Source organism: Pseudomonas sp. LBUM1648 (assembly GCF_059716145.1).
In genome coordinates this window covers 2,762,084-2,819,754 of sequence record NZ_CP166808.1, presented here as the reverse complement: position 1 = coordinate 2,819,754, position 57,671 = coordinate 2,762,084, and the positions used below count along the sequence as shown (strand labels likewise).

Below are 57,671 nucleotides of genomic sequence, written 5' to 3'. Positions count from 1 at the left end.
TTTCCCGATATCAAGATCGACCTTGGCGTGAGCGACCGGCATGTCGACTTGATCAGTGAGAACGTCGACTGTGTGATTCGCGGTGGCGCCCTCCGGGAGCAGTCATTGGCGGCAAGGTTCCTGGGCGAGGCTTCTTGGACCACCTGTGCCTCACCGACCTACTTGCAGCGATTGGGTAAGCCTGCTCACCCGTCGGAGCTGGAGAAGGAGCATCGCCTTGTCAGTTATCAATCGGCGCGCACCCGTCGAGCGGTCCCGGCAGTGTTTCAGCGCGGCGAAGAGAACATTGAGGTAATCGGCAACAGTGCGTTGAGTGTCAATGAAAGCAACGCGCACATTGCTGCTGGACTGGCGGGGCTGGGTGTAATCCATACGTTCAGTTATTCCGTGCAGTCTTATATCGAGACCGGCGCATTGGTGGCCATCCTGCAAGACTGGCGTCCAGCCCCCTACCCCTTTCATGTCGCCTATCCGCCGAACCGCAACCTCAGCCACCGGGTCCGTGTGTTCATCGACTGGCTGGTGGAGCACTTTTCCACGTTGCAGTGATCGCTCCACGCAGGCTATGCGCAATCAGATTTGTGCAGCACCACCGTCGACGAACAATTCGATACCGTTGATAAAGCTGCTGTCATCGGAAGCCAGGAACAACACGGCCTTGGCGACTTCTTTCGGATCACCCAGACGCCCCATCGGCACAAGGCTGGCCAGATGCGCGTGCAGACCGTCAACCTGTTCTGCCGGTACCAGGCCTGCCAGACCGGGCGTGGCGACCGGGCCAGGGCTGATGGCATTCACACGAATGTTGCGCGGTTTCAGATCCAGCAGCCAAGAGCGGGCGAAGTTGCGCACAGCGGCTTTACTCGCGCTGTAGACGCTGAAGTTTTCGGTGCCTTGGCTGGCAGTGGTCGACGCCGTCAGGATCACCGAGCCACCGTCTTTGAGCAGCGGCAACGCCTTCTGTACGGTAAAGAGCAGGCCTTTGACGTTAACGCTGAAGATGCGGTCGAAATGCTCTTCGGTGATCGACCCCAGGGGCAACATGTCGCCACCACCGGCATTGGCAAAGACGATATCGAGGTGGCCGGCCTGCGCCGCAATGACCGAGAAAACGTTATCCAGATCAGCCAGATTGGCCACATCGCCCTTGATACCGAATGCCTTGTCGCCAATCAGGGCGACCGCTGCATCCAGCTCGGCCTGACGGCGACCGGTGATGAAAACCGTTGCACCCTGTGCTGCAAACTCCTGCGCGGAGGCCAGGCCGATACCTGTGGTGCCGCCGGTAACCAGTGCAACTTTACCTGCCAGTTTATTGCTCATCTGTAATGCTCCGAGTGACTGCGTAGTGGGGTTTCAGTTCGGTATTTCGAACCAGTGAATCCACTCTATGCCTGCCGATTGCACAGAAAAACCGGGTAAATCCGATTTGTCTATCCATCCACCTGGATAATTAAATCGGTGTATCCATTAGATAACGGCTCGAATCTTCATTCGGAAAAACAAAAAACGCACCCGAAGGTGCGCCTTGATGCGATCCAACAGGATCAAGCGGTGAAACCACCGTCGGCGACGATGTCGGCGCCCGTGACAAAAGACGCTTCAGGGCCGGCAAGGAACGCCACCACACTGGCAATTTCCGCAGACTGACCATAACGACCAAGCGCAATGCCAGGCTTGACGATGTCGCTCACCGGGCCGCCATCGGGGTTCATATCGGTATCGGTCGGGCCGGGATGAACGGTGTTGACCGTGATGCCTTTCGGCCCGAGGTCACGTACGAGGCTGCGATTGAATCCAGTGATCGCGCCTTTGGTCAGGGTGTAGAGGGAGGCTGTCGGGAACGCCGCATAACGGGTCATGGACGAGCCGATATGGATAATCCGGCCGCCTTCCTTCATGAAACGAACCGCTTCCTGGGTGGCGACGAATACGCCGGTGACGTTAACGGCGATCATGCGCTCGTAGGTGTCGAACTCGATGCCCTCGATCGGGCCGCCCAAGGCGAGGCCAGCGTTGTTGACCAGAATGTCGATACGGCCAAACGCCTCAACGGTTTGTGCCACCGCAGCCCGCACGGCGGCGGGTTCACCAGCATCTGCCAGGATCGCCATGGCACGCCCACCGTCATTGGTAATTGCCTCCACGACTTCCTGTGCCTTGGCCGGCGACGCACTGTAGGTCAGCGCAACGCACGCACCGTCAGCGGCCAGACGCTTGGCCACAGCGGCACCAATCGAACGGGAACCGCCGGTAACCAAGGCGACTTTTCCAGCGAGAGGGAGAGTTTGAATGGACATGAACATTTCACTCTTGAGTTAAGGTGAAATCATCATGGCCCCGTGATGATCAATTGATTAGAGTGCAATGACTCACATCATTTTCAAGCATTGCTATCAGGTGATCCATGGAAACACTGGCCAATCTGGAGTGCTTCGTCCGTAGCGCCGAGACCGGCAGCTTCTCGGCCACCGCACGGCAGCTCGCGCTGACCCCGGCAGCGGTCAGTCGGAATGTGGCCATGCTTGAGCGCAACATGGGCGTGCGCTTGTTCCATCGTTCCACTCGCAAGCTGACGCTGACTGAAGCCGGAGAGCACTTTCTCGCGTCTATCGGCAGCAACCTCGATGCTTTGCAAAACGCCATCAGCGCTGTCGCAACGGATCAGGGTGAGCCGGCTGGATTGCTGAAAGTGAGCATGGCGCCCACCTTCGGCATCAGTCAGGTGCTGCCGCTGCTGCCGGAGTTTTTGGCCAGGTACCCAAGGATTCATCCTGAATGGCATTTCGAGAACAGGCAAGTCGATCTGATCGCCGAGGGATTCGACGTGGCTATCGGCGGTGGGTTCGAATTGGCTCAAGGCGTGATCTCACGCCCGCTGTCCCCGGCGCATGTCATCGCTGTCGCGTCACCCGAGTTTATGCGCGGAAAAACGCCCCCTTCCGACCCTCAAGCACTTGAGTCTTTCGAAGGGATTGTCATGCGGTCTGGCCGGACAGGCAGAGTCAGGCACTGGAGCATGCGTAATAAGGAAGGTCTGGAAATGGCGGCTCGCGTCAGGGACTCCCTCATCGTCAACGATCCTGCGGCCGCGCGCGAAGCGGCGTTGCTGGGGTTGGGGGTCGGCTTTCTCGCAATCCCGGATGTGCTCAGTTGGATAGAACGCGGAGACCTGGTGCGATTAGTCCCTGACTGGTACGCCGATGCGGGAACCATTTCCATGTACTTTGCCACCCGTACCCTTATGCCAGCCAAGACCCGGGCGTTTATCGACTTCGTCAGCGAGGTTTTTGAACAGCGACAACTTGCCCGGCAGTTTTCAGGCCGTAACGGCTGACGTTTCTGCGCACCTTCTTCCATCGATCAACAATCGTCCAAAAGCAGACGTCAAACCTGTCACGCGGTTATGATCCCGAACACCCGGCCTCCATGGACTCACGCTGATGCCAAGTTCACAAACCCGCCCTACCCCCGCGCCACTGCTCAAGCCAGGCGAAACAGTGGTGCTGTTCGACGGCGTGTGCAAGCTGTGCAATGGCTGGGCACGGTTTCTGATTCGGCATGATCATCAGCGGCGTGTGCGCTTGGCGGCAGTTCAGTCACCCGAAGGCCAGGCACTGCTGGCATGGGCGGGTTTGCCGGTGGATCAGTTCGACACCATGGCAGTGATTCGCGATCGGCAATATTGGGAACGTTCCGATGCCTTTTTCGAAGTCATCGGCCAGTTATCCGCCCGTTGGCAACCCTTGCGATTGCTGCGTGTCGTCCCGCGCAGGTTGCGCGATTGGGCCTATGACCGCATCGCGCTGAATCGTTATCGGCTCTTCGGCAAGTACGATACGTGCCTGCTGCCGAATCCTGACCACGAACAACGCTTTTTGAAAACAACGATGCCGTTCGTGGCTAAATCAGAAAACTGACCAATTGAACCGGCGTCATCTTCGTCACCATCATCAGCACTATCACAAACATCCCGGCAAAACCGGCGACGCCCATCCAGAACCACTTTCTGTACACGGCTCGATAATCTTCATTGAGCCCCGTCCCGGCCTCCCCCGCACTCGTTGCCATCACACACAGGCGTTTCTGCAAGACCAACACCGGCAGCCAAAGCGACCCGACACAAAGGAAAATGACCAGCGAGGTCAGCACCCACTCAGTAGTCATGGGCAGGCCCGAGAGCCTCATCAGCAGATAACCCGTGATGATCTGTACAAAGCCTGCCGGTGTGGTGATCCAGGCATCGAAACGCACGACCATGCGCGCGACGTGGGCGATCACCTGCGGATTGGCCGTGCGGCTCGCGGCGACCAGATAGAGGTAGGAACCCATGCCGAAGCCGAACAGGAAAATCGCCGCGATGATGTGCAGGTACTTGAGGCCCAGATAGAGCATGTTCAGTGCTGCCCGTCAGAGAAATGCACGGACAAGCTCAGGTTGTGCGGATCATTGATCGCGGCCAGGTATTCGTCGACGCTGACTTCACCCACGCAAGGTCGGGCCCCGGGTTGCGGCACGTAGCCTTGGGCCATTTTTGCCGCCAGCGCCACAGCCGCGCAGCTTGGGATTTCCGGGCCTTTGTCATTGAGTGCGGTCAGTTGCGCAGTCATGGATAGCGGTTGTCCTTCAGCGCCAATGCCCTGAACGTCGATGTACATTGCACTTTTGCCATCGCCGAAACGTTCGAACCGGGTGCCCAGCCGATGCAGTCTTGCGGCCCAAACGGTATGGTCGCGAACCAGTCCGGTCTTCAGCGCCTGCGCCAACAGAGCGTTGGCGATACCGCCCAGCTTCAACCCGGCGCCAGCCTTGAACCTCAGAGTTTGCGCGCCATAGCGGCCGGCAAAAATATCCATGTCCGGCACATCGACGTTGGCCAACAAACGGGTGCCCAGTTGCGGCATCTTGCGCAGGGTCAGATCCTGCCAACCCGATACCTCATGCACCTTACCGTCCTTCAGTTGTTTGATCGGTTTGCCTGCGTAGGCCAGAACACCTTCAATCGTCGACAGCCCCGGCATCTTTGCCGAAGAAGAAATGCCGTGTTCGATCGAGTCGATCCGTGCGAAGCGATGGCGTTGCTGATCGATGATCGCCGATGAAAGTGTCGGCACCGAACTGCAACCACTGAGGATCGCCACGCCCGCCGCTTTCGCACTGGCATCGAGAACGCCCACGGCATTGACGAAGGTTCGGCAGTCCGCCAGATCGCAATAGTTCACCCCGGCAGCGATGCAGCTTTCGGCGACCGCATAGGATTGGCCCTGAAACGGCCCGCCGGTATGAACCACCAACTGGATGTTCAATGAACGCAAAACCGAGCTGAACTCCGCTCCCATGGCATCACCGCACCAGCCTTCGGCGACCGTGCCGGGCTGGCGGTTCAACTCATCGAGCTTGCGCTGCAACTTTTGCGCATCACGCCCCGAGAGCAAAAGTTCCACACCCGGCATGACCGCCAAATGCCTGCAAACGATGCTACCGAAATTGCCGTAGCCACCGACCACCATCACCCTGAACGGCATTTAACGCTTCCCTAAATGACAGGCTGTTCTCAGCCAATTCCGACACGGACCTACCGGCGTGAAGAATATAGAGCCGAGCACCAGCAAGCCACTCAACAATTCCACGGCGCCTGCGTGGTCACGTCAGATCGAGACTTGCTCAAGAAAGATCAACTGCAACGGCTCAGCGAGCAGATCATTCGCCGCTGCAGCAAAGCGCTGGAAGTATGGCGTGGCGAAATGCGCGTCCAGCGCCGCTTGATCCTTGAATGCCTCACGCATGTAGAAGGTGCCGCGCTCGTCACGCAGTTCAAACAACACATAGTCGAGATTGCCCGGCTCTGCCCGGGTGGGCTCAACCAATGCCAACAACCCTTCTTTCAAGGCCTGCTCCTGACCCGTTCTGGCCTTGAGCACGGCAATCGAAACCAATACTTCAGCGGATGTAGTCATCATCAATTCTCCAAAATCCAAAACAGGTATTAACGGGTAGGTGCTGGCGCCGCATCGATTTTCAGGCGTAGCAGGCTGTAGGGTTTTTGCCGCTGATCCTGACCACCGCGAAACGCCGCTTGGCGGTGTAACTGGTTGGCGATGAAATAAAGATAACCGTCGGGACCGATCGATAAGGTGTCGGGCCAGAGCAGACGCGGATCGTGCACCAACGTCTGCCATTGGCCATCCGGCAGGCGCTTGCGGATCGCGTTGTGCTCGTAGTCCCCGGCATAGACAGCGCCTTCGGCATCCGCCTCCATGCCATCGGACGCGCCCTTCTCACCCAGATCCTGCACTGCGGCGGCCAGTTGCTGTTCGCTTACGCGGGTATCACGCAGCAGCGCTGTGGATACGGCATACAAATGCCGGCTCGACAGTGGCGTGAAATACAGCGTCTTGCCGTCCGCCGACAGCGCGATCCCGTCGGATGCCACGCCTAGCGGTTTGCGTTTGCCGTCAGGTCCTTCGACCGCCACTGCCAAGCCTTCAACCACCGGTACAAAAGCCGGATCAACCGAGGTTGCCGGGACGCCGCTCAAGCGGCGCATGGCACGGCCAGTGGCTATATCCATGACGATAATCGCCCCGGGGCCGCGCAAGGATGAGTCAGTGAGGTAGACCGTGCCTTCGGCGCCGGTGCGAAAGTCGAAACGCATGTCGTTGACGTAGGTACTGGGCAACATGACGTTCTCTGGAAACACCAGGCGCTTGACGACTTTGTTGCTGGCAAGGTCTACCGCCACCAGCTTCGCGCCACGCGGCTTCGGTTCAGCGAAGCCCGGCGCGGCCGTGTCGAGCAGCCAGACGCGGCCCTGCCCGTCAGCAACCACACTTTGTACGCTGATCAGACCATCGCTCGGATCGTTGGGGTTTTCCCGGTTGATCGCGGCGTTCGGATAAGCCACTACCTGGCCGTTGCGGATCTCGCCCACGGTGAACGGTACGTTGTCACCCCAACGCGGAAAGTTGACGAAGATCCGCCCGGTCTCACTGACCGTTACGCCGGTTGGCATCGCGTCGTAAAACCCATGGACCTGTTCCAGTTTGCCGAAGGATCGATCAGCGGGTGCATCCGCCGTTAAAGGAATGGCGCTGATCGCATGAGCGAGCGGCGTCGCCAACACAGCGGCCGAGACCATGGCCAACAGGACGGGAAGTTTTTTCATACGCATAACGTGCTCCTGGCGGCCGCTTTGAAGGCCCCCTCTGAATGTCTTGACGGTGCTGATCAGAACCCTTCAAGAACGATTTTTCCCCGGGCTTTGCCGCTCTCGACCAGCGCATGGGCGCGCCGCATGTTTGCTGCGTTGATCGCGCCGAAATGCTCGCCCACGGTGGTCTGCAAAACGCCCCGATCAATCAGGTCCGAGATCCGGTCAAGCAAGTGATGCTGCTCGATCATGTCCGCGGTTTCGTACAGCGAGCGGGTGAACATCAACTCCCAATGCAGCGACAACGATTTGCGCTTGAGCGGCATCACATCAAGACGCTCGGGATCGTCGATCACGCCCAGACGCCCCTGCGGCTTGAGCACTTCAATCAGCTGTAAAAAGTGTTGCTCGGTATGGGTCAGACTGGCGACATAGTCGACTTCGCAAAGGCCCAGCGCCTGCAACTGACTGAGCATCGGCTGGCTATGGTCGATGACGTGGTGCGCCCCCAATTGCTTCACCCAATCCGCCGTTTCCGGACGTGACGCCGTGCCAATCACCGTAAGGCGGGTCAACTGCCGGGCCAGTTGCACCAGCATCGAACCCACGCCGCCAGCCGCTCCCGTGATCAACAGGCACTCGCCCTCCCCTGAACCCTCAACGACACCGAGCCGCTCAAACAACAACTCCCAGGCAGTGATCGAGGTCAGTGGCAACGCGGCAGCCGCGCCTGCGCTCAAGGATTGTGGTTTGTGCCCGACAATCCGCTCATCCACCACATGCAATTCGCTGTAGCTGCCGGCGCGGGCAATCGAGCCGGCGTAGAACACTTCATCACCGGGTTGAAACAGCGTCACGTCAGAACCGACCTCGCGGACGATACCTGCCGCATCCCAGCCGAGGATTTTCGGTTCTTTGGTGAAAGTGCCAGCCCGCACCTTGGTATCGACCGGATTGACTGAAACCGCCCGCACTTCGACCAGCAGATCCCGTGGGCCGGGCACTGGCGCAGGCATCTCGATGTCCTGCAATGACTGTGGATCTTCAATGGGTAGGGCGTGCTGGGTGAAGGTGATGGCTTTCATGGAAACTCGCTGTCTGAAGGGCTGATACGTTGATATGCCGCCATCTTCGACTTCCCACGGACAAAGAAAAACCTGCAGAATGCGCCAACACTTTCACTGCAGGAGTGAAAATGATCCGCATCGATGATCTTGGTTTGTTCATCCGCAGCGCAGCGCTGGGCAGCTTTACCGCCGCGGCGCTGGAGACTGATCTGTTGCCCGGTCAGGTCGCTGCTGCCATCAAACGCCTGGAGCGCGAGCTGGACGTTCGTCTGTTCGCGCGCACTACGCGCAGCCTGAGGTTGACCGCCGAGGGCGAGCAATACCTGCCCACTGCGCACGCCGTGCTGGAGGCGTTGAAGCAAGGCAAGGAAAACCTGCGGGGTGAAAACGCCACGCTACGCGGCGTGCTGCAAGTCACCGCGCCTTCTGACTTGGGGCGCAATATTTTGCTGCCGTGGTTAACCGCATTCCGTCGTCAGCATCCGGAACTTACCCTGCGCTTTGTCCTGTCGGACCAAATGGCCGATCTGTTCCGCGATCCGGTGGATGTCGCCATTCGGTATGGCTCGAACGAAGACGCCAACTACGTGGCACTGCCTCTCGCGCCCTGGAACCACAGAGTGCTGGTGGCCTCCCCGGACTACGTGCAACGTCACGGGCAGCCAGCAACCCCCGATGAATTGTTGCAGCATGCGTGCCTGCTCTATCTGCAGGCGGGCCGGGTCTACGACAAATGGTGCCTGGGCAGGCAAACGATTCAAGTCTGCGGCCCGCTGTTCAGCGACGACGCCGATGTGGTTCGGCGCTGGGCACTGGACGGTGAAGGTATCGCTTACAAATCCTGGCTGGATGTCAGCGCGGATGTGGCGGCGGGACGGTTGATCGTGCTCCTGCCGGACTATCCCGGTGAGACCTCGCCGCTAAGCCTGGTATCTCCACATCGCAAGCAGATTTCCCCCGCGGTGTCGCAACTCTATACGTGGTTGAGCAGTCAATTTGCCGCCCTGCAACCGGTTTGCCCCTGATGCTGAACAAAAAATAAATGAACCCGTCACACCTCGCGCCGCCTAAGAAAAACCATCATGAGGTAGCCAATGCAAATCGAAACCGTGTGGATCGTACTGGCGGCAGTTCTTCTGCTGATCGAACTTTGGGCCATCAATCGGGTGCGTAAAAGTGAGGGAAAATCGAATAACAAGGGAGTTTGGATCGTGTTGATTGTGTTTGTGCCGCTGTTCGGGCTGATTGCCTGGGCGATCGCTGGTCCCAAACACATCAGCCAGAATACGGCATCGCATCCCGGTCGCTGAAAAAGCACCGCGCCGGCTTCACGCATAAGAATCTCGATGGTCTTCGGACCAATCCCGTCAAACTCCGCCAGGCGCGTCTCGAACGCTTGGCGGTCTGCGCTCGCCGCAACAATATTGCAGACCTTTCCCACGTACTCATTGATTGAGCTTGTGGGCCAAGAAAAACATGCCGGGCTTTTTTTGCGTTAATTTCACTAGCACAATCGATTCAATGTCGGAGCGAGCTTGCTCGCGAAGAGGCCGGCACTTCCAGCCTCAACATCGACTGACCCACCACATTCGCGAGCAAGCCCGCGCGCACCTGTAGTACCGTCACCTCCTCGACAACAAGGAGGTTGCTATGGGACACGCAGCAAGCAAACGCATCGTGGTGATTGGCGCGGGAATCGTTGGCGCGTCACTGGCATATCACCTGGCAGGTAAAGGGGCGGATGTGACTTTGATCGAGGCCGGAGAGATTGCGTGCGGTGCAACGGGGCACTCATTCGGCTGGATCAACGCGACCTGCGCCGGACCAGATCCCATTGCGCTACTGCGGAGTGCGGCGATCAGCGAGTACCGTCGGCTCGAAAGCGAGTTACCTTCCTTGCAAGTCCGCTGGACCGGAGCGCTGTCTTACGGCGCAGTTATTGACGACCTTTCGCGCTCTTCTGCAAACCTGTTGCCGCGCGCAAAGATTCTCGAGCGCGAACCGAACCTGAAGCATCCCCCGCTACAAGCGCTGTTTGCCGCTGAAGAAGGTGCGCTCGACCCTTCACAAGCGACCCACGCGCTGATCGCCGGCGCTCAGGCCTTTGGCGCAAAAATCATCACACAGACTCGCGTGCATGGCTTCGCAATCCGCGACGCCCAGTTAACAGGCGTGGAAACCGCAACCGGGAGCATTGATGCCGATACCGTCGTCATCGCCGCAGGCACCGGCACTCCCTTGTTGACCAACCTGCTGAACGCATCACTGCCTATAGAAGCCGCGCCGGTGATTCTCATCCGCTACACGACCCAACCCGATCTCGTGAACGGCATCATCTCCAACCCGCAATTGGAGGTGCGCCACAGCGCGGATGGTGCGTTGCTGGCAGCGGAAGATTATCTGGACGACACGCCACAAAACCGGCCGGAAGTAATTGCGCTGCGAACAGCCGAAGCCATTCAAAGCGAACTTCACGGCGTTTTTTCCATCGCGCCACAGTCAGCCTGTGTCGGCCTCAAACCCGTCACTGTCGATGGCCTGCCGATTGTCGGCTACCTGCCGAATATCGAGGGTGCCTACGTCTGCTCAATCCATCCGGGCGTCACGCTGGCGGCGATTGTGGGTCGTCTTGTGAGTGAGGAGATCATCGATGGCAAATCTGCAGCAGCGCTCAATGCCTGTCGGCCGGAGCGATTTCTGAAAATTTAAGCGGCGATTGGTTTAAATGTCTCGATTGCGGATCTGACGTCCGCTGTGAGATTCAACTGAAAGACTCAGATAACGGACTCCCCCTCGTAACGGAAGACACCTCATGTTAGAACGCAACACACTGGTACCTGAATTAATGGTCACCCAATTGGAGGCCAGCCTGGCCTTTTGGGTGTCTTGTCTAGGGTTCAATATTGCGTACCAACGCCTCGAAGAGGGCTTCGCTTACCTGGACCTCAATGGCGCTCAAGTCATGCTGGAACAGATTGATCCGCACGCCAATCAATGGCTGACCGCTGCGCTGGACAAACCTTTTGGCAGAGGCATCAACCTACAGATTGACGTAGAAGCTGTCGCGCCAGTCATTCGCAGACTTGAAGAGGCGGGTTTTGCACTTTACAGAGCCTGCCAGGACACCTGGTATCGGGCGGACAAGGTAGAAGTGGGTCAACGCGAATTCATCGTTCAGGACCCTGACGGTTATCTTGTAAGGTTGGTAGAGCGTTTGGGTGAGCGGCCAGTCAGTTCAATCTGATGGCTCGCCATTGCCTCCCACAATTCCACTAACCTCATCACACTCAAGGACACTAACCTTCATGGATGAAACCATCACTTACCGAGTCGCAACCGCCGCCGATGCACTGACCCTGTGCGAGCTGGGCCAATTGCTCAACGCGGTGCATAACGCTGCCCGCCCCGACATTTACGCCGCCGCCACCGAAGACTTTGCCCGCGACCTGCCGCACTGGTCAGGGGTGTTCGAGAACCCGGATCAGGTCGCCTTCATTGCGCACATCAGCGATCAGGCCGCAGCGTTCATTACGGCTACCCTGTCGTCTAGCAAACCGCCGCTGATGCAGCCGCAAAAAGTCGTTCGTATCGGATCGGTGTGTGTGGCCGAGCAGTTTTCTGGCAAAGGCATCGGTCGCGCATTGATTCAGCGCGTCAGAGACTGGGCGGTTGAACATGACGCACAGGATTTGCGGTTGACGGTCTGGCCGTTCAACGAACGCGCGGCGCGGATGTACGCGGAATTTGGTTTCGAGGAGCGCGCCGTCGAGATGGGCATGCGTCTGGCATGAAGCGCCAAACCCGACTGCGCACGTGACCTGGCGGGGCGATTGCCTGAGAATTCTAGCCATTGTCCCGATTCCCGCCTACCATGCGCACAATTCGTATTACGGCGGCTGAGACGCCGTGCAACCAGCTAACAATACCTAAGCTGTTTGCCTGAACCACTGCCCTCCCGCACGAAAAAATTGAGTGAAAAAAATGAACCGTCAGAAAAAACTGCAGCAGTTGTTCAAGGAAAAAGCCAAAAAGGCCAGCGCGAAACTCGCGCCGAAAAAGCCCAAATACATCAGCAAGGCTGATCGGGCCAAGCTGGAGGCTGAGGCGGCAACTTCGACCGGGAGCCCCGCGACCACTGATTAATCCGGACACTGCATCAGCGGGAGGCATTCAATGGATCTGAAGTTCAGTCACGTCGATGTGCTGGTCAACCATCTCGAGGACGCGTGTGCCTACTACGCGCAGATCCTCAAAGCCAATATCTCCAAAACCCAGACATGGCAACGCGGTGGCCTGCATGTGCGCTACGCCGTCGCGATGATCGGACAAGAGCGTTTCATGCTGGTGCAACCGCTGGAAGGGAACTTGAAGACGCTGCTCGATACCGTCGGCGAAGGAATGATTTACCGTCACTGCTACACCACACCGGACATCGAGAAAGCTTATGACGACCTGCTGATCGCCGGTGTGCAGCCTGAAGATGAAAATGGCAATCCATTGACACGCCAACACCTGCAATCCCCTTCCGGGACACGGATTATCTGGCTGCCGAAACGCTTCGGTCACTTCTCTATTGAAATTCTGGAAGAACAATCACTGGAAGCGTTCATTGAAACTGCGTTTGCTTGAGTGATGAACAACTCCCGGGATTGGGCGAGCGCCTCCGTCCTTTCTCAAAGCGTCTTACCTGCCAGCCACGCCCCCCAAAACAGACTGCTGAAAAACCGTATCGCCTCACCAAATCCAGCCTCGCACAACAGCGCCTGAACCGCCGCCTCCGAATGTGGCGGATCGGCACCCTGAAGAATCTTGCCAAGCTTGGCCTGCACCTCATCCGCACTGGCACCCTGCTGCCGCCACCGCTGCCCCCATGCCGCCAGCAATAACGGTTGGCTGGCATAAGCGTATTGGTTGCCCGCGACGATCAGCGGCGCACCTGGTTTCAGGCGAGCCTGAATCGATTGCAGGATTGCTCGTTTGGGTTCCTCGCCATTCAGATGATGGAGCACGCCGATCAACGTCGCCGCGTCGAATGACTCATCAGCCGGCAAGTCATCGACATGCCCGAGATGCACATCCGTTCTGTGCAGCAAATCATTGGCCTGCAAATGCTGCGTCGCGGCCTCCAGCATTGGCTCGGAAGGATCAACCGCCGTGAAGCGCCAGCTCGGCTCCAGCGCGGCCATCGCAATGATTTCCTGCGCTGTACCGCCAGCGCCGACGACCAGTATTTTGGCCGAGGGCGAGGCGCCGAGGCTGGCCGCCAGCATGCACGCCGCCAGATCGTGGCATGCGTCATAACCCGCCAGTGCAATGCGGCTTTGCCTGGCGTATTCGTTGGCGCGGGAGGTGTCGAATTTATCGACGGGGTTGGGGGCGGATGAGTTCAATGGGCGATTCTCCTTGTCTTTGCAGCAAGGTACGCCGTGGTGTGGGATAAGAAAAATTCAATGATTTCATGTGGTGCATTCCTGTCGGGAATGCGGAACTGGAGTCCTGGCTTACTTCTTCGAGTATCGATGGCGTCTTGATACCTGCCACTCAATCCCAGTGATCGGGTTCAGTAGCCCATGGGAAATGAAAGTGCATAAGCGTCTCTAAATCAGATTTTTATAGACCTTTTCAACCGTCCGCTTTCGGCCATTAGCGGACGCTGCCAAACCGCGACAGAGACAACACGAAAACTATTATAGGTTCCATCGCACAGCCCCTTGCGACCACCCCAACTTTCCGTAAGCATCACCCCGAGTCTGCTGATACCCTTGCTCATAGTGGCGGCCAATTTTGCGTCCGTGAAATTCGACGGAATACCAAAGGAGTAAATAGTGGACCTTTTTGAAGAAGACAAGCGTTTGACTCTCAAACCGGTGAGGGCATTCAGAGACTTGCTGCTGAAAGCCTTCGCCACTGGGCCATGCACTTGTATCCGATGTCGCGAAACCAACGGCAGTCAGATGGACTACAAGTACCTGCACACGTTTGAGATCGATGGAGTTGTGTTCAACCGCCGCTTTGCTATTTCTGCATATTCTGACGTGCGGGGCGCTCTGTCCAAGTCATGGGAGGCATACTTCAAAACTGAATTACCTGAGGGCGGACCAGCCGATATGGAAGCCATTTCAGTCTTGGTGCAAGGAGAGGCTGCCAGCTTTTTACGGCCCATGCTCTACGCAGCTGATGTGGTAAGGGATATCGAAGGCGTTCCACACTTTTCCGCAGGAGCGTTTTAATGGGTGCCAACTAACACCCGGAAGAAACCAGCCATGCAGATCGCGCGCTCGACATGCACCATCATGGCCTACTAATTGAACAGCACCGGAAGTGCGTTAGCAACGTTCCTTTACCCTGCAAAATGGATATGGATCGTTCGTCGCGTGGTCTAGCTGAAACATGGGCCTAGCAAGTCTGTACGACAGTCATAGCGTCATCACTCAGACCGGGCAATTACTGTTTGCTCTATGCTATTGGCTGCCCTCGTCGAAGGGCAGCTATGGGTCGAAAGCCGTCCTTCGGGATTGACTGCTTATGGCCGATTGGTGCCTGCCGCGATGGGCAGTTATCGACCCATGACAGACATGAATTCACAGGCCACTGGTATAGATAAGCACGGTTATGAACGCTGCGAATGGAGATAGCAGAATCAGCCCGCCGACTACGACTGCCCAGCCCCAGGCAAAACCACTCTCACCCTTGAAACGGCCGCCACTCAGCAAGCCCAGAACAAACACGCCAATGCGATGCGCTATCAAATCGATAACTAAGTCCATTAACCCTTTCTCGTTGTCGGTTTTCCCAGAAACGTCAGAGCGTCCCCCAAGTAATCGTTTGCAACACCGTCCTGTACTGCGGCGTACTGTCGTTTGGAGCGTGGAGATGATGAAAATAGCGTCCGTTTTTTGCCGAAAGTGTCCCCATCCCAACCCTGCTAATCTGCCCCCATGAAAACCGCCATCATCTCCGACACCCACGGCCTCCTGCGCCCCGAAGCCCTCGCCGCCCTTCAAGGCTGCGACCTCATCATCCACGCTGGCGACATCGGCAGTCCGGACATCCTTGCACAACTCGCCGACATCGCCCCTGTCCATGCCGTGCGCGGTAACAACGATTTGAGCCTGCCCTTCGCCGCCGACCTCCCTGACAAACTCAACTTCGAGTTGAGCGGCTGGAAAGCTCTGCTGATTCACGATATCGCCGATGTCCCGGCCCATCTTGATAGCGACATCAGACTGGTGATCACCGGTCATTCGCACAAACCTGATATCCAGTGGCGCGGCGAGCGGCTTTATCTGAATCCGGGCAGTGCCGGCCGGCGGCGGTTCAAGTTACCGGTCACGTTGGCGTTGCTGGATGTCTGCGCTGATTCCCTCGCACCAGGACTGGTGCATCTGCTCGACCCTGGTGCCTGAGCGCTGTTTCGGGATACCTCTGCTATGTTTAAAGATCACCCAATCAATTCTTCCCCTGGTGCGAGTCTGCAGTCCACGCCATGATCAAGACACATCGCTCATGAACACCCAGCCTGTCTCGAAAACCCGCCCCAGCAACCCGGCCATTCAGCTGCTGTATGTGCTTTACAGCTTGACGTGTTACTCCATTTTTCTCTTCACAATCCTGTACTTGATCGGTTTTCTTGGAAGATGGTTGGTTCCAAAGCACATCGACTCCGGGGAACCTCAAGATGTCGTTTTCGCGATACTCGTCGATATTGCCCTCATCACTCTGTTCGGCCTACAGCACAGTGTGATGGCGAGAAAAGGCTTTAAAGAAAGACTTGCCCACGTGATGCCCGCTGCCATTGAACGAGCCACTTACGTTCTCTTCAGTAGCCTCACCCTCTTGTTGCTTTTCTATTTGTGGCGACCGATTGCCGTGCCGGTGTGGAGTGCTGAATCGCCTCTGCTCAGGGTCGTGCTTTCAGGTCTGTTCTGGACAGGCTGGGGGCTCGCTCTGCTGGCAACTTTTCTGATCAGCCATTTCGAGTTGTTCGGTTTAAAACAGGCAATCAAAGCCTTTCGACAGACTCCGCCGGAAACGCCCCATTTCGTGACGCCATCGCTTTACAGAATTGTCAGACACCCGATGTATCTGGGGTTTCTGCTGGCATTCTGGGCGACGCCGGACATGACGGTTGGTCATCTTGTCTTTGCCTTGACGAGTACGGCGTACATTGTTGTTGGGGCACATCTTGAAGAAAAGGACCTGGTCAGAGCTTTCGGCGAGAGATATCTGGATTACCAACAGCGCGTTGGCATGTTGCTGCCTTTTCGTAAGAAATAACGTTCTGTAGAAGTCGAAAACGTTAACGTTCGCCAAGTGATTCGGAGTGCGGCAAGTACTCCTGCGCGCGCCGCGCCTGAAACTTTTCCTCAACCCTCGCCCCGATCACCTAACCTCATAGACTGTGTGATCAATTCGGGTCTGCCCCTCCATGCGCAACACATTGAAGTCATTGTTTTTTGTCGCGCTCACGCTGCTCGCTCCGGGCGGTTCGTCGTTGTGGGCGGCGGATCTGCCGGCGCCTTCCATAAACGCCGCCGCACCCGTCACAGTGATTTCCCAAAGTGATCTGCAAGCCCTGCAACTGCGCCTCGACGGGCTCAAGCAACAAATCTCGTCTGCCAACAATTACAACCAGCTCGAAGGGCCGCAGGATCGGGTGCAGGCGTTCATTCTGGATGTTGATCGGTTGTCGGCGTCGTTGTTGCCGCAGCAGGCGCAACTGGCGGTGCAATTGGGTGTGTTGGGGGCGGCGCCGGATACCGGGGTGGCGTCTGAGCAGGCGGATATCATTGCGCAGCGGGCATCGCTGGCAGAACAAAAGAACAAGGTTGATGCGACGCTGAAGAATCTGGCGGCGTTGAAGCAGAGCGCGGCGGATCTGATCACGCAGATTGCCGGGATCAGGCGCACGTTGCTGGAGAGTGAGCTGACGCTGCGCACCAACAGTGTGTTGAGTCCGGATTTCTGGGCGCCACTGGTCAAACCCCGGCCCGATGATCGGCAGCGTTTGAGTTTTTTTGTAGATCGGGTGGGCGATACGTGGGCCAGGGTCTGGGCGCCGGGGCAGCGTTTTTATACCAGTGTGCTGGCGTTGTTGGCGCTGGTGATCTGGACGTTCGGACGCAGGCTGGCCGAGCGTGGGCTGACGTGGGTGTGCATCCATCGCATGCCGGAGGGGCGTGTGCGCCGCAGTGCATTGGCGTTCGCTTCGGCGTTGGCGACCATTGTCACCACGGGCATTGCCCTGCAACTGCTGTTCTACGCCCTCACCCGCCACGCACCTTTGCCGCCGGTGCTGGATACGTTTTCCGAGGAGTTCGAAAAGGTTGTGTACGCCTGCGTGTTGATCACCGGGCTGAGCCGCGCGCTGCTCTCGACCAGACATCCGTCGTGGCGGCTGCCAGCGATTGCCGATCCGGTAGCGCTGGCACTGAAGCCTTACCCACGCATTCTTTCCGGCACGTTGCTGGTGCTGGTGACACTGGTGCAGGTCAGCAACGCCACCGGCATGAGCAGCCAGATCGTACTCGCCGGGCGGGGCGTGATCGCGATTGCTGTAATGGTGATCATCGTGGCAATGCTGTTGCGGGTCAGCAAAGTGCGCAAGGCAATGATTGCTGCCAACGACACATCGGCGGCGGGCAACGTGTTCGCCGGGGTGATTTACACCGTCGCCAGTGTTTCGATGTTTGTCTCGATAGCTGCGCTGCTCATCGGTTATGTGTCGCTGGCCCGATTCATTACTTATGAAGTGGTCTGGGCGTACATCGTACTGTCGGGGTTTTACTTGCTGATCCAATTCATCAAGGACGGCTGCGAATATGTGTTTTCGCCCAAACATTCGAGCGGAAAGGCGCTTAAGCAGTTGCTCGGGATTGGTGATCGGCGGCTGGATCAGATCTCGATTCTATTGTCCGGGTTCAGCCGCGCCGGGCTGTTGCTGCTGGCGGTGATTGCGCTGTTTGTCGGCGGCATCGGCACCACGCTTGGGCAACTGCTGAGCAACATCATGGCCATTCTCGGCGGCGCCGGGTTGCGCAAACTGAACATCGTCCCCGGGCATCTGCTCAATGCGGTACTGGCGTTGTTGATCGGCATCTACCTGATTCGCGCCCTGCGCCGCTGGCTGGACAACGAGTTCCTGCCCAAGACTGATATGGATCCGGGCATGTGCGCGTCGTTGAGCACGCTGTTTTCCAATATCGGTTATGCGCTGGTGATCCTGTTGACGCTGTCGTCGCTGGGGGTGCAGTGGACCAACCTGGCGTGGATCGTCAGTGCGCTGTCGGTGGGGATCGGTTTTGGTTTGCAGGAGATCGTGAAGAACTTCGTTTCGGGTCTGATTCTGCTGACCGAGCGTCCGGTGAAGGTCGGCGATTTGATCAGTATCAGTGGCGTCGAGGGTGATATCCGCCGGATCAACGTGCGAGCTACGGAGATACAGCTCAGCGACCGCTCGATTGTGATCGTGCCCAACTCGCAATTGATCTCGCAGAACTTGCGCAACGTTACGCTAGGGGGGAGCGCCCAGGGCGTGGCATCGCTTGAGTTGGTATTCCCGCTGGATATCGATCCTGAGGAGGTGAAGGAGCTGTTGCTCAACACTTATCGAGAGAACGAAAGCATCCTCGATAAACCGGCGTCGTTTGTGCGTTTCAGCAAGCTGTCGCAGGACGGGATTACGTTGACGATTACCGGCTATGTGGGTAGCCCGAGGATTGTCGGGGTGACCAAGAGTGATTTGTTATTCGAGATTCTCAAGCGGCTGGGGGCGGCGGGAATTGAGTTGGCGAAGCCGCCGGCGAGTGCCTGAAGCGGCTTTTATGTCTCGATACATCTGCGGCGTCAACGAACGACCCGGCTCGGCGCATCGATGAGATCTGCCTTGCCTCCGGCAAGCCATCCTTCGTGTATCGAACACTATTGATCCTCTAGACCAATGCCGCCGTCACGCTGTCGAGGATAAGTTTGAGATCGGCAGGCTCATAGCCCTGTGCCTCGTGCTGCGCTTTAGGTTTTCCCGCAGCCGCCATCCGTGTGGTCTGGGAGACCTGAATGCGTTGATACAATTTGTTTGTGTTGCTGCCTCCGGTCCATTTCGTAGTTCGTTCGATCTGTTCGTTGCCGGTGTTTTCGATGAACCTGACACGCATACCCAACAATGCTGCGGCATCCATCGCACCACTGCGCATCCCCAAATGCACCAGTTTACAGCCCCAGCCACGGGCCATTCTCAGGAAAATCGCATACTCGGCAGCACGGTTAGGGCCAATGATTTTGCCGTTGAAGGTTTCCTCGTTTTCGTTTTTCCAATACTCGCCCCAGATCTGCATGCCATTGCGCGATACGGCTGGCGGACCCGCGATGTCCAGTTGATCCATACTGGCGTTCAATTTTTCTGGCAGGCTGTCGTGCCCTTTGGGCTTGCCCACCACAATGATATTTTTTCCGGCTTTGAGCAGACCGCGACAGACTTGGGCAAGACCCATCCAGGTATCGTCCAGTTCTGGGTGAGCGCCACCGTCCTGCCCACTGAATCGCGTCCAGACGATGACGTACTTCGCGCTTCGCACGATCCCTTTACGCCCCAGGAATTTATCGACACGGTAGGCCCAGTAGGAATTGCTGGCCGGGTCAACGTCTGTCCAACCGGACACATTGCCTTTGCCGTCACCTGCCATGACTGAGGCGGCGACATGGGTCGTCGCGCCGCCTACCGGGTTCAGCGTCGCTCCGCTGATCCTGGGTATGAGGCCCAAAAAATCAAGTCCGGCCATGGCAGGGTTGGCTGTCTTGTTCAAACGCGCATCCACGACATCTGTAGCGACTTTACAGGCCGCCTTGGAATCGGCCACTTTCACGGGCAGCAAGCGGTCGCGGGTCAAGCCGCAAGATACCCCGTAGAACGAGATCAGACTTTTGGCACTGCCTGTCTCCTGAGGATTGTCGCTGTAGAACAGGATCAACCGCGACGTCGGTTTGCTCTTCAGAGCAGCCCCCACCGCGAACTGGTCGCCCCCCATGTAGGCCGCCTGATAGTAAAAAGTAACGTAGTGACCGGCAAATGCCACGGGGTCGTTGTCCGCTGCAGCGGTCATCAGCTCGCCGCCCAAAGCCTTTGCCGTATCGCGTAGCGCGTTGTACTTGACCTTGTCCGGCTCTCGCGCCTGCTTGGCTGCCGCCCTTTCCCTCTCACGCTGTTGTGCCACGTGCGTATCCACATCTGACAGGCACTGGCTGATGGTGCGCTGGACGGTTGGCGTACTCTGCAAGGGGTTGGCATTGGCCGCATCCCACACCATCGCCACCGCAGTATCGGGCGCATCCAGCGCGGCCTTCGCCGCGTCGACCGTGGCAAAGCGAATGCAGCCCGTAAACGTGATGAACTTCTGTACCGTGTCTTTGTGATTCCCCAACTGAACACGGTATTGGGCCATCAGGTGATAGGGCGTGATGACTGTATTGCCAATCTGGAATGCCATGACGCGTCCTTGCCTTGAGAGCGCACACAAACATCAACGCTATTGCGCACGTTTCAGATAGCCTTCCCTGCCTCCATCGGCATAGAAAGCCAAACAAATCGAATGAATTCTAGTACCGGTATGCATAGCGTCAAGAAAGGGTCAGGGTGATCGCATCGAGCGTGGTACCACCAGCAGATTTCAGGTGAGCGTTGGCAGAAAGCTCGTCCGCACGCGCAAACGCATGCTGCTTGCCCATCAAAACGACAAACTGCCAGGGTGGACAGTCATTTGCACTTGGCCAACACCACCTGACAAGTATTCGGCGTGCCCCCCGACCGCCCGGCGTAGCGCATGCAATTGGTCATGGATTTTTGCCGAGCCATGTTCAGGCTGGAACCCCAGGCGAGACCGCCCTCCCCAACCGTCGGCAGCGCCTTGGCATAGCAGCTGTCGCCGACGCCTGATGGCGGATAGTGTTTTCGGTTTGAGCAGCCGCCGCTCAGCGCCAGGCTGAGGGCGATCAGGATGGACAAGGGCCACAGCGAGCATCGGCGTCTGAGTATTCCCCTCATCGCGTTTCTCCTGCCGCAATCGGGTCGTGACGTATTGAGTCTAGTCGGTATGCGCAGCGGCCTCTCACTGCTCCGTCGCCTGACGATACTCCCGGGGCGTAAACCCGGTCGAAGCCTTGAACTGCCGGGTAAACGCACTGTGATCGGTGTAACCGCATTGCAGCGCAACGTCGGTGATCGGTAAATCGGTATGCAGCAGACGATGCGCGTGTTCCAGCCGCACCTTCTGGATCATCTGCCGTGGCGTCAGGTGGAACACCCGTTTGCAGTAGCGTTCCAGTTGCGCCACGGAAATACCGGCAATGTGCGTCAGTTCGCCCAATGTGACCCGGCGGTTGAAGTGCGTGCGGATGTGTTCGTCGACAGCGGCCAGCCGCTCAAACGCCGGGTGAGTTTCGCTGGCTGATTGCAGATCTACGGAGATGCCCGCCAACCCGATGATCTGCCCCTCGCGGTTGTACAGCGGTTGTTTATGAGTCAGGCACCAACCCGGTTCGCGACTGCCGTACAGATGCAGCTCCAGCTGATCCTCCAGCACAAAGCCCTCTTCCAGCACTTTGCGATCCTGTTCGGTGTAGCCCGGCCCCAATTGCGCGGGGAACACCTGCACGCTGGTTTTGCCGAGCAACGGACGCAAGTCCTTCAAACCACAGCGCTGCACCAGTGTGCGGTTAGCGAGGACGTAACGGGCCTGAACATCCTTGATGAATATCGCTGCGTTGGGGATCACATCGAGCATCGGCAACAGCAGCGCGGCGCCGGCCAATAGCTCGTCCAGGGTTTGCGGGCGGCTCTGAGACAGCATCGAAAACGCGCTCTTCATTGAAGATCCCTCCCTGTTCGTGGATATGCCAAGTGCCCGTGCTGCGGCAGTCGCGAGCAGATTGCAGCATCGTTCAAGTCGTGTCGAGGGCCGCGTTTCATCGGCGCAACTGTGCCGATTTCGTCATCGATCCCGCTGAAAAACATCAATCACCGCCCTGTCGATGAGTTCAAAGTTTGCCCGTCCCAGTGACACAACTGCCAGCACCGTGAACACACGCCCTGCCGGCGCCTACTGAAATCACTCAACGGCGCACGTCCATGAAACGAGTACACGTCATCGATTCCCACACCGGCGGTGAACCCACGCGCCTGGTGATGAACGGCTTCCCCGAACTGCCCGGCGGCACCATGGCCGAAAAACGCGACGCCCTGCGCGCTCAGCATGATCCATGGCGCCGCGCCTGCCTGCTGGAACCGCGCGGCAACGATGTGTTGGTCGGTGCGCTGTACTGCGAGCCGGTATCGGCGGACGCCACGTGTGGGGTGATTTTCTTTAACAATGCCGGGTATCTCGGCATGTGCGGCCACGGCACCATCGGCCTGATCAATTCGTTGCACTACCTGGGACTGATCGCGCCGGGCGAGCACAAGATCGACACGCCCGTCGGCGCGGTCACCGCGACATTGCATGAAGACAGCAGCGTGACCCTAGGTAACGTGCCGTCCTGGCGTTATCGCAAACAGGTGCCGGTGGAAGTGCCGGGTTACGGCCGTGTGTCCGGCGATATCGCTTATGGCGGCAACTGGTTTTTCCTCGTCTCCGAGCATGGGCAAACGCTGAGCATGGACAACGTTGAACACCTCACCGCGTACACCTGGGCGATGCTCAAGGCTCTCGAAGATCAAGGCATCTATGGCGAGGACGGTGCCGTGATCGACCACATCGAGCTGTTCGCTGACGACGCCAATGCCGACAGCCGCAACTTCGTCATGTGCCCCGGCAAAGCCTATGACCGCTCACCCTGCGGTACCGGCACCAGCGCCAAACTCGCCTGCCTGGCCGCCGACGACAAGCTGCGACCCGGCGAGCGCTGGGTGCAGGCGAGCATCACGGGCAGCCAGTTCGAGGGCCGCTTCGAATGGGCAGGCGAACGCGTTCGCCCGTACATCACTGGCCGCGCCTACATGACCGCCGACAGCACGTTGCTGATCGACGAAGAAGACCCGTTCGCGTGGGGTATCTGAGCTGCTGCGCTGACTTTTCAAGCCAATCCGAATGATGTGCCAAGGAGTTAAAACAATGAGCGACAACGTCTTCACTGGTTGCATGCCGGCCCTGATGACCCCGTGCACCGCCCAGCGCAAACCGGACTTCGACGCATTGGTGGCCAAGGGTCGCGAGCTGATCGATATCGGCATGAGCGCGGTGGTGTATTGCGGTTCCATGGGCGACTGGCCGCTGCTCACCGAGGCCGAGCGTCAGGAAGGCGTGGCGCGGCTAGTCGCGGCGGGCATTCCAACCATCGTCGGCACCGGGGCTGTGAATAGCCGCGAAGCGGTGTCCCATGCCGCCCACGCCGCAAAAGTCGGCGCGCAGGGTTTGATGGTAATTCCACGAGTACTGTCCCGGGGTGCTTCGGCCGCCGCGCAGAAGGCTCACTTCGCTGCAATTCTCAAAGCAGCTCCCGGGCTGCCGGCGGTTATCTACAACAGCCCTTACTACGGCTTCGCCACCCGCGCCGATCTGTTCTTCGACCTGCGTCGCGAGCACCCGAACCTGATCGGCTTCAAGGAGTTCGGCGGCGGTGCCGACTTGCGCTACGCGGCGGAAAACATCACCTCCAAGGATGACGACGTGACCCTCATGGTCGGCGTTGACACCCAAGTGGTGCACGGCTTCGTCAACTGCAACGCCACCGGAGCCATTACCGGTATCGGCAACGCCCTGCCTCGCGAAGTGCTGCAACTGGTGGCGCTGAGCAAGCAAGCGGCCAAGGGTGACGCCAAAGCCCGACGTCAGGCGCAGGAGCTGGAATCGGCGCTGGCGGTGTTGTCGTCCTTCGACGAGGGTTGCGATCTGGTGCTGTATTACAAACACCTGATGGTGCTCAACGGTGACAAGGAATACACCCTGCACTTCAACGAGACCGATGCGTTGAGTGACTCGCAGCGTCGTTACGCGGAGAACCAATACGCGCTGTTCCGTCACTGGTACGAGAACTGGTCGGCAGAGCAGAACTTCGCCTGATCTGGAAAGACTTTGAGCTAGCCGGCGCATTGCTGCCAACGCTGGAGCGCAAGGCCGGTCGCCTGTTCGATGGGCAAAGGGAAAACTGAAAAATGTCGAATAATCCCGTGCACGACATCGCTGTGGTCGGCGCCGGCATCATCGGCGTCGCTTGCGCCCTGCGTCTGGCTCGCCAAGGCCTGCGAGTAATCGTCATCGATCAACAGGAACCCGGCCACGGCGCCTCGTTCGGCAATGCCGGGCATCTGGCGACCGAGCAGGTATTTCCGATTGCCGACGTGTCGATTCTCAAGCGCTTGCCGGCCATGCTGATGGACCCGATGGGCCCGCTGCGACTGGACTGGAAATACCTGCCTCGTGCGCTGCCCTGGTTCACGCGGCTGCTGCTGAATCTGCGCTCGGAACCTTTCCGCCAAACCGTCGCGGGATTGCGCGCGCTGAATGAAAGCAGCCTCGATGCCTGGCATCGTTTACTCGCGGATATCCAGCGCCCCGAACTGCTGAAAGTCGACGGTTCATTGCTGGTATTCGAACGCGCCGAATCGCGTCAGACCATCGAAACGCTGCAGGCTCGCTTGCGTCAGCAGCGAGTGCCTGTCGATTTCTGGCAGGCCGGCGCTGTACAGGAAACCGCGCCGCAACTTAGCGAACAGATTCAGGGCGGCCTGTTCTTTCCGAGCACCGGGCATTTCATCGATCCGTATCGCGTGGTGTGCGAGCTGGTCGAGGCAGCAAAGGCCAGCGGCGTGAGCTTTGTGAAGGAACAGGTTCAGGGCGGGTATGTGCAGGCCAGCGGTGTTTCCCTTATCACCAAAACCGGCGATCTGACCGCGAGCCGCGTATTGATCGCCTGCGGTGCGCACTCGGCAAAACTCACCGCCGCGCTCACGGGCAAGAAAGTGCCGCTGGACACAGAACGCGGTTATCACCTGATGCTGCCCGCCGAACACAACCGCCTGCCCTTCCCTGTCACCTCGCTGGAACGCAAGTTCATCATGACGCCAATGTCCGATGGCTTGAGATTGGCGGGCACCGTCGAGTTCGCCGGGCTGGAGCGGCCACCGAGCATGGAGCGCGCGTGGCAATTGCATCGGTTGAGCAAGGGTTTGTTTCGCAAGGATCTGAGTGCTGAGGCGGCGTCCCCGTGGATGGGGTTTCGGCCGTCGTTGCCGGATTCGCTGCCAGTGATTGATCAGGTGTGCGGGGGCAAAGTGCTGCTTGCTTTTGGGCATCAGCATCTGGGGCTGACGCAGGCGGCGGTGACGGCGGAGATGGTTGTGGGGATGGCCTCTGCGACAGCGCTGAACCCATCAATCGGTTTGCCGAGTATCGAGCCTTACGCGCTTTCTCGCTTCTGATAAAAAAGCCTGCTCTCAGCGCAGGCTTTCGATGGGGTACGTCGGGATCAGGCGTCGTAAAACGCCTCAACCGCCATCCGACTCCCCACAAAGAAACTATCCGCCACCAACCGCAACGGCTGCAGGTCCAGATCACTGGCCTTGTCGTCAATCAACTGCTGGAAATGTCGATACACCGCCGCGTACTCGCCCTCCTCCGACACGGCTTGGCGCACGCCGTCGATACTCAACACCGCGCCCCCGTTATCCAGGCGCAGCACACCCTCGGCGCAGCGAATCTCGATGCTCCAGAGTTCGTCATGACCATGGTCGAAATCGAACTCGGCGCGCACATCGAGGTGGCGCGCGTCAGACATTTTGATCGACGCGGCAATCGGCGACTGGCAGTTGCTCGGTACGCGCAGTTCGGCCGATTCGACGAACAACGGCAGCGCCAGCAAGTGGGTCGCGATCGACAAGGCATTGATGCCCGGATCGAAAACGCCCAGGCCGCCCGGTTGCCAGATCCAGGTTTGGCCGGGATGCCACTTGCGCACGTCTTCCTTCCAGTCGATCTGCACGCTTTGCAGGGTGCGAGTGGCGAGCCAGTCGCGGGCGGCTGCAATGCCCGGCGCATAGCGTGAATGCCAGGCAAACAAGGCGCTGACGCCTTGCTGTTCAGCCAGAGTCACCAACGCCATCGCTTCACCCAACGTGGCGCAAGGCGGTTTTTCCACCAACACATGCTTACCAGCTGCCAGTGCCTGTTGCACCAGAGCGAAGCGACCTTGCGGTGGCGTGCAGAACGCAATCGCATCAACCGGCGGACCGTTTTCAAGCAACTCGCTCAACGACTGAAAATTCTCTACACCGTCGCAGGGCTTGCCTTGCGTGGCGACAGACACCAACTGGAATCCGGGATTGGCGAGGATCGCCGGGACGTGTTGATCCTGCGCAATTTTGCCGTAGCCCACCAGGCCGAGACGGATTGGTTGCATCAATGACTCCTGCTTTTGTTTGTTTTAGTCAGCGAAGCGGCAGATTACCTGCAAACTTCGGCGGAAGTCGCGTAGCTATTAGTCGTGTGCTCTTGTCGCCGGAATTTGACACGCAACGCGTTGCTCGACAAAGTCGCACCCCTTTTGCGGCCGCAGACGCCGCAGGTTTGTGCTGAACAGGGGTTGCCGTTGAACGAACAGACATTGTCCACGCGCCTGGAGCGTGTGGCGGCGCATGTGCCTGCCGGCGCACGGCTGGCCGATATCGGCTCGGATCACGGCTATCTGCCGGTGGCGTTGATGCGCCGTGGTCTCATAGAAGCAGCGGTGGCTGGTGAGGTGGCGTTGACGCCGTTTCATGCAGCCGAACGTACCGTGCGCGAGAACGACCTGCACCACCGAATCACGGTGCGCCTGGCCAATGGTCTTGCGGCTATCAAACCGGAAGACAGGGTCACCGCCATCACTGTTTGCGGCATGGGCGGCGAGACCATTCGGGACATCCTCGACAGCGGCAAAGCGCACTTGAGCGGCGAAGAACGCCTGATCCTGCAACCCAACGGCGGCGAGCAGCCACTGCGCCAATGGCTGATGAATAACCGCTACCGCATCCTCAGCGAAGAAGTGCTGCGAGAGAACCGTTTCGACTACGAAATCATCGTTGCCGAGCGTGCAGCGTCAGTGACCTATACCGACCAGGAGCTGTACTTCGGCCCGTTACAGATGCAGGCACGCAGTCCGGCGTTTCTGACCAAGTGGCAACGCAAGCTGCGCCAGAAGCAGAAGACCCTGAGCCACTTTTCCCGGGCCCGGCAGGCGTTGCCCGAGGCGAAAGTGCAAGAGGTCGCGCGACAGGCAAAGTGGATCGAGGAGATGTTGGCCCCGGCCGCGCTGTAGCTCCGGGTGGTGCCGCAATCGGGGCCATCGCGCCCTTTACATTTGATACACCGCATCACAAATGATGTACCTCAAGCCCCATTTATCAATCTCCAGCAACTTCTTAAAGTTCTCTCCAACAGCAGCCCATCATCCCGACAGGCCTGCGACTGGAGATATTCAAATGCCTTTCATCAGCGTGCGTATCACCCGTGACGGCGTCACCCGGGAGCAGAAAGCCCAGGTGATCAAGGAAATCACGGAAACGATGGAACGGGTTCTGAACAAGGATCCGAAACTCACCCACATCGTGATCGAGGAAGTTGATACCGATAACTGGGGTTATGCCGGTATGACGACCACGGAGTACCGCAAACAGTTGTCGGACTCGCAGTCATGAGCCGCACCGTAAAAATCGACTTTGTCTCGGATGTTGTCTGCCCTTGGTGTGCACTGGGTGCTACTGCACTTGAGCAAGCGATCGTGAACCTGGCCGGTGAAGTCGAGGTTGAGCTGACTTACAAACCGTTCGAGCTGAATCCGGACATGCCGGCGGAAGGTGAAAACGCCATCGCCCACATGATCCGCAAGTACGGCCGCACGGCTCAGCAAGTGGCCGAGCGCAACGCAATGATCATTGAACGCGGCGCGCAGATCGGTTTTCGCTTTGACCTGGAAAAACGCAGTCATTTTTACAACACGTTCGATGCCCATCGCTTGTTGTTTTGGGCATCGACACAGGGGCTCCAGCGCGAACTGAAGAAAGTCCTGTTACGGGCTTACTTCACGGACGGAAAGAACCCGAATGACCGTGAAACGCTGGTGACGCTGGCTGGCGAAGTTGGCCTTGATACCGAACGTGCGCAGGCAGTGCTGGCATCCGATGAGTTGAGTCGCGAAGTTCGTGAACTTGAAGCGTTTTACCAGCAGCGCGGCATCAACTCGGTTCCGGCGATGGTTCTGAATGATCGGCAACTCATGTCCGGATCGCAATCGGTCGCCGAATACGAGCAAGCGCTACGTCAGGCAGCGCAGGTCGCGGCTCACGTCTGACAGTTGCAAATTTGTTTACTCAATTAACTTCGATTCAATGAGGATTCATCATGAGCACGTCCAATAAAGTAGTAGTGATTACTGGCGCATCCCAAGGCATTGGCGCAGGTCTGGTAAAGGGTTTTCGTGATCGCGGCTATCAGGTGGTCGCCACTTCCCGCTCCATCAAACCGTCTACAGACCCGGATATTCTGACTGTCGCTGGCGACATTGCTGACCCTGAAACCGCCGAGCGCGTTATCCGCGAAGCCGTTGCACGCTTCGGCCGTATCGATACGCTGGTCAACAATGCCGGTATCTTCGTGGCGAAACCGTTCACCGAGTACAGCAAAGCAGATTACGCTCAGGTCGTGGCCACCAACATGAGCGGCTTCTTCCACATCTCCCAACTGGCCATTGCCGAGATGGAGAAGCACAGCAGCGGACACATCGTCAGCGTCACCACCAGCCTGGTGGATCATGCGATTGACGGCATACCGTCGGTGCTGGCCTCGCTGACCAAGGGTGGCATCAACGCTGCGACCAAATCGCTGGCCATCGAGTATGCCAAGCGCGGCATTCGGGTCAACGCCGTGTCACCAGGCATCATCAAGACGCCGATGCATGGTGTCGAGACTCACGAAGCGCTCGGCAACCTGCACCCGGTTGGCCACATGGGCGAGATTGATGACATCGTTCAAGCGATCCTTTATCTGGACACCGCGAACTTCGTGACCGGCGAAATCCTTCACGTCGACGGGGGCCAGAGTGCAGGTCATTGATCCAGACGTTTTGATTACGACATGAAAAAGCACCGCCGGCCTATACCGGCGGTGCCTTTTCATGTGGTACACACCCGAATGAAATGTCCGTTGATTCTCGGTGTAATCGATTATGAAGCGCCACTTTGATGACTTGCAGTTGGGCAGTATCGAGCTCTTTTGCCTCGCCGCCGAGGCCGGTAGCTTCACGGCTGCCGCACAACTGGCCGGAGTAACACCGGCAGCGGTGAGCCGGTCGATTCTGCGCATGGAGCAGAGGCTGGGTTCGCGCCTGTTTACCCGAACGACGCGCAGCATTCGATTGACCGAAGCGGGAAGAAAGTTTTTCGAGCAATGCAGTCAGGCGCTGACGCAATTGGTTGAAGCCCAGCAAGAAGTCATGGGCGCGCAGACGACACCTTCGGGGCAGTTACGCATCAGTGTGCCGACCACGTACGGGCATCACCGCATTCTGCCGCTGTTGCCAAAGTTTCGCGCGCTCTATCCCGAAGTCTCCGTGGATATTCACTTGGGCAATCGCAACATCGACTTCGTCGCGGAAGGTTACGATCTGGCGATCCGGGTTCGGGCGCAACCGGACTCGACCATGATCGCGCGCTTGCTCGAAGACGCGAAGCTGGTGGTGGTCGCCTCGCCCGACTATCTGCACAAGGCCGGCATGCCGAAAACCCTGGAAGACCTGGATCAGCACGAGTGCATCCAGTTTGAGTTGCCCAGCAGCGGGAGAAAAATTTCGTGGCTGTTTCTGGAGGATGGCACGGATCGTGAGGTGTACTCCGACGGAGGCTACTCCTGTTCTGACGATGTGCTCGGCGGTGTGACGCTGGCCAGAAACGGCGCGGGACTGTTCCAGACCTACAAGTTCATTGTCGAACAGGAACTGGCAGACGGCCGTCTCGTCGAGGTTCTTCAGCCCTATAAGGGTCGTTCCCGGCCATACACCTTGCTGTACCCGCACGGTCGCTACGTTCCCCAACGCGTGCGGGCGTTCGTGGACTTCCTGCTGCAATATCGCGATGAATGGGCGGTGATTTAACCGTGAACGCCGCGTCAAACACCCAGCAGCTGCTTGGTCGTCGCCATCGAGGTGTTCAGCGACTGCCCCGTGCGCTGCAGTTTGTTTAACAGGCTGGCGCCCAACCACAGTTGATACAGGGTTTCCGCCAAGTGCCGGGCGTCTCCCGCAGGCAGGCTTTTTTCAGCCTGGCCCTGTTCGATGCACTGGGTAATGCGGGCCACCACCCGTTCGGCGCCATCTCGCAATGTGAGGCGCATGGACTCGGACAAGTCGGCCACTTCGGCACTGAGCTTGACCACCAGACATTCGTCGCCATGCCCTTCAAGAGTGCAACGGTTCTGCCAGCCCTGCCAGTAATCCATCAGCCGCTCATAGGCGTTCAGCCCTGGCAGAGTCAGGCGCTGCTCCATGTCGGCGAGATAACAGACAAAGTAATCCTCAAGCAAGGCCTGTCCGTAGAGTTCCTTGGATTTGAAGTAGTGATAGAACGAGCCTTTGGGCACACCTGCGGTTTGCAGGATCTCGTTCAGGCCAACACTGGTGAAGCCCTTCTCGGCCATCATCCGGTGACCCGTGTCGAGCAAGTGTTGGCGAGTATCGTCGTAGGTCGCTTTCATGGGGCGCTAAATACCAAACAATAGACCAGTCGTATATTTCGAAGAAATGCGAGTTTGCCACACCCGAGGTCTAAAAACCCACAGGCAAAAAAATTACTAGACGACTGGTCTAATTGGAATCTATGCTGTGTCCCGACAAACATCACCGGGTGTCCCCAACGTGCGAATCCGTCGCGCTTCGATAACACCTGATCAATGCAAGGGTGCTTTATGAAAATCCTGATGGTTCTGACTTCCCACGATCAACTCGGCAACACCGGCAAGAAAACCGGTTTCTGGCTCGAAGAATTCGCCGCGCCCTACTACGCCTTCAAGGATGCCGGTGCACAGATCACCGTGGTTTCGCCGGCCGGCGGCCAGCCACCGCTCGATCCGAAAAGCGACGAGCCGGATGCACAAACCGCAGAAACCGAGCGCTTTCGCAATGACCCGGCGACGCAACAGGTACTGGCCCACACCGGGCGTCTGGGCGATGTCAGCGCTGATGATTTCGATGCCGTGTTCTACCCAGGTGGCCACGGCCCGCTGTGGGACCTGGCCGAAGACAAGCAGTCGATCGCGTTGATCGAAGCTTTCGACCGCGCCAACAAGCCCCACGGATTTGTCTGCCATGCACCGGGTGTGCTGCGTCACGTCCTGAATGCCGACGGCAAACCGCTGATTCAAAACCGCGAAGTGACGGGCTTCACCAATGCCGAAGAAGCGGCGGTCGGTTTGACGGAAGTGGTGCCTTTCCTCATCGAAGACGAGTTCCAGCGTCTCGGCGGGCGTTATTCCAAAGTCGCCGACTGGCAGGTGTATGTGGTGGCTGACGGGCAACTGGTCACCGGACAGAATCCGGCAAGCTCCGCCGCTGTGGCGGAAAAGCTGCTGAAAATGCTCGGCTAAGTCTTTTACAACTCCAGACACCGTGTGCGGCTTGCACGGTGTTTTTTTTCGCCCACCAACTAGTCGACTGGTCTAATAAACGACCGGATTGCAGACATTTATCAAGGTCAACTCCATGAACAACAGCAGCTTCTTCAAGCCCGCCAAACTGGGCGTTCACACCCTGAAAAACCGCATCGTCCTGCCGCCCCTCACCCGCCAGCGCAGTACGCAACCGGGCAACATCGCCAACGAGCTGATGGCCGAGTATTACCAGCAGCGTGCCGGCGCCGGTTTGCTCGTCACCGAAGGCACACAGATCGAACCGCGTGGCCAGGGTTACGCCTGGACCCCGGGCATTCACACGCCCGAGCAAATCGCCGGATGGCGCAAAGTCACCGAGGCCGTGCATGCTGTCGATGGCGTGATCTTCGCCCAGTTGTGGCATGTGGGCCGGGTGTCCCACACCACGTTGCAGCCCGAAGGCGCGGCACCTGTATCAGCGTCCGCAGTGTCGACCGACCGAGTCAGCGTGTTCATCGAAACCGCGCCTGGCGCGGGTGAGCTGGTATCGCCGTCCGCTCCTCGCGCGTTGACCACCGATGAAGTGCAGGAACTGATTCAGCTCTACATTCAGGCTGCACGCAACGCGATGGACGCCGGGTTCGACGGCATCGAACTGCACTGCGCCAACGGCTATCTGGTCAACCAGTTCATCTCCGCCCACAGCAACCTGCGCACCGATCAGTACGGTGGTTCGTTGCACAATCGCCTGCGTTTTCTGCGCGAAGTTGTAGCCGGTGTCGCCGAGTGCATCGGCAAGGAGAAAGTCGGCGTACGTTTCGCGCCGCTGTTCAGCACCACCGATGAAGCGCGGACTTACCTGGGCCTGGTCGAGGAAGATCCGCACACCACTTACATCGAGGCGATCAAAGTGCTGGAAGAGGTAGGCATTGCCTATCTGTCGATCGCCGAAGCGGACTGGGACAATGCACCCGCCATGCCGCAAACCTTTCGCCAGGCGGTGCGCGACACCTTCAGCGGCGCGATCATTTACGCCGGACGCTACAACGCGCAATCCGGTGCACAGTTGCTCGATTCTGGCCTGGCAGACTTTGTCGCCTTCGGCCGCCCGTTCATGGCCAACCCGGACCTGCCCGCGCGGATCGCCAATGACTGGCCGCTGAACGCGCTGAACCCGGCCACGGTGTATGGCGGCAATGCCGAAGGATATGTGGATTACCCGGCCTACCTCGCCTGACGCAAAGAGCCCGAAACAGTGCTCCCGCTCTTGCGGGAGCGCTGCTTTGCGCCGCCCAATCCGCTCCCGGTTCTGTGGGGCGCCTGGATGTAACGACTTCCTATCTTCACAAAAAGAGTGGCGCTCCATTGTCAGCTCGATTTTTTCGGCCTATCTTTATAAAAAACCTATACAAGGCATGCCGCAATGTACAACTTAGAGCCGTGGCCGCTGACGCTTTACTTTGACGGTGAATGCCCGCTCTGTGCGCGAGAAATCAAGCTGTTACGCCAACACGCCGTCGAAACACGCCTGTGCTTCGTTGACCTTAGCCATGAGGACTTCGATCCAGCCGCACTGGGGTTCACGCTTAAGCAAATGCAATCCGCACTGCATGCACGATTCGACGATGGACGCTGGGTAAAAGGCCTCGACGCTACGCTATGGAGCTGGCGAGCCGCAGGGCTTGGCGTCTGGGTCGCCCCCCTGAGCTGGCGTTTGACCCGGCCTTTGTTTGCCATTGCTTATCGCTTGTTCTGCCACCTGCGTCCTCACTTGGCCTGGCTGCCTCACCCGGACGGCAGCCGTCGTTGTCACGACAGCCACAGCAGTTGCCGCACTCCTATCCTGTCGCAACGCCGCGAGAAATCCGAATGACTGAATCATTAGCCAACCATTACCGTGAAATTCTTCTCGGCGTCGGTGAAAACCCCGACCGCGAAGGTCTGCGGGACACGCCCAAGCGTGCAGCCAAAGCCATGCAGTACCTGTGCGACGGCTACTCGATGAACCTGGAAGGCATCATCAACGGCGCGCTGTTCGAGTCACAGAACGATGAAATGGTCATCGTTCGCGACATCGAGCTTTATTCACTGTGCGAACACCACATGCTGCCCTTCATCGGCAAGGCCCACGTGGCCTACATCCCGACGGGCCGGGTGCTGGGGCTGTCGAAAGTGGCCCGGGTGGTCGATATGTTCGCGCGCCGCTTGCAGATCCAGGAAAACCTGACCAGACAGATCGCCGATGCGATCCAGCAAATTACCGATGCTGCGGGTGTAGCCGTGGTCATTGAGGCCCGGCACATGTGCATGATGATGCGCGGTGTGGCAAAGCAGAATTCGGTCATGACGTCGTCGGTCATGCTCGGTGCCTTTCGAGAGTCCTCCAGCACGCGTCAGGAGTTCCTCCAACTGATCAGCCGATGAAAGTGATTTCGTTGGCGGTTTGTCGAGTCAAATACGCCATTAAACCTGTACAAGCATAGATAGCTGTACAAGCACTTTTGTGGAATGTCCTCCACCTTGACCTGTGTATTCAGGGAGTAAAAACAATGACCCGTTTTTTGGTTTTACTGGCTCTGGTGCTCAGCCTGTCGAGCTGTGGCAGCGTCGAGGTCGGGCACTATGCCGACCAGCAACCGGCCTTCAACCTGGAGAAGTTTTTCAGCAAACCCGTCAAAGCCTGGGGGATGTTTCAAAAACGCTCTGGCGAAGTCGTCAAGCGCTTCGAGGTGAACATCGAGAGTCGCCGCGAGGGAAACAACCTGATTCTGGACGAGCGTTTTCTCTATAGCGACGGCACTCGCGAGCGTCGCGTCTGGACCCTGACCCCGGAAGGTGCGGGCAAATGGCGCGGCCGCGCCGGCGATGTGGTCGGTGAGGCGAAGGGTGAAGTCGCCGGCAACGCGCTGCGTTGGCGCTACATCCTGAGCCTGCCGGTCGATGGCTCCGTTTATGAAGTGAGCATGGACGACTGGATGTACTTGATGGACGAAGACACCTTGATCAATCGCACCACCATGTCCAAGTTCGGTGTCGAGATCGGCCAAGTGACATTGTTCTTCCGTCGCCAGAGTGCGGGAGACAATCAATGACCGACTCGCTCACGATGACTTCACTGGGTGACGGCTACCGCGCCCTGGTAATCGGCGCCAGTGGCGCACTCGGCGCTGCGTTCTGTGAGTGGCTGAAGCAGGACTCTCGATGTGCAGGTGTTCGTGAACTGGGGCGTAAAACGGATCCCCCGCTGGATCTGGAACGGCCAGAGACAATTGCCAGCGCCGCCGCGGAACTGGCGACAGAAGCGCCTTATCAACTGATCGTACATGCCGCCGGCCTGCTGCATCGCGATGCGATCAAACCGGAAAAAAGCTACAGCGCGATGGAACACGACGCGCTCCAGGCAGTGTTTCAAGTAAATACGCTGGGGCCGGCGATGGTCTTGCGCCACTTCCTGCCACTGCTCGATCCCCATGGTGCAATGGCGATGCTTTCGGCCAAGGTCGGCAGCATCGACGATAACCGTTTGGGCGGCTGGTACGCCTATCGCGCCTCCAAGGCCGCGCTGAACATGTTGATCAAAACCGCGGCCATCGAACTGGCCCGCACTCGCCCTCACAGTCGCCTGCTGAGCCTGCATCCAGGCACAGTCGTTTCGGCGCTGTCGCAACCTTTTCGCGGTGCATCGGCGGCCCGCCCGGCCAGCGTTGCCAGCCACGAATTATTGACCCTGATCGACCGGCTGACGCCGTCAGACAGCGGCCATTTCTTTGCCTACGACGGAGAACGCCTACCCTGGTAGGCAAGGAGTGATTGATGAATCTGCAAACCCTCACCGAACGCGCCGCCAATAGCGAAATACGTGAACTGGAACTGCTGTCGCTCGAAGGTGGCTTTTATCTGGCGCGCATCCGCATGGATCACGGCCATTTCACCTTGCTCGACGATGCGGCAAAACCCATGCGACTGCGCTCAATCAGTCATCTGCGGGACTTGCTGCAAACCGTTCCGGCGTTTCCCTGCGTGTTGGTGCAGCAATGTGTCCACGACGAAATGTGCGGCCGGGATTCAGGCCCGGTCGAAGAGTTGCGGCTGCCTTTTTCGCTGACAGCAACTTGATGAAGCGGACGCTGCTGGACTGTTCCGAATGAGCAAGGTCAATCGCCTGTGCCTGATCCTCGGTGATCAGCTTTCGTTTGACCTGGCCTCATTACAGGGGCTCGATCCCGAACGGGATGCGGTGCTCATGGTCGAGGTGATGGAAGAAGCCAGCCATGTGCCTCATCACCCACAAAAGATTGCCCTGATCTTTAGCGCCATGCGTCATTTCGCCAAGGCGTTGCAAGCGAGAGGCGTACGTGTCGAGTACGTCACCCTTGATGATCCGCACAACAGCGTATCAGTGCCAGGTGAACTAGGTCGCTGGCAGGCACTTCTGCAACCGGAAGAGCTGCACGTCACTGAATGTGGCGACTGGCGTCTGGAGCAGTCTCTCAGGGACTGTGATCCAGCCATTCATTGGCATGCCGATACGCGTTTTCTGTGCAGTCGAACGGAATTCAGTGCGTGGGCGGCCGGCAAAAAGCAGCTGCGTATGGAGTTTTTCTACCGCGAGATGCGCCGCAAGAGCGGGCTGTTGATCAATGGCGACGGTACGCCGGTCGGCGGCGCCTGGAACTTTGACGCCGAAAACCGCAAAGCCCTGCCCAAGGGAGTGAAAGCGCCCTACCCGGCGGGTTTTTCCAACGACGCCATCACCCTCGAAGTCCTTGCGCTGGTCAAAGCACGTTTCAGCCACCACTACGGTTCTCTGGACGATTTCAACTATCCAGTGACCCACGCCGACGCTCAATCACTGTGGCGTTACTTCCTCGATTATGGCCTGGCCGGGTTCGGCGATTATCAGGATGCCATGGCCAGCGATGAACCCTTTCTGTTCCATGCGCGCATCAGCGCTGCGCTCAATATCGGACTGCTGGATTTGCGTCAGGTGTGCAGTGACGTGGAGTCGGCTTACTGGTCAGGCAGCGTTGCGCTGAATGCCGCCGAGGGATTCATTCGTCAACTGATAGGCTGGCGCGAATACGTACGTGGTGTTTACTGGCTGAAGATGCCTGACTATGCCCAAGGCAATTCATTTGGTAACAAGCGCCTCTTGCCGGAATTCTACTGGACTGGCGAAACGAAAATGAACTGCATGCGTCAGGCAATCGGCCAAAGCCTGAAACACGCCTATGCTCACCATATCCAGCGGCTGATGGTCACGGGGAATTTTGCGTTGCTCGCCGGCATCGCGCCGAGCCAGATCTGCGAGTGGTATCTGGCCATCTATATGGATGCGTTTGATTGGGTGGAATTGCCCAATACCTTGGGCATGGTCATGCACGCTGACGGAGGTTATCTCGGTTCCAAGCCTTACTGCGCCAGCGGCCAATACATCAATCGAATGTCTGACTACTGTCGCGGCTGTGCTTACAAGGTCAGCGAAAGCACTGCTGACAACGCATGCCCTTTCAATGCGTTGTACTGGCATTTTCTGATGCGCCATGGCGATCTTTTACGCAGCAATCAACGTATGGGCATGATGTACAAAAACCTCGACCGCATGCCTGAGGCCAAGCAGCAGGCGCTTTGGCAGCGAGGCGAGAAGCTGCTCGCCACACTGGATGCCGGCGAGGCGTTATAAAACGGGCTTCCCCCTCCTGTGCGGGTGCAACTTAACCATCAGACGGCGTGTCAATGTGAGGATCCCCAGTATTCGATTGAACCGCGTTGAATGAATTCAAACAAAAATCAAGAAGGCCCCTGTGGTGGAAATTCTGAAGCATCTTACTCGCGAGGAGCTTGAGGCAGAGGTGATGCGCCTGCGCCTGGCTCTGGAGAGCAGCGCAGTAGCAACACCGGATATGGCCCAGCAGCTTGCAGCCAGCCGAGTGGCGCTCGCCAATAGTGAGGCGCGCTTCAGTACCATTCTGGAAACCATCGAGGCCGCATTCGCCATCGTCAAAGTCAAATTCGACGCCGACGACCACCCCGTGGATTATTGTTTCGTCGAGGCCAACCCGGCGTTCGAACGTCAGTGCGGCGTCAACCTGCGGGGTAAATGGGTCACAGAGTTCGCCCCTAACCTTGAGAAGTTCTGGTTCGAGACTTACGGACACGTGGCCAAGACCGGCGAGCCGGCAAACTTCGAGAATTACGCCAATACGTTTGAACGCTGGTTCGATGTGCGTGCAGTGCGGGTCGGTGACCCTGCCGATCGCCAGATCGCGATTTTCTTCAGCGACGTCACCGCACGCCGAGACGCCGAAGAGCGCTTGCGGATCAGCGAAGCGGTCGCGCGGGAAAACGTCGAGCGCGTACAACTCGCCCTCGCGGCCGGCGCCATTATCGGTACCTGGCACTGGGATCTGCCGACCGATCGCTTCACTGTGGATGAGTCCTTCGCCAGGGTTTTTGACCTTGATCCCGCATTGGGCCGCGACGGCCTGACCCTGGAACAAGTGGTGATGACCGTACACCCCGATGACAGAGAGGGGCTCACCGGTGCGATCAATGAAGCGATTGCCCGTGGCGGCGCCTACTCCCATCAATACCGGGTGCGCCGCGCCGACGGGAAATACAACTGGATCGAGGCCAACGGTCGCGTCGAATGCGCCGACAACGGCACCCCGCTGCGCTTTCCCGGTGTGCTCATTGATGTTGAGGATCGGCGCAATGTCGAGGCGGAGCGCGACCGCGCCAACGCCGAATTGCGCGCGCTCAACGAAACTCTGGAACAGCGTGTATTGGCACGCACAGCCGATCTCATGCAAGCCGAAGAGAAACTGCGCCAGTCACAAAAAATGGAAGCGGTCGGCCAACTGACCGGCGGCCTGGCCCATGACTTCAACAATCTTCTCGCCGGCATCTCGGCCGCCCTGGAACTGATCGAAAAACGCATTGCTCAAGGCCGCCTGAAGGAGGTCGACAAGTATTTGGTCACCGCCCAGGGCGCGACTAAACGCGCCGCGGCCCTGACCCATCGCCTGCTGGCCTTCTCCCGACGCCAGACCCTCGATCCACGGCCAACGGATGTGAACACCCTGATCGCCGGGGTGACCGAACTGATCCAGCGCACCGTCGGCCCGAGCATACGTTTGAATACCGTCGCCGCACCCGATCTCTGGCCAGCCCTCGTCGACGCCAGCCAACTGGAAAACGCCCTGCTGAATTTGTGCATCAACGCCCGCGATGCCATGCCCGATGGCGGAAGAATCACAGTCGAGACGGCCAATCGAACAATGGCGTTCGAGACCGCCCGTGCTCTGGACATGCCCGAGGGGGAATACCTTTGTCTATGTGTCACTGACACCGGCACTGGCATGAGCGCTGACGTCATCGCGAAAGCCTTCGACCCGTTTTTCACCACCAAGCCGCTCGGCCAAGGCACCGGCCTGGGGCTGTCGATGATCTACGGGTTCACCAAGCAATCCGGCGGTCAGGTGCGGGTGCATTCGAAAGTAGGTCAAGGCACCACGATGTGCATCTACTTGCCTCGGTACCGCGGGGAGGCGCTGCAAAATCACGATGCCACTCACAGCACGACAACACCTCTGGCAAAAGCGGGGGAAACCATCCTGATTGTCGACGACGAGCCGACAGTGCGGATTTTGCTCAAAGACGTACTCAGCGAACTCGGCTACACCCTCCTGGAAGCGGCCGACAGCGTCGAGGGACTGGAAGCATTACGCTCCAGCGCACACATCGATTTGCTCATCACTGATGTCGGATTGCCTGGCGGTATGAACGGGCGACAGATGGCCGATGCGGGCCGGGAAATCCGCCCAAAACTGAAGACCTTGTTCATTACCGGCTACGCCGAAAACGCCGTTATCGGCAGCGGCCAACTCGGGCCGGGCATGCAAGTGCTGACCAAGCCCTTTGCCGTTGACACACTGGTTTCGCGCGTCGGCAACTTGATGTCCGCCAAACTGGATTGAGGCTGCCTCAGGCAACGACTCGCAGGCATGGCTGCGCCCGATATTGCACTTCGGGGTCACCGCCAGGATTGCACTTTCAAACTGCAGAAAAAACCAAAGCCTGCTTTTAAGGGCAGGCTTCTGGCATTGCAGCGTTGGCTTACTTCTGCTGAGCGGTCAGCGCCGCATAGCCATTCATCAAATTGCGATAGTTCGGAATTCGCTGCGACAGCAAGTTACCCAGCCCTTCGATGTCATTGCGCCAGTCGCGGTGCAGCTCACAGGCCACCGAGAACCAGTTCATCATCTGTGCGCCGGCCTGGGTCATGCGGTTCCACGCAGCTTGTTGCACGGTAGTGTTGAAGGTGCCGGAGGCATCGGTCACCACGAACACATCAAACCCTTCCGCCAGCGCCGACAGGGTCGGGAACGCTACGCACACATCCGTCACTACACCGGCAATGATGATCTGCTTGCGGCCGGTGGCCTTGATCGCCTTGACGAAGTCTTCGTTGTCCCAGGCGTTGATCTGGCCTGGGCGAGCGACGTACGGCGCGTCGGGGAACATCTCTTTCAGCTCCGGTACCAGCGGGCCGTTCGGGCCTTGTTCGAAACTGGTGGTGAGGATGGTCGGCAGTTCGAAGAACTTGGCCAGATCGGCCAGCGCCAGCACGTTGTTCTTGAACTCGTTCGGCGAGAAGTCCTGCACCAGAGAAATCAGACCAGTCTGGTGATCAACCAGCAGAACTACGGCGTCGTCTTTGTTGAGGCGGTTGTAGGTTGGAGTGTTCATCTGTGCGTCCCTTTGTAATTGTGGAAGTTCGTTTGCGTTCAAGATGGGCACAGATTACTGAGACACTGAAACGGGATAAATCGGCTGAAAAGCGTTTCTCCGTCAACTCAGAAGAGACAATCAATTCATACTGAATCTTGCTCCGACAACAACCCGACCTTTATGGCGATCCTTGTCATACTGTTGCCATGCATTACGTTGAATCGAAACCAAGGAGATGTTCATGCTCGGACGCCACCCGCCAGAGCGGAACGCTGACAAGCTCACCTCCCCCGCTGCCCTGAAAGCCGTGAGGGCGGGATCGACTTTTCGACTCACGGTCAGTTTCATGCTGGTGGTGGTCGTTGCCTTTCTGGCAGTCGAGAGCTGGCGGACATGGCGCGACTATCGCGCCGCCTTCGCCTCCGCGCGCGACTCAGTCACCAACCTGACCCGTGCGACGGCTCAACATGCCGAAGACACCATTCGGCAAATGGATGTGCTGACGGCGGCCCTCAGCGAGCGGATCGAAGGCGATGGTCTGCAAAACCTCGATGTGCCGCGCATTCACAAACTGCTGGTGCAGCAATCGACAATCATGCCGCAGTTGCACGGTTTGTTTATCTACGGGCCTGACGGACAGTGGATCGTGACCGACAAGGAGGTCACGCCCGAGACTGCTAATAACGCCGACCGCGATTATTTCCAGTACCACCGCACCCATGACGATCGGCAAGTGCGCATTGGCGAGGTGGTCGAAAGCCGCTCCACCCACGACCTGATCATTCCCATCTCGCGCCGCCTGAATACTCCCGATGGCTCGTTCGCCGGTGTGCTGCTGGGCACGATCAAAGTGAGCTATTTCGTCGATTACTACGGCGACTTCAGGATCGACGACAAAGGCGCGCTGGTGTTGGCCAAACGTGACGGCACAATCCTCGTGCGCCGCCCGTTCATTGCGTCAGTGATCGGCAAGAGCCTGGCCAACAGCGAGATATTCAAGACCTACCTGCCCAACTCCAATGTGGGCATCGCGCAAGTGCGCGCCGTCATCGACGACACCGAACGTCTGTACGGCTACCGCGCCCTCAGCACTTATCCGCTGGTGGTGGAGGCCGGGCTTTCCCAGGAATCGATCATCGAACCATGGCGTCAGGACTTGCTGAAAAACGGCTTCGTGCTGGTGTTTCTGATCCTGGTGCTGACTTGTTTCGGCCTCATCGTACTGAGCCAGCTGCGCCAGCGCATGGCGATGGAGCGGGAAATCCGCCACGCCCACCAGACCATGCGCGACATGGCGCTGACCGACAGCCTCACCGGACTTGGCAACCGGCGCCGACTGGACAATGCGCTGGCCGATGAAGTCCGTCTGGCCCGGCGCCAAGGCTCGGCACTCTCGCTGATCATGCTCGATGTCGACTACTTCAAACGCTACAACGACCAATACGGACATGCCGCCGGAGATGACTGCCTGAGCGCGGTCGGACGCGCGATCCAACAAGCGGTCAAGCGTCCGGGTGATCTGGTCGTGCGCTACGGCGGCGAGGAGTTCACCGTGCTGTTACCCAATACCGATAGCGATGGAGCGATTCAGGTGACCGAAGATATTCTGCAAACCATACGCTCGCTCAGAATGGAACACGCCGGGCACCCTTTGGGCTATGTCACGGCCAGTGCCGGGATTACCACGCGTCATCCGGTCGATGACACGGTCACGCCTGCCACCTTGCTGAAATCGGCGGATACCTGCCTGTACCAGGCCAAGCAACAGGGCAGAAACCGTTGGTGCTCAACGGCTCCGGTTATGAGCTAATAACGCCTTCATTAAACCGTCGCTCAAACGTTGTACTAGGATAAGAACCAATTTCTGCAATTTTCGTCGCTCAAGGACATCGTCGACAAAGTCGCAAGAGTGTTAGCCCCCGCAAACTCATGGATGATGTAAATGAATTCATACCTGTTCCCTCACATCGGCAAAGTCATCGCCAGCACTGGCAGCCGTCATTTCCCGCGCATGCTGCATGACCTGATCCTCACTCAACTGGCAGTCGATGCCACGCACATCCGCCAGATGCGTGTTGAACCGGTGGGCCGCACCGCGACCCGTAGTGAACCGGAACCCATGAAAGAGCCGGCGTTGTTAGCCGAAACGGTATTTTCCGACCGCAGTGTCGCGGCGGTCGACGATTTGCCTAATCCGGAATCATCGACCGCCGCCGAGGCTTCGCAACTGCACCTGACCCGGCGCAAGGACGGTTACCGCTACGTGATTTCGGTATACCGCAACGGCCAGTCGCAACGCTTTTCCGCGCAGGAGCGCAGCCTGTTGCAGGACATCTCCCCGGTTCTGTTGCCGATGGTGGAAAAGCACATCGATGCACTCCAGCCAACCAACCCTTGTGCAGAAAACCCGGGCGAAGCTGCCGAGGGCACGGGACTGGAAACCCTGCGGGCGCGCTTCAATGAACGCTTGCAGCAATTGGGGTTGAGTCTGTCCAATCGTGAAACCGAAGTGTGCATCGGCCTGCTTGCAGGACGTACTGCGCCGGAGCTGGCCGAGCAATTGCAGTTGAAGGTCAACACGGTAGAGAGCTATCTCAAGCGCGCGGCGATCAAGTTGGGGATCAGCGGGCGGCATTCGTTGATGCGCTGGATGTATTCGCCGCAGGAAACTTCGGCTTCCACGGCGGCCTGACAAAAATCCCACCTGTAGGAGCTGCCGAAGGCTGCGCCTACAGGAATTCGGTGAGTACCATCAGTCGCGGGCCAATGCCTCGATCGGATCAAGCCGTGAAGCATTGCGCGCCGGCACAAAACCAAACACAACGCCGATCAGCGTCGAGCAAACCACCGCTGTCAGCACCGAAGCCAGCGAGAACACCATCTCCCATTCTTTGATAAATACTGAAAACAAGTGGCCAATGGCGTAGGACAGCGAAATCCCGATCGCCCCGCCCAACAGACAGACCATCACCGCCTCCACCAGAAACTGCTGACGAATATCCGATTGCCGGGCGCCGACCGCCATGCGAATCCCGATCTCGCGAGTACGCTCGGTCACCGACACCAGCATGATATTCATCACCCCGATACCGCCGACCACCAGCGAAATCACCGCAATCAACGACAGCAGCAATGCCAGCGAGCGACTGGTTTTCTGCACGGTCTGCATGATGCTGTCGAGGTTATTGGTGAAAAAATCCTTGGTGCCGTGGCGTTGCAGCATCAGTTTGTTGACGTGTTCATCCACCACGTTGCTGGGTTGGCCGTCCTTGAGCCGCACGCTGATGCTGTCCAGGTAGCGCTGGCCCAACAGGCGCCCGGCAGCAGTTTCGTACGGCACCCAGACGTTGAGCGACTTGCTCGCAGCGAACAGGTTTTTGTTCTCGGCGGCCACACCGATCACCGTACAAGGCAAGTTGCCGATCAGGATCACTTGCCCCAACGGGTCGACATGTTCGCCGAACAGCCGAAGCCGGGTTTTGTGATCGATCACCGCCACCTGTGCCTGGCGCCGGGCGTCGCTTTCACTGAACGCGATACCGGCCTCCATCTTGATACCGCGTACCTGAAAGTACAGGTCGCCGACACCATTGACCTGCGCATCCAGATCAATATTGCGATAACGCAGCAGCAGGTTTCGGCCGACCACCGGCGTGGCGCTGTCGACGTAATACAGCTGATTGAGGGCGGCAACGTCAGCGGGCACCAGGGTTTCGATGGCCGTCGAGCGGCTGTCGCCAAAACTGGTGCCGGAATAGATATCGATGGTGTTACTGCCGATCGCCTGAATGTCCTTCAACACGTAACGTTTGGCACCCTCGCCGATTGCCGAGATCGACACCACCGACGTAATGCCGATTACGATGCCAAGCATGGTCAGCAAGGTGCGCATGCGGTGCGAAACCAGCGCGACCCAGGCCATGCTGAACGCTTCCTTGAACAAACCGAGGCTGGCGACCAGGCGTCGTCCAGCGGTGGATTTGGCAGGGACCGCTTCGTCGCCTGACAACTGCGCCGTGTCGCGCTCGTTGCGTCGGTCGCTGAGGATCTCGCCGTCACTGACCTCGATGATGCGCTCGGCGTTGGCCGCGACTTTCGGGTCGTGTGTCACCAGAATCACCGTATGCCCGGCCGCGTGCAATTCCAGCAGAATGCGCATGACCTCCTTGCCGCTGGTGGTATCGAGGGCACCCGTAGGCTCATCGGCAAGGATCACATCACCGCCGTTCATCAACGCCCGAGCGATACTCACCCGCTGCTGCTGCCCGCCGGACAGCTGACTCGGTCGGTGGCTCAGGTGCCCTTGCAGACCCAATCGCGCCAACAATTCCCGAGCGCGGGCATGACGTTGCAGCTCCGGGATGCCCGCGTAGATCGCGGGCATCTCGACGTTATGCATGGCACTCAGGTGCGGCAGCAGGTGATAGCGCTGGAAGATGAAGCCGAAGTAGTCGCGACGCAATGCCGCCAGGGCCTCGTTATCGAGGTCACGGGTTTCCTGGCCGTTGATCCTGTAACTGCCGGCGGTGGCGTAATCGAGGCAGCCGAGAATGTTCATCAACGTCGATTTACCGGAGCCGGAGGCGCCAATGATCGCGACCATCTCTCCGGCATGGATCGTCAGGCTGATGTCCTTCAACGCGAGAAACTCACGGTCGCCGGCGGTAAAGCTGCGGGTAATCCCGCTCAGTTGCAGCAAGGGCTCGTTCATCGTCAAGACCCCGCCACGGTCGACACCGGATCACCGATCACCACGCGGTCGCCCTCGGCCAGACCATCATTGACCTGCACCTTGACGTTGTTGTTGATCCCGGTTTGCACATTGCGCGCCTGTGCCTGGCCCTTGGCGTCCAGCACGCGCACCGGAAAACTGCCGTCACTGTTGCGCGGCCCCAGCGCTGCCACCGGAATGGTCAACACGGATTTGGCAGTATCCAGCACCACCCGCACCTGCGCGGTCATCGAGATGCGCAAGCGATGATCCGGGTTGGGCACCTCGAACAGTGCGTTATAGAACACCGCCGTGTTCTGTTTTGGCGTGCCGGCGGGCGGCGTTTCGAGAAAGTTCTGCGGTGCCGGTTCAGTGCCGCGCAGCTTGCCGTAATAGCGTTTGTCCTCGCCGAGAATGGTGAAATACACCTCCTGCCCCGGCATGATATGAATCACGTCGGCCTCGGAAACCTGCGCCTTGACCGTCATGGTGTCCAGATCCGCCAGTTTCAGCAGGATCGGCGCCAACTGGTTAGCGATAACGGTCTGGCCTTCTTGAGTAACGATGCCGACCACGTCGCCATCGATCGGCGCGACGATTCGTGTGTAGGCCAGGTTGACCTTGGCGGTGTCGATCTGGATGTGCGCACTCTTGATCTGCGCGTCCAGTGACATCAGATTCGCCTGCTGCACTTCGTAGTCAGACTGCGCGGTTTCGAAGTCCTGGCGCGAGATCGACGCGTCGTCCTGCAAGTTCTTGTAGCGTTCGTAAATCGCCTTGGTCTGCCTGAGTTGGGCCTGCGTGGCGCGTTTTTGCGCTTGCAGGTTTTCCTCATCGACCTGGGCCTGACGCAGGGTGTTCTGCAACACCAGCGGATCGATTTCTGCCAGCCACTGACCCTTTTTCACCTTGTCGCCCACCTTGACCTTGAGCGACTTCAACTGGCCGGACACTTGCGCACCGACGTCCACTTGCTTGATGCCTTCGAGCAACCCGGTGGCCAGCACCGCATTTTCGATATCACTGCGTTCAACCGTGGCAGTCAGGTACTGCGGCGCCTCGGCCGGCGCCTTTACCGCATAGAACACCAACCCGGCCAGCGTCACCAACGCCAATCCCATACCGACTTTGCGCAACTTCGACTTTTCCATAAATGACCACAAGTCCGTTCAGGATAGAACCCGGCCAGCGGCCGGGCTCTGGTAGATAAACAACATTCAGGACAGCACTTCGTTCACCGGCACCGACAAGCCGTCATGCCACCACGCCGCAAGACTGAAGGCGTTGGGCGCTTTGAGAATCGTGAAGTGGTTGCCCGGCCCGTACCACACCGCCAGATCCGTCACTTGGCGCTGCCAGCCTTCGACCATCGCCGCTTGCTCGCGCTGATTGCCCGCCGCGTCCAGCGTCGGGTCGTCGACCAGCGCCAGCCGCACCAGGCCGGTGTAAGCCTGGCGTGGCTGGTAAACAGTGCGCAGCGCAGTGGCAAAGGTGCGCACCGGGCCATGCATCGCCTGTTCGGATGAGCGTGCGGACAGTACGCCGGCATCCACCATGCCTTGGTGCAACAGGCGCATTTGCAAAGCGTCGTCAGCCTCGGCAAACGCCTTCGCATCGATACCCAGCGATTTACCGGAAGACAGCTGCAACGCCTCGATCAAGCGCTGTAGCGCAGCAGTGGTCGTGTACGGTTTACCCACCACACCTTTACCCCCGGGTGCTTCGCTGTCGATCAGGGTCAACGAGGCGACCTTGCGCCCGGCATCCTGCAATTGCGCGGCCATGGCGTGGGCGACCCAACCACCGAATGAATGGCCGATCAGGTGCACCGGACCTTGCGGGTAGAGTTGCTCGATGGCTTGCAGATAAAACCTGGCGGCGGCCTCGACCTGACTGTGCGGCACCGTGGCGCCATCGAGACCGCGCGGTTGCAGACCGTGAATCGGCCACTCCGGCCCAAGCGCCTCGGTCAGGTGAATAAACCCGGTGACGCTGTCACCCGCGCCGGGTACGCAAAAGATCGGTGCATGCCCGGGGTGGCCGGTCTGCACCGTCAACAACGGCTGATAAGTGACGGGCGCAGGAACCTTCGCCCCGTCCAGTGCCTGACCGAGCGCTTCTCCCAGGGCGCCGATATGCGGCGCCTTCATCATGCTCTGGTGATCCCCGGGCACGTCGATGCAATGCAGCAAACCCGCAGGCAACTCTTCGGCCCAACCCCGCGTCGGGCTGAGCAGTGACATTTGCGCCGAACGCTCCTGAGCGCGCAGTAAATGCAGGGGTAGCGGAATCGGAGCAATCCGGTAGTGCGCCAGCGCATGCCCGTGGGCCACTTCCCGGTCGAGGTAGTGCCAGGCATCCGTCGAAGCGATCGCCGCCAGTTCCGGACGCAACAATTGTTGTTCCCGGCAGCGCTCGAACAGCTCCGCGAACCCCATCGGCTCCAGCTCGGTCTGCAGCAGGGCCAGGCGAGCCAGGGCTTGCTGCCCCTCGGCACCCTGCCCGGCCCAATGCGCCGTACAGTGCAGCAACAATTGGCGCTTGTGCACATGGGCATCGTTCCAGCGTGCCTTGTCCGGGTCGGCCAGACGCGGCACATAGGTATCGATCAAGCCGAGGAATTCCACCCACTCATCCATGCCGAGCAATTGCAGGGCAATTTCATACGCCAGTACGCCACCGAACGACCAGCCGGCCAGTCGATATGGCCCACTAGGCTGCTGTGCACGGATAATCCCGACCAGCCGCGCCGCGAGGCATTCCATCGTGCGTAATTGGGGTTGCCCGAGGTCGATGCCCGGCAAGCCATAGATGGGGAACTCACCGGCGATGTGCGTGCCCAGCGCCGGGAAATACACGTCCCGGCCACTGAATTCATGCACCAGGAACAACGGTGTGCCATGACGGCCGGCACGCACCACGACCAGACCGTTTTGCGGCTCGGCAACGCCGTTGCGCGAGCTGAGCAGCGTTGCCGCAGACTCCACAGTCGGATGCTGGAACAGTTCGGCCAGAGTGATCGTCTGGTTGTTCTGTTGCAGCAGGCTGACCAGACGCACCGCCAACAATGAATGCCCGCCCAGTTCAAAGAAGTTGTCGTGGCGGCCGACGCGTTCGACCTGCAACACCTCAGCCCAAAGCCGGGCAAGATTCGCCTCCACGGGATTGGTCGGCGCTTCGTAAACGCGACTGAGCAAGGCTTGCGGTGTCGGCTCCGGCAACGCCTTGCGATCGACCTTGCCATTGTTGTTCAGCGGCAGCGTGTCGAGGCGCACCCAGGCCGCAGGCACCATGTACTCCGGCAGGCGTGCTTGCAGCAGCGCACGCAGGGTGGCGCTTTGCAGACTGGCATCATGCGCCGTGTAATAGGCCACCAGGCGAATCGGTTCCTGTCCGTCGCGCCGGGCCAGTACCACCGCTTCCTTGACGCCCGGACAGCTCAACAGGCGGTTTTCGATTTCACCCAACTCGATGCGGAAACCGCGAATCTTCACCTGATCGTCGTTGCGCCCGATGCACTCCAGTTGCCCCGGCGCCAACCAGCGCACCAGATCTCCGGTGCGGTACATCATTGCCTCAGGCTTGGCGCTGAACGGATCGCGGAGGAATTTCTCGGCAGTCAGTTCAGGTCGATTCAAGTAACCCAACGCAACGCCCTGCCCGCCGATATACAGCTCACCGATTACACCAAACGGCACCGGTTGCTGATGGGCATCGAGCACATACGCACGGGTGTTGGAAATCGGGCCACCGATCGACACGCTGTCGGCATCGTTCGCAACAGAGCGCACTTCAAAAGTAGTGGCGTAGGTCGTGGTTTCCGTCGGGCCGTAGCAGTGCACCAGACGCAGATCCGACGCCTGCGCCAACAAAGCGCGAAACGCCGCCGGATCACCCCGTTCACCACCGCACAGCAGGATTCGCAGACCTTTGAGTGCCTCGGGAATCAGTTGCACGTACTGGTTGAACAGCGCGGTGGTGACAAACAGGATGGTCACCCCGCAGCGGCGCAACTCGTGCCCGAACGCCTGCGGGTCGAGCAAGGTGGCAGGGTCGATCACTGCAACCTGAGCACCGTTGAGCAGCGCCCCCCAGACATCCATCGTGCTGGCATCGAATGCCGGGTTGGAAGCGAAGGCCACCCGATCAAGCGGATTGAAATCGGCGTAGCCGTTATTGATCACCAGCCGGGTGATCGCCCGGTGTGGCACCATCACGCCCTTCGGTGTACCGGTTGAGCCGGAGGTGTACATGATGTACGCCAAAGACTCTGCCGACTGCGGCAGTTGCGGGTTGTGCGACGGTTGCCCGTCGAGTGCCAGGGCATCCAGATCAATCCGGCGCACCGGGTCATCGAATACGGCACCGGTCGCCGTCAGCAAGGCCGCCGCCTGACAGTCCTGAACCATGAACGCCTGACGGTCGGCAGGCGCGTTGATGTCCAGCGGCAGGTACGCCGCCGCGCATTTAATGATCGCCAGTTGCGCGATCAACAGATCCAGCGAGCGCGGCAGCAGAATCGCCACAGGGTCGCCGGGACTTACGCCCTGAGCCATCAAGTAATGGGCCAGTTGGTTGGCCTTGCGGTTCAACTCGGCGTAACTCAACGCTTGCGCGCGATGCACCGCTGCGACGGCTTCGCCCTGCACCGCCGCATGCTGTTCGAACACGCGGTGAACGGTCAGGGTTTGCGGATACTCCCGTTCAGTGGCGTTGAAGTCGACCAGCAATCGCTGGCGTTCCTCGTCATCGACAAGTGGCACGTGTTCCAGCACCGCTTGATCATTGCTGACCATCGCCTGCAGCAACTGCTGGAAGTAACCGACAAACCGCTGCGCCGTTGCTTCATCGAACAGTGCCGTGGCGTACTCCAGCCAGCCGCCGATAACGCCCTGCGCGTCGCCCAGGGTCAGCGTCAGGTCGAACTTGGCGAAGTGGCTTGGCTCCGCGACGGCCTCCAGCGTGAGCTCACCCAAGGCCAGCGCCGGGCCATCGCTGTTACGCCAGTTGAGCATGGTCTGGAACAGCGGGCTGTGCGCCAGACTGCGCACCGGCCGGGTGATTTCCACCACTTGTTCGAACGGCAGATCCTGATGCGCCTGGGCTTGCAGCGTCAGCGCCTTGACCCGCGACAGCAACGCTTCGACGCTCAGCGCTCCCGAGGTATCGATGCGCAATGCGAGGGTGTTGACGAACAGGCCGATCAAACCTTCGATTTCGGCTCGCGAGCGGTTGGCCACCGGTGAGCCAATCACCACATCAGCCTGCCCGGACAAGCGACTGAGCACCATCGCCCAGGCACTCATCACCGTCATGTAAAAGGTCACGCCATGACGCTGACTCAAGGCTTTGAGCGCAGCGCTCAAGCGCTCGTCCAGGCGCACCTCGACGCTGCTGCCGGCATAGTCCTGTTGCGCCGGGCGCGGACGGTCGGTGGGCAGCGTCAGCAAGGCCGGCGCGTCGGCCAGCGTGCGTTGCCAGTATTCACTCTGGCGCTGCAATACGTCGCCGCTCAACCAGCGGCGTTGCCACAGCGCGTAGTCGGTGTACTGCAACGCCAGCGGCGGCAACGGATCGTCCTCGCCATGCCTGAACGCCTGATACAGCGCCATCAGTTCGCGGGTCAGCACGCCCATCGACCAGCCGTCCGAGATGATGTGGTGCAAGGTAATCAACAACACATGGTGATCGTCCGCCAACCGCACCAGCCGTCCGCGAATCAATGGATCGCTCTCCAGATCAAACGGCCCCGATGCCTCGCCCTGAATCAGCGCGAGCAAAGCCTCGTCAGCCGCCGGGTGCAGACGCAAATCCTCAACGCGCAACAGCAAACCGCTGTCGACCGGCGTAATCAGCACCTGTGCGTCGCCGTTGAACGGGGCAAAACGACTGCGCAGGGTCTCGTGGCGCGCGACGATGCGGGCCAGCGCCCGTTGCAGCGCATCGTCGTCAAGCACGCCTCGCAAGCGCAGGCCGATCGGGATGTTGTACGCCGTGTTGGCACCTTCCATCTGCGCCAGAAACCAGAATCGCTGCTGGGAAAATGACAGCGGCAGCACCCCTTCGCGCGGCACGGCCAGAATCGGCGGCTGCGTACAGCGCCCGGCCCGGGTCAACACTTGCGCCACCGCCGCCAGTTCGGCATTGGCGAACAACTCGCCTAGCGCAAGCTCGACGCCCAGGCGCTGGCGTACTTGCGCGACCATGCGCATGGCCAGCAACGAATGGCCGCCCGACTCGAAAAAGTGATCTCGACGCCCGACCCGTTCAACCTGCAACACCTCGGCCCAGATCTGCGCCAACGTGGTTTCCACTTCACCCTGCGGCGCCTCGTATGCCCGAGTGAACAGCGCCGAGCGCTCAGGTTTTGGCAAGGCCTTGCGGTCGAGTTTGCCGTTGGCGGTCAGCGACAGCGCATCAAGTTTCACGAAGGCTGACGGCACCATGTACTCGGGCAACTGGGTCAGAAGCTGCGCGCGCAGTTCAGCCACGGCCAATGGCTGGACCTGCGCCTGTTCGGTGAAATACGCCACCAGTCGTGGCTGCCCCGGTTCATCCTCGCGAGCCAGCAACACCGCCTCCTGAATGCCGGGGAGCTGGTTGAGACGGTTCTCGATTTCCCCCAACTCGATGCGCACGCCACGGATCTTCACTTGATCATCGTTGCGCCCCAGGTATTCGAGGGTGCCGTCGACCCGCCAGCGTGCCAGGTCGCCAGTTCGGTACATCCGCGCTTGCGGTACGCGGCTGAATGGATCGCGCAGGAAGCGTTCGGCGCTCAGGTCCGGCCGATTCAGATAGCCGCGGGCAACACCGCTGCCGCCGACATACAACTCTCCCGTCACACCAATCGGTACCGGACGCTGTTGAGCATCGAGCAGATACACCGTCGCATTGCTCACCGGTTTACCGATGTGCAACCCATCGCCAGCCTCGATGCGCCCGGACGTTGCCACCACGGTGGTCTCGGTCGGGCCGTAGTTGTTGATCACGTCGAAGTGCTGATTGCGCGAAAACTGCCGCAACCGGTCGCCACCGATCAGCAGCGTGCGCAGGGTCGGATGTTCCAGGTTCTGGCTGAAGGCGTACTCGGCAACCGGCGTCGGCAGAAAACTCACGTCCAACGGCTGCGCACGCCACCAGGCGAGCAAGGCATCAATGTCTTCACTGCCCTCGTGAGCCGGGGCGATATGCAAGGTCGCGCCTGCACACAGCGCCGGCCAGATTTCCCATGCCATGGCATCGAAACCGAACCCGGCCAGACTTGAGGTTTGGCGGCCGGCGCATAAATCGAAGGCTGCACAGTGCCAGTCAACCAGATTGCACAGCGTGTGGTGCTCGACCATCACCCCTTTTGGCAGGCCGGTGGAGCCAGAGGTGTAGATCACGTAGGCCAGATGCGAGGGATTCAGGCCGGGCACCTGGGGATTGTGGGTAGTGCCCAGCGGCCAGGTGCACGGGTCAAGATCGATCACCGGCACGTCCAGAACGGGCAGGCGCTGCGCAAGATCACTGGATGTCAGCACAGCCACCGGCGCACTGTCGCTGAGCAGGTAGCTCAAGCGCTCGGCGGGGTGCGCCGGGTCCACCGGTACGTAAGCGGCCCCGGCCTTGAGAATCGCCAGCAATCCGACCAGGGTTTGCAGGCCGCGTCGGGCGACAATCGCCACCCGATCGTCGGGTTTCACGCCCAGCCCGATCAGATAGTGGGCCAGTGCGTTGGCCTTATGGTTCAACTCGGCGAACGTCAATGGCTCACCCAGATACACCGCCGCCAACGCGTCGGGCCGGGCGACAACCTGAGCCTCAAAACGATGATGAAGGGGCTGCGCCGGCGGGTATTCGACGTGAGTGGCGTTGAACCCCGACAAAACCTGCTCGCGCTCGGCCGGCGGCAACACCGGCAATTGATTCAACGGGGTGTCTGATGCGCGCTCCAGGGCCAGCAGCAGATTTTCCACCGCGCACAGCATGTAGGTGCAGATTCGGTGGGGGTCGACCTCGGTGCTGGCGAGCAACGTCAGGCTGAAGCGGTCAGCAAAATCGTCGATGCTCAGGGTCAGCGGGTAGTTGGTACGTTCTTCCGAACGCAAGACACTGATGCCCTCCCAGGCTGCGAGCGACTCGACGCTGGCATTGGCACTCGACGCGCTGTGCCGGTAATTGAGCAGCGTGCTGAACAACGGCGAAGACGCCACCACGCCACTGCAACGCTGGGCTAGCGCCAGCGGCGCGTGTTCGTGGCGCATCAGGGTGGTCAGGCGCGCATGGGTGGCCTTCACCGCCTCGCACGCCGCTTGCGCCCCTGCATCGACCCGCAACGGCAACGTATTGATGAAAATCCCCAAGGCGCGGTCGGTGGATTCAGCGCCTTGCATCCGCCCCATCAGCACGGTGCCAAATACCACATTCGATTTACCGGTCAGCGCGCTCAAGACCTGCGCCCAACCGAGATGAAACAGGCTCGCGACACTCACCCCCAGCAACCGTGCCTGTGCCCGCAAACGCTGACCGAGTAGCGGATCAAGCGCCAGACTGAGCTCCTCGATATCGCTGCCGTCACCGTGGACGCCTTGCAAACCAAACGGCAATGTCGGCTCGTCAACGTCACCGAGCATGTCGCGGAAAAAGGCTTCATGTTCCTGCTCACTGATCCCCAATCGAGCGTGTGCCACGTAGTTGCGAAACGGCACGGGCGGCCCCAATCGAGCAGCGAATCCGGACAGACACGCTTGCAGCTCTTCGCTGACCACCGCGAGCGCGGAATGGTCCATCGCCATGTGATGAAACAGCAACATGGCGACGATGCGCTCCTCGCGCGGATCCCACGCGTGGACCAGACACAACAGCGGCGCACGGGAGACATCGAGGCGAAAATGCCGGGCGTCGAAACGCTTGTGCAACTGCGTCAGCACGTCACCGTCGGCCACTTCCAACGGCACCTCTTCCAGCGGCAGCTCGGCGGTTCTCAAGACCACTTGCAACGGCGTATCAAGGCCCTCCCAGAACACCGCCGTGCGCAAAATGTCGTGACGGTCGATCACGGTCTGCAAGGCCTGGACGAACGCCTGCAAGCGCTCGCGCCCGCTGAACGCAAAATGCGCCTGCATGACGTACGGATCGCCATGGGTGGCACTGACATGGTGGTAGAGGATGCCTTCCTGCAACGGTGTCAGCGGATAGATGTCCTGCACGTTGGCGGCGCCACCGGGGATGGTGTCGACCAATTGATCGAGACGGTCCTGACTCAGCTCGGCGAGCGTCAGCATCGCCGACGTGATTCGCGTGGAGCCTGGGACGATGCCATTGACCGGCACCTCGACCTGCCCCGCTCTCGCTGCCGAGTACGTCCCGGCCTTGATCAATTCGATCAGCGCCGGCTTGTGCTCGCGCAGCGACGCCAGCAGGGCCGGCTCGCTCAACGCCTGTTTGTTGCCGTTGACCCGTAACTGGTCATCGGTGACCGCCAACTGGATGTCTTTTTCCTTCAACGTCACCAACAGTTCGTTCACGTTCACAGGACGATCTCCATTCTTTCCGTGATTGCCGCGTAACCGGCCAGGGTCGGGTGTTCAAACAACGCCCTGACATCCGCTTCAATGCCTTCCTGTTGCAGGCGTCCGACCAGACTCACCGCCAGCAACGAATGCCCACCCAACTCGAAGAAATGGTCGTGACGCCCTACCCGCTCGACGTTGAGCAACTCGCACCAGAGCCGCGCCAGGATGATTTCCAACTCACCGACCGGCGCTTCGTATTCGCGGCTGATCACCGAGTGCTGATTCGGTACAGGCAACGCCTTGCGATCGAGTTTGCCGTTGGGGCTGAGCGGCAAGCGGTCGAGATGGACGAAAATCGCCGGGACCATGTAGTCCGGCAGATGCTGCAGCAACGCCCCACGCAGAATGTCGACATCCAGCCGTGCGCCGGTGTAATAGGCCACCAGGCGTTTGTCCCCTGGAACATCTTCGCGGGCAACCACGACCGCTTCCTGCACGCCGCCGATCTGTGTCAGGCCTGCCTGAATCTCGCCAAGCTCGATGCGCAGCCCACGGATTTTCACCTGGTCGTCGTTGCGCCCCAGATACTCGATATTGCCGTCGGCACGGTAGCGGGCAATGTCGCCGGTGCGGTACATCCGCGCGTGCGTCTGATCACTGAACGGATCGTTGAGGAACCGTTCGGCGCTCAGTTCGGCACGGTTCAAATACCCCCGCGCCACTTGCACACCGCCGATGTACAACTCGCCGACCACGCCTTGCGGCACCGGGTGTTGCCACGCATCGAGGATGTACATCCGGGTATTGGCGATCGGTTTGCCGATCGGCGTGTTGTCTGGAATGTCTTCGCAAGATCCGGTGCAATGCCAGGCCGTGACATCCACCGCCGCTTCGGTCGGGCCGTACAGGTTGTGCAGTTCACTGGCCGGCAATTGTTGTTTGAACCGCCGCACCAGACTGCCGGGCAATGCTTCGCCGCTGCACATGACCTGACGCAGCCCTGCGCAACGCTCGGTCTGGCCGTGGGCGAGAAACACATCGAGCATCGATGGCACGAAATGCACGGTGGTGATGTTCTCGCTTTCGATCACTTCACTCAGGTAGGCCGGCTCCTTGTGTCCGCCGGGACGGGCCAGCACCAGCCGCGCACCGGTCATCAGAGGCCAGAAAAACTCCCAGACCGACACGTCGAAGCTGAACGGCGTTTTTTGCAGCACTGCGTCCGCCGATATCAGGGCGTAGGCGTCCTGCATCCACAGTAGGCGGTTCACCACTGCCGAGTGCTCGTTGGCCACCCCTTTGGGCTGGCCGGTAGAACCGGAGGTGTAGATCACGTAGGCCAGATGCTTGGGGGTCAGCCCGGCGACTGGCGGATTGTCCGCCGACAAGTCCTGCCAGGTTTCCTGATCCAGATTGATCACCGGCACAGCCACTTCAGCCGCCAACCCGGCCGTAGCGCTCTGCACCAGCAGCACCACGGGAGCGCTGTCCGCGAGCATGTAAGCGATGCGTTCCGGCGGATAATCCGGATCGATTGGCACATAACCGCCACCCGCCTTGAGAATCGCCAGCAAGCCAATGACCATTTGCACACTGCGCTCGACGCCGATCGCCACCCGCGAATCCGGCTGAACGCCAAGATCGCGCAGGTGATGGGCCAAGCGGTTGGCGCGCTCGTTCAACTGCTCGAAGCTCAAGCGCTGGTCACCGAATTGCACCGCTGGCGCTTGCGGGGTTCGCAGCACTTGCGCCTCGAACATGCCGTGCAGGGTTTGCTCCAGGTTGTAGTCAACCGTGTTGGCGTTAAAGTCGAACAGCAGTCGCTGGCGCTCCTGATCGGGCAGGATCGACAGGCGATTGAGCGGTTGTTGCGGCGCCTGCTCCAGTGCCTCCACCAGCACGCTCAACGCCGTTTGCACGTAAGCACAGATCCGTTTTGAGCCGACCTCTACCGAGGTAATCGCAGTGATTCTGAAACCCGCGCCCAAATCGTCGACATTGAGGCTCAGCGGATAGTTGGTGCGTTCTTCGCCGGCCAGCGTCTCGATGCCCTGCCAGGCCGGGTGCGCCTGCGTTTGGGTTACGTTGCTGTGCCGATAGTTGAGCATCGCGCTGAACAGCGGCGCCGGTGCAGCGACACCGCTACAACGCTGGGCCAGTGCCAGCGAAGCGTGCTCGTGTCCAAGCAGTCCGGTGAGTCGCGCATGCGTCGCCTTGAGCGCGACACGCACCGGTTGGTCGCCGACATCCACGCGCAGTGGCAAGGTGTTGATGAACATCCCCAGCCCGCGATCGGCCCCCGCCCCACCCTGCATCCGCCCCATCAGCACGGTGCCGAAGACCACGCGTTCCTGCCCGGAGGTGGCCGCCAGTACCTGCGCCCAGGCCAGGTGAAACAGGCTGGCGACGCTGATGCCCCCTTGTCGCGCCTGACTGCGCAAGCGTTGCGCCAATGCCTCGGGCAAAGCCTGAACGGTTTCCTCAAAAGCGCTGGCCGAGCCGTTCACCTCACTTAAACCGAACGGCAAAGTTGGCTCATCGATGTCGCCGAGCATGTCGCGGAAAAACGCCTCGTGCTCCTGTTCACTGATGCCCAATCGGGCCTGTGCCACGTAGTTGCGATACGGCACCGCCGCCGGTAACGGCTCGGTCAGCCCCAGCAGACTCGCCTGCATCTCGTGACGCACCACTTCCAGCGCGGTGTGATCCAGGGCGATGTGATGGAACAACAACAGCCCCGCCACGCAGTCATTGGCCGGATCGCGGGCATACAGCAGCCGAATCAACGGCGCCTGACTGAGATCCAGGCGCTGTTCCAGCAGTTGCTCGATCGCAACCTCCTGCACCAGTAACTCGGCATGACGCCACACCACCTGAAGCGGCGCGGCCAAGCCCTGCCAGACGATGGCC

General features: G+C 59.3%; 52 protein-coding genes and 1 pseudogene (2 of these 53 running past the window's edge). 33 read left to right on the top strand and 20 right to left on the bottom strand.

The window, feature by feature from the left end:
- Window positions 1-549: the 3' portion of a LysR family transcriptional regulator gene (locus tag ACA043_RS12995; RefSeq protein ID WP_401265108.1), read on the top strand. It extends 351 nt beyond the left edge of the window; the window shows 549 of its 900 coding nt (coding positions 352-900); the start codon falls outside the window, past its left edge; its stop codon occupies window positions 547-549.
- A gap of 24 nt (window positions 550-573) precedes the next feature.
- Here ACA043_RS12995 and ACA043_RS12990 read toward each other — a convergent pair whose 3' ends face one another.
- Together ACA043_RS12990 and ACA043_RS12985 are read right to left on the bottom strand one after the other, a co-directional pair.
- Window positions 574-1,323, bottom strand: coding sequence for an SDR family NAD(P)-dependent oxidoreductase (locus tag ACA043_RS12990; protein ID WP_401265109.1), 750 nt, complete (start codon window positions 1,321-1,323; stop codon window positions 574-576).
- Between the two features lie 224 nt (window positions 1,324-1,547).
- Window positions 1,548-2,300 (bottom strand): 3-oxoacyl-ACP reductase family protein, encoded by a 753-nt coding sequence (locus tag ACA043_RS12985; protein WP_489881197.1) that lies wholly within the window; start codon window positions 2,298-2,300, stop codon window positions 1,548-1,550.
- A gap of 107 nt (window positions 2,301-2,407) precedes the next feature.
- Between ACA043_RS12985 and ACA043_RS12980 the strand changes: the two genes are divergently transcribed.
- Both ACA043_RS12980 and ACA043_RS12975 read left to right on the top strand, forming a co-directional pair.
- Window positions 2,408-3,337, top strand: coding sequence for a LysR family transcriptional regulator (locus tag ACA043_RS12980; protein WP_497659399.1), 930 nt, complete (start codon window positions 2,408-2,410; stop codon window positions 3,335-3,337).
- Window positions 3,338-3,443: 106 nt separating this feature from the next.
- Window positions 3,444-3,920, top strand: a complete 477-nt coding sequence (locus ACA043_RS12975) for a thiol-disulfide oxidoreductase DCC family protein (protein WP_489881199.1) — start codon at window positions 3,444-3,446, stop codon at window positions 3,918-3,920.
- Here ACA043_RS12975 and ACA043_RS12970 read toward each other — a convergent pair.
- From ACA043_RS12970 to ACA043_RS12950, 5 genes are all read right to left on the bottom strand, one after another.
- Entirely contained in the window at window positions 3,904-4,395 is a 492-nt protein-coding gene (locus tag ACA043_RS12970) for a DUF2269 family protein (RefSeq protein ID WP_187678684.1), read from the bottom strand. The genes ACA043_RS12975 and ACA043_RS12970 overlap by 17 nt on opposite strands.
- A 2-nt stretch (window positions 4,396-4,397) precedes the next feature.
- Entirely contained in the window at window positions 4,398-5,525 is a 1,128-nt protein-coding gene (locus ACA043_RS12965; protein ID WP_497659398.1) for a saccharopine dehydrogenase family protein, read from the bottom strand.
- 123 nt (window positions 5,526-5,648) lie between these two features.
- Entirely contained in the window at window positions 5,649-5,957 is a 309-nt protein-coding gene (locus ACA043_RS12960) for a putative quinol monooxygenase (RefSeq protein WP_187678686.1), read from the bottom strand.
- Window positions 5,958-5,986: 29 nt separating this feature from the next.
- Window positions 5,987-7,171 (bottom strand): L-dopachrome tautomerase-related protein, encoded by a 1,185-nt coding sequence (locus ACA043_RS12955; protein WP_497659397.1) that lies wholly within the window; start codon window positions 7,169-7,171, stop codon window positions 5,987-5,989.
- 56 nt (window positions 7,172-7,227) lie between these two features.
- Window positions 7,228-8,235, bottom strand: coding sequence for a zinc-binding alcohol dehydrogenase family protein (locus ACA043_RS12950; RefSeq protein WP_497659396.1), 1,008 nt, complete (start codon window positions 8,233-8,235; stop codon window positions 7,228-7,230).
- Between the two features lie 110 nt (window positions 8,236-8,345).
- Here ACA043_RS12950 and ACA043_RS12945 point away from each other — a divergent pair, with 110 nt between their 5' ends.
- Together ACA043_RS12945 and ACA043_RS12940 are read left to right on the top strand one after the other, a co-directional pair.
- Window positions 8,346-9,242, top strand: coding sequence for a LysR family transcriptional regulator (locus ACA043_RS12945; RefSeq protein ID WP_489881203.1), 897 nt, complete (start codon window positions 8,346-8,348; stop codon window positions 9,240-9,242).
- 69 nt (window positions 9,243-9,311) lie between these two features.
- Window positions 9,312-9,527 (top strand): PLD nuclease N-terminal domain-containing protein, encoded by a 216-nt coding sequence (locus ACA043_RS12940; protein WP_187678691.1) that lies wholly within the window; start codon window positions 9,312-9,314, stop codon window positions 9,525-9,527.
- Here the strand turns inward: ACA043_RS12940 and ACA043_RS12935 are convergent.
- Window positions 9,527-9,664: pseudogene (locus tag ACA043_RS12935) on the bottom strand (DNA methylase); the annotation flags it as partial. The gene ACA043_RS12940 and the pseudogene ACA043_RS12935 overlap by 1 nt on opposite strands.
- Window positions 9,665-9,867: 203 nt before the next feature.
- On the opposite strand from ACA043_RS12935, the gene ACA043_RS12930 reads away from it, so the two are divergent.
- The 5 genes from ACA043_RS12930 (at window position 9,868) to ACA043_RS12910 (ending at window position 12,846) form a co-directional block, all read left to right on the top strand.
- Window positions 9,868-10,926, top strand: a complete 1,059-nt coding sequence (locus ACA043_RS12930; protein WP_497659395.1) for an NAD(P)/FAD-dependent oxidoreductase — start codon at window positions 9,868-9,870, stop codon at window positions 10,924-10,926.
- A 103-nt stretch (window positions 10,927-11,029) separates the two neighbouring features.
- A complete protein-coding gene (locus ACA043_RS12925; protein ID WP_401265137.1) occupies window positions 11,030-11,461 on the top strand; it encodes a bleomycin resistance protein in 432 nt (143 codons plus the stop codon).
- 61 nt (window positions 11,462-11,522) lie between these two features.
- Entirely contained in the window at window positions 11,523-12,008 is a 486-nt protein-coding gene (locus ACA043_RS12920) for a GNAT family N-acetyltransferase (RefSeq protein WP_497659394.1), read from the top strand.
- A gap of 190 nt (window positions 12,009-12,198) precedes the next feature.
- The gene (locus ACA043_RS12915; RefSeq protein WP_401265141.1) at window positions 12,199-12,360 is read left to right on the top strand and encodes a DUF2986 domain-containing protein; all 162 of its coding nucleotides are present in this window, start codon (window positions 12,199-12,201) and stop codon (window positions 12,358-12,360) included.
- A gap of 30 nt (window positions 12,361-12,390) precedes the next feature.
- Window positions 12,391-12,846 (top strand): VOC family protein, encoded by a 456-nt coding sequence (locus ACA043_RS12910; protein ID WP_497617894.1) that lies wholly within the window; start codon window positions 12,391-12,393, stop codon window positions 12,844-12,846.
- A 44-nt stretch (window positions 12,847-12,890) separates the two neighbouring features.
- On the opposite strand, the gene ACA043_RS12905 is transcribed toward ACA043_RS12910, so the two are convergent.
- Window positions 12,891-13,607, bottom strand: a complete 717-nt coding sequence (locus ACA043_RS12905) for a class I SAM-dependent methyltransferase (RefSeq protein WP_497659393.1) — start codon at window positions 13,605-13,607, stop codon at window positions 12,891-12,893.
- A gap of 435 nt (window positions 13,608-14,042) precedes the next feature.
- Here ACA043_RS12905 and ACA043_RS12900 point away from each other — a divergent pair, with 435 nt between their 5' ends.
- Window positions 14,043-14,447 (top strand): hypothetical protein, encoded by a 405-nt coding sequence (locus tag ACA043_RS12900; RefSeq protein ID WP_497659392.1) that lies wholly within the window; start codon window positions 14,043-14,045, stop codon window positions 14,445-14,447.
- Window positions 14,448-14,798: 351 nt separating this feature from the next.
- Here ACA043_RS12900 and ACA043_RS12895 read toward each other — a convergent pair whose 3' ends face one another.
- Complete coding sequence (locus ACA043_RS12895) at window positions 14,799-14,984, bottom strand: hypothetical protein (RefSeq protein ID WP_497659391.1); 186 nt, start codon at window positions 14,982-14,984, stop codon at window positions 14,799-14,801.
- A gap of 171 nt (window positions 14,985-15,155) precedes the next feature.
- Here ACA043_RS12895 and ACA043_RS12890 point away from each other — a divergent pair, with 171 nt between their 5' ends.
- The 3 genes from ACA043_RS12890 (at window position 15,156) to ACA043_RS12880 (ending at window position 19,030) form a co-directional block, all read left to right on the top strand.
- A complete protein-coding gene (locus ACA043_RS12890; RefSeq protein WP_497659390.1) occupies window positions 15,156-15,623 on the top strand; it encodes a metallophosphoesterase family protein in 468 nt (155 codons plus the stop codon).
- 100 nt (window positions 15,624-15,723) lie between these two features.
- The gene (gene mddA, locus ACA043_RS12885) at window positions 15,724-16,494 is read left to right on the top strand and encodes a methanethiol S-methyltransferase (RefSeq protein ID WP_497659389.1); all 771 of its coding nucleotides are present in this window, start codon (window positions 15,724-15,726) and stop codon (window positions 16,492-16,494) included.
- Window positions 16,495-16,645: 151 nt separating this feature from the next.
- Window positions 16,646-19,030: a DUF3772 domain-containing protein gene (locus tag ACA043_RS12880; protein ID WP_497659388.1), complete on the top strand. Its 2,385-nt coding sequence runs from the start codon at window positions 16,646-16,648 to the stop codon at window positions 19,028-19,030.
- A gap of 118 nt (window positions 19,031-19,148) precedes the next feature.
- Here the strand turns inward: ACA043_RS12880 and ACA043_RS12875 are convergent, their stop codons facing one another.
- The 3 genes from ACA043_RS12875 to ACA043_RS12865 form a co-directional block, all read right to left on the bottom strand.
- A complete protein-coding gene (locus tag ACA043_RS12875; RefSeq protein ID WP_489881214.1) occupies window positions 19,149-20,699 on the bottom strand; it encodes a hypothetical protein in 1,551 nt (516 codons plus the stop codon).
- Between the two features lie 266 nt (window positions 20,700-20,965).
- Complete coding sequence (locus ACA043_RS12870; RefSeq protein WP_262410331.1) at window positions 20,966-21,253, bottom strand: hypothetical protein; 288 nt, start codon at window positions 21,251-21,253, stop codon at window positions 20,966-20,968.
- 64 nt (window positions 21,254-21,317) lie between these two features.
- The gene (locus ACA043_RS12865; RefSeq protein ID WP_497659387.1) at window positions 21,318-22,076 is read right to left on the bottom strand and encodes a PAS domain-containing protein; all 759 of its coding nucleotides are present in this window, start codon (window positions 22,074-22,076) and stop codon (window positions 21,318-21,320) included.
- A gap of 260 nt (window positions 22,077-22,336) precedes the next feature.
- Here ACA043_RS12865 and ACA043_RS12860 point away from each other — a divergent pair, with 260 nt between their 5' ends.
- From ACA043_RS12860 to ACA043_RS12850, 3 genes are all read left to right on the top strand, one after another.
- Entirely contained in the window at window positions 22,337-23,263 is a 927-nt protein-coding gene (locus ACA043_RS12860; protein WP_497659386.1) for a 4-hydroxyproline epimerase, read from the top strand.
- A gap of 55 nt (window positions 23,264-23,318) precedes the next feature.
- Entirely contained in the window at window positions 23,319-24,266 is a 948-nt protein-coding gene (locus ACA043_RS12855) for a dihydrodipicolinate synthase family protein (RefSeq protein ID WP_497659385.1), read from the top strand.
- Window positions 24,267-24,358: 92 nt separating this feature from the next.
- Window positions 24,359-25,624 (top strand): NAD(P)/FAD-dependent oxidoreductase, encoded by a 1,266-nt coding sequence (locus tag ACA043_RS12850; RefSeq protein ID WP_497659384.1) that lies wholly within the window; start codon window positions 24,359-24,361, stop codon window positions 25,622-25,624.
- A 47-nt stretch (window positions 25,625-25,671) separates the two neighbouring features.
- On the opposite strand, the gene ACA043_RS12845 is transcribed toward ACA043_RS12850, so the two are convergent.
- Window positions 25,672-26,601, bottom strand: coding sequence for a Gfo/Idh/MocA family protein (locus ACA043_RS12845; RefSeq protein ID WP_497659383.1), 930 nt, complete (start codon window positions 26,599-26,601; stop codon window positions 25,672-25,674).
- 189 nt (window positions 26,602-26,790) lie between these two features.
- Here ACA043_RS12845 and ACA043_RS12840 point away from each other — a divergent pair, with 189 nt between their 5' ends.
- The 5 genes from ACA043_RS12840 (at window position 26,791) to ACA043_RS12820 (ending at window position 30,327) form a co-directional block, all read left to right on the top strand.
- A complete protein-coding gene (locus ACA043_RS12840) occupies window positions 26,791-27,498 on the top strand; it encodes a tRNA (adenine(22)-N(1))-methyltransferase (protein ID WP_497659382.1) in 708 nt (235 codons plus the stop codon).
- A gap of 163 nt (window positions 27,499-27,661) precedes the next feature.
- Window positions 27,662-27,877, top strand: a complete 216-nt coding sequence (locus tag ACA043_RS12835) for a tautomerase family protein (RefSeq protein ID WP_305443122.1) — start codon at window positions 27,662-27,664, stop codon at window positions 27,875-27,877.
- A complete protein-coding gene (locus ACA043_RS12830; protein WP_497659381.1) occupies window positions 27,874-28,530 on the top strand; it encodes a DsbA family oxidoreductase in 657 nt (218 codons plus the stop codon). Before ACA043_RS12835 ends, ACA043_RS12830 begins: the two co-directional genes overlap by 4 nt.
- A 50-nt stretch (window positions 28,531-28,580) precedes the next feature.
- Window positions 28,581-29,291, top strand: coding sequence for an SDR family NAD(P)-dependent oxidoreductase (locus ACA043_RS12825; protein ID WP_497659380.1), 711 nt, complete (start codon window positions 28,581-28,583; stop codon window positions 29,289-29,291).
- Between the two features lie 112 nt (window positions 29,292-29,403).
- Window positions 29,404-30,327, top strand: a complete 924-nt coding sequence (locus tag ACA043_RS12820; protein ID WP_187678718.1) for a LysR family transcriptional regulator — start codon at window positions 29,404-29,406, stop codon at window positions 30,325-30,327.
- A 14-nt stretch (window positions 30,328-30,341) separates the two neighbouring features.
- Here the strand turns inward: ACA043_RS12820 and curR are convergent, their stop codons facing one another.
- Window positions 30,342-30,926, bottom strand: coding sequence for a TetR family transcriptional repressor CurR (curR, locus tag ACA043_RS12815; RefSeq protein ID WP_187678719.1), 585 nt, complete (start codon window positions 30,924-30,926; stop codon window positions 30,342-30,344).
- 210 nt (window positions 30,927-31,136) lie between these two features.
- Here curR and ACA043_RS12810 point away from each other — a divergent pair, with 210 nt between their 5' ends.
- The 9 genes from ACA043_RS12810 to ACA043_RS12770 all read left to right on the top strand — a co-directional run bounded on the left by ACA043_RS12810 (window position 31,137) and on the right by ACA043_RS12770 (window position 39,796).
- Window positions 31,137-31,814, top strand: a complete 678-nt coding sequence (locus ACA043_RS12810; protein ID WP_497659379.1) for a type 1 glutamine amidotransferase domain-containing protein — start codon at window positions 31,137-31,139, stop codon at window positions 31,812-31,814.
- A 115-nt stretch (window positions 31,815-31,929) separates the two neighbouring features.
- Window positions 31,930-33,054, top strand: a complete 1,125-nt coding sequence (locus ACA043_RS12805; RefSeq protein WP_497659378.1) for an alkene reductase — start codon at window positions 31,930-31,932, stop codon at window positions 33,052-33,054.
- A gap of 186 nt (window positions 33,055-33,240) precedes the next feature.
- Window positions 33,241-33,690, top strand: coding sequence for a thiol-disulfide oxidoreductase DCC family protein (locus tag ACA043_RS12800; RefSeq protein ID WP_497659377.1), 450 nt, complete (start codon window positions 33,241-33,243; stop codon window positions 33,688-33,690).
- A complete protein-coding gene (gene folE, locus ACA043_RS12795) occupies window positions 33,687-34,241 on the top strand; it encodes a GTP cyclohydrolase I FolE (RefSeq protein ID WP_187678723.1) in 555 nt (184 codons plus the stop codon). The genes ACA043_RS12800 and folE overlap by 4 nt, the downstream gene beginning before the upstream one ends.
- 125 nt (window positions 34,242-34,366) lie before the next feature.
- The gene (locus tag ACA043_RS12790) at window positions 34,367-34,909 is read left to right on the top strand and encodes a DUF3833 domain-containing protein (protein ID WP_187678724.1); all 543 of its coding nucleotides are present in this window, start codon (window positions 34,367-34,369) and stop codon (window positions 34,907-34,909) included.
- Complete coding sequence (locus ACA043_RS12785) at window positions 34,906-35,616, top strand: SDR family oxidoreductase (protein ID WP_497659376.1); 711 nt, start codon at window positions 34,906-34,908, stop codon at window positions 35,614-35,616. Before ACA043_RS12790 ends, ACA043_RS12785 begins: the two co-directional genes overlap by 4 nt.
- A gap of 14 nt (window positions 35,617-35,630) precedes the next feature.
- On the top strand, window positions 35,631-35,933 hold the full coding sequence (locus ACA043_RS12780; RefSeq protein ID WP_187678726.1) for a DUF6482 family protein: 303 nt from the start codon (window positions 35,631-35,633) through the stop codon (window positions 35,931-35,933).
- A gap of 28 nt (window positions 35,934-35,961) precedes the next feature.
- Entirely contained in the window at window positions 35,962-37,500 is a 1,539-nt protein-coding gene (locus ACA043_RS12775) for a cryptochrome/photolyase family protein (RefSeq protein ID WP_497659375.1), read from the top strand.
- 124 nt (window positions 37,501-37,624) lie between these two features.
- The gene (locus ACA043_RS12770) at window positions 37,625-39,796 is read left to right on the top strand and encodes an ATP-binding protein (RefSeq protein ID WP_497659374.1); all 2,172 of its coding nucleotides are present in this window, start codon (window positions 37,625-37,627) and stop codon (window positions 39,794-39,796) included.
- A 139-nt stretch (window positions 39,797-39,935) separates the two neighbouring features.
- Here the strand turns inward: ACA043_RS12770 and ycaC are convergent, their stop codons facing one another.
- Complete coding sequence (gene ycaC / locus ACA043_RS12765; protein ID WP_497659373.1) at window positions 39,936-40,568, bottom strand: isochorismate family cysteine hydrolase YcaC; 633 nt, start codon at window positions 40,566-40,568, stop codon at window positions 39,936-39,938.
- A 223-nt stretch (window positions 40,569-40,791) separates the two neighbouring features.
- Here ycaC and ACA043_RS12760 point away from each other — a divergent pair, with 223 nt between their 5' ends.
- Together ACA043_RS12760 and ACA043_RS12755 are read left to right on the top strand one after the other, a co-directional pair.
- Window positions 40,792-42,360, top strand: coding sequence for a sensor domain-containing diguanylate cyclase (locus tag ACA043_RS12760; RefSeq protein WP_497659372.1), 1,569 nt, complete (start codon window positions 40,792-40,794; stop codon window positions 42,358-42,360).
- Between the two features lie 132 nt (window positions 42,361-42,492).
- Entirely contained in the window at window positions 42,493-43,242 is a 750-nt protein-coding gene (locus tag ACA043_RS12755; protein WP_497659371.1) for a helix-turn-helix transcriptional regulator, read from the top strand.
- Between the two features lie 60 nt (window positions 43,243-43,302).
- Here the strand turns inward: ACA043_RS12755 and ACA043_RS12750 are convergent, their stop codons facing one another.
- From ACA043_RS12750 to ACA043_RS12735, 4 genes are all read right to left on the bottom strand, one after another.
- On the bottom strand, window positions 43,303-45,261 hold the full coding sequence (locus ACA043_RS12750; protein WP_497659370.1) for a MacB family efflux pump subunit: 1,959 nt from the start codon (window positions 45,259-45,261) through the stop codon (window positions 43,303-43,305).
- Between the two features lie 2 nt (window positions 45,262-45,263).
- Complete coding sequence (gene macA / locus ACA043_RS12745) at window positions 45,264-46,412, bottom strand: macrolide transporter subunit MacA (RefSeq protein ID WP_497659369.1); 1,149 nt, start codon at window positions 46,410-46,412, stop codon at window positions 45,264-45,266.
- 66 nt (window positions 46,413-46,478) lie between these two features.
- Window positions 46,479-54,779 carry an amino acid adenylation domain-containing protein gene (locus ACA043_RS12740; protein ID WP_497659368.1) on the bottom strand — a complete coding sequence of 2,767 codons (8,301 nt, stop codon included), beginning with the start codon at window positions 54,777-54,779 and terminating at the stop codon, window positions 46,479-46,481.
- Window positions 54,776-57,671, bottom strand: partial view of an amino acid adenylation domain-containing protein gene (locus ACA043_RS12735; RefSeq protein ID WP_497659367.1) — the final stretch only. 10,079 nt of this gene lie beyond the right edge of the window; the window shows 2,896 of its 12,975 coding nt (coding positions 10,080-12,975); its start codon lies beyond the right edge, outside the window — the gene reads right to left on this strand; the stop codon is at window positions 54,776-54,778. The genes ACA043_RS12740 and ACA043_RS12735 overlap by 4 nt, the downstream gene beginning before the upstream one ends.

Coding starts and splice junctions, on each gene's coding strand:
- ACA043_RS12890 (WP_497659390.1), top strand. CDS start 15,156: ATGAAAACCGCCATCATCTCCGACACCCACGGCCTCCTGCGCCCCGAA.
- ACA043_RS12940 (WP_187678691.1), top strand. CDS start 9,312: ATGCAAATCGAAACCGTGTGGATCGTACTGGCGGCAGTTCTTCTGCTG.
- curR (WP_187678719.1), bottom strand. CDS start 30,926: ATGAAAGCGACCTACGACGATACTCGCCAACACTTGCTCGACACGGGT.
- ACA043_RS12850 (WP_497659384.1), top strand. CDS start 24,359: ATGTCGAATAATCCCGTGCACGACATCGCTGTGGTCGGCGCCGGCATC.
- ACA043_RS12790 (WP_187678724.1), top strand. CDS start 34,367: ATGACCCGTTTTTTGGTTTTACTGGCTCTGGTGCTCAGCCTGTCGAGC.
- ACA043_RS12785 (WP_497659376.1), top strand. CDS start 34,906: ATGACCGACTCGCTCACGATGACTTCACTGGGTGACGGCTACCGCGCC.
- ACA043_RS12970 (WP_187678684.1), bottom strand. CDS start 4,395: ATGCTCTATCTGGGCCTCAAGTACCTGCACATCATCGCGGCGATTTTC.
- ACA043_RS12930 (WP_497659395.1), top strand. CDS start 9,868: ATGGGACACGCAGCAAGCAAACGCATCGTGGTGATTGGCGCGGGAATC.
- ACA043_RS12920 (WP_497659394.1), top strand. CDS start 11,523: ATGGATGAAACCATCACTTACCGAGTCGCAACCGCCGCCGATGCACTG.
- ACA043_RS12975 (WP_489881199.1), top strand. CDS start 3,444: ATGCCAAGTTCACAAACCCGCCCTACCCCCGCGCCACTGCTCAAGCCA.
- ACA043_RS12750 (WP_497659370.1), bottom strand. CDS start 45,261: ATGAACGAGCCCTTGCTGCAACTGAGCGGGATTACCCGCAGCTTTACC.
- ACA043_RS12830 (WP_497659381.1), top strand. CDS start 27,874: ATGAGCCGCACCGTAAAAATCGACTTTGTCTCGGATGTTGTCTGCCCT.
- ACA043_RS12895 (WP_497659391.1), bottom strand. CDS start 14,984: ATGGACTTAGTTATCGATTTGATAGCGCATCGCATTGGCGTGTTTGTT.
- ACA043_RS12980 (WP_497659399.1), top strand. CDS start 2,408: ATGGAAACACTGGCCAATCTGGAGTGCTTCGTCCGTAGCGCCGAGACC.
- ACA043_RS12910 (WP_497617894.1), top strand. CDS start 12,391: ATGGATCTGAAGTTCAGTCACGTCGATGTGCTGGTCAACCATCTCGAG.
- ACA043_RS12945 (WP_489881203.1), top strand. CDS start 8,346: ATGATCCGCATCGATGATCTTGGTTTGTTCATCCGCAGCGCAGCGCTG.
- ACA043_RS12760 (WP_497659372.1), top strand. CDS start 40,792: ATGCTCGGACGCCACCCGCCAGAGCGGAACGCTGACAAGCTCACCTCC.
- macA (WP_497659369.1), bottom strand. CDS start 46,412: ATGGAAAAGTCGAAGTTGCGCAAAGTCGGTATGGGATTGGCGTTGGTG.
- ACA043_RS12845 (WP_497659383.1), bottom strand. CDS start 26,601: ATGCAACCAATCCGTCTCGGCCTGGTGGGCTACGGCAAAATTGCGCAG.
- ACA043_RS12855 (WP_497659385.1), top strand. CDS start 23,319: ATGAGCGACAACGTCTTCACTGGTTGCATGCCGGCCCTGATGACCCCG.
- folE (WP_187678723.1), top strand. CDS start 33,687: ATGACTGAATCATTAGCCAACCATTACCGTGAAATTCTTCTCGGCGTC.
- ACA043_RS12755 (WP_497659371.1), top strand. CDS start 42,493: ATGAATTCATACCTGTTCCCTCACATCGGCAAAGTCATCGCCAGCACT.
- ACA043_RS12950 (WP_497659396.1), bottom strand. CDS start 8,235: ATGAAAGCCATCACCTTCACCCAGCACGCCCTACCCATTGAAGATCCA.
- ACA043_RS12780 (WP_187678726.1), top strand. CDS start 35,631: ATGAATCTGCAAACCCTCACCGAACGCGCCGCCAATAGCGAAATACGT.
- ycaC (WP_497659373.1), bottom strand. CDS start 40,568: ATGAACACTCCAACCTACAACCGCCTCAACAAAGACGACGCCGTAGTT.
- ACA043_RS12990 (WP_401265109.1), bottom strand. CDS start 1,323: ATGAGCAATAAACTGGCAGGTAAAGTTGCACTGGTTACCGGCGGCACC.
- ACA043_RS12860 (WP_497659386.1), top strand. CDS start 22,337: ATGAAACGAGTACACGTCATCGATTCCCACACCGGCGGTGAACCCACG.
- ACA043_RS12800 (WP_497659377.1), top strand. CDS start 33,241: ATGTACAACTTAGAGCCGTGGCCGCTGACGCTTTACTTTGACGGTGAA.
- ACA043_RS12960 (WP_187678686.1), bottom strand. CDS start 5,957: ATGACTACATCCGCTGAAGTATTGGTTTCGATTGCCGTGCTCAAGGCC.
- ACA043_RS12915 (WP_401265141.1), top strand. CDS start 12,199: ATGAACCGTCAGAAAAAACTGCAGCAGTTGTTCAAGGAAAAAGCCAAA.
- ACA043_RS12870 (WP_262410331.1), bottom strand. CDS start 21,253: ATGAGGGGAATACTCAGACGCCGATGCTCGCTGTGGCCCTTGTCCATC.
- ACA043_RS12835 (WP_305443122.1), top strand. CDS start 27,662: ATGCCTTTCATCAGCGTGCGTATCACCCGTGACGGCGTCACCCGGGAG.
- ACA043_RS12985 (WP_489881197.1), bottom strand. CDS start 2,300: ATGTCCATTCAAACTCTCCCTCTCGCTGGAAAAGTCGCCTTGGTTACC.
- mddA (WP_497659389.1), top strand. CDS start 15,724: ATGAACACCCAGCCTGTCTCGAAAACCCGCCCCAGCAACCCGGCCATT.
- ACA043_RS12820 (WP_187678718.1), top strand. CDS start 29,404: ATGAAGCGCCACTTTGATGACTTGCAGTTGGGCAGTATCGAGCTCTTT.
- ACA043_RS12965 (WP_497659398.1), bottom strand. CDS start 5,525: ATGCCGTTCAGGGTGATGGTGGTCGGTGGCTACGGCAATTTCGGTAGC.
- ACA043_RS12880 (WP_497659388.1), top strand. CDS start 16,646: ATGCGCAACACATTGAAGTCATTGTTTTTTGTCGCGCTCACGCTGCTC.
- ACA043_RS12865 (WP_497659387.1), bottom strand. CDS start 22,076: ATGAAGAGCGCGTTTTCGATGCTGTCTCAGAGCCGCCCGCAAACCCTG.
- ACA043_RS12805 (WP_497659378.1), top strand. CDS start 31,930: ATGAACAACAGCAGCTTCTTCAAGCCCGCCAAACTGGGCGTTCACACC.
- ACA043_RS12825 (WP_497659380.1), top strand. CDS start 28,581: ATGAGCACGTCCAATAAAGTAGTAGTGATTACTGGCGCATCCCAAGGC.
- ACA043_RS12925 (WP_401265137.1), top strand. CDS start 11,030: ATGTTAGAACGCAACACACTGGTACCTGAATTAATGGTCACCCAATTG.
- ACA043_RS12955 (WP_497659397.1), bottom strand. CDS start 7,171: ATGCGTATGAAAAAACTTCCCGTCCTGTTGGCCATGGTCTCGGCCGCT.
- ACA043_RS12775 (WP_497659375.1), top strand. CDS start 35,962: ATGAGCAAGGTCAATCGCCTGTGCCTGATCCTCGGTGATCAGCTTTCG.
- ACA043_RS12810 (WP_497659379.1), top strand. CDS start 31,137: ATGAAAATCCTGATGGTTCTGACTTCCCACGATCAACTCGGCAACACC.
- ACA043_RS12875 (WP_489881214.1), bottom strand. CDS start 20,699: ATGGCATTCCAGATTGGCAATACAGTCATCACGCCCTATCACCTGATG.